Source organism: Variovorax boronicumulans NBRC 103145 (assembly GCF_001591345.1).
GTDB classification, from domain to species: Bacteria; Pseudomonadota; Gammaproteobacteria; order Burkholderiales; family Burkholderiaceae_C; genus Variovorax; species Variovorax boronicumulans.
Genome location: NZ_BCUS01000032.1, coordinates 1 through 56,288, shown reverse-complemented (window position 1 = coordinate 56,288; position 56,288 = coordinate 1). Strand labels below are relative to the sequence as shown.

The following is a 56,288-nucleotide window of genomic DNA, read 5'->3' as shown; positions in this document are numbered from 1 at the left end:
GGCTGCTTCGAACTCGGCGCGGTTGAGCAGGCCGAAATACAGCACGTCGTACCACTGCAGCCCCAGCGGATATTCCGTGGCGCGGCTGCGCGTGCTGTCGCAGTCGTCGTCGAAGCGCAGCCCGAAGAACGCATCGAGCGGGGCCGCCTGCTTTTTCGCACCCGCCTCGCGCAGCAGTTGCGCCGCCGCCGCGATGTCTTGCGGCAGCGCATCGAGCGCGGCGCCGGCCTGCTGGCAGCGCGCGAGCTCCTTCTCGACACAGGCCCGCAGCGGGGCTTCTTCCGATTCGTACATCGTGTCGAGCTCGACCGTCTCCAGCAGCAGGTGCTCGTTGCGGTGGGCTTCGAGAAAAGCCAGGGTCTCGTCCAGCCAGCCCGGCAGCTGCGTCGAGCCCGTCGCGGGTGTGGCCGCTGCGGGCGCGACAGCTGCAGGCGGTGCCTTCGGTGCGGCCGACGGCGAGAACCAGCCCTTGAGCCGGTCGACGAACGACGTGGCCTTCGGCGCGGCCACGACGGGCGGGGCAGCAGGCGCGGGCGCAGGCACCGGCGCCTGCGCCGCCAGGTACCGCATGATGTCGATGAGCCGCTTCACCCGCGCAAAGCCCGGCTCGAAGCGGCCGCTGATCGCGTACAGCCGGACCTTCTCATCCCCCTCGTCGCTGTCGAGGCCGTCGGAGATCAGCGACGCGCACAGCTGCGGATCGCCCGACATCAGCAGCCGGTACATGAACGGAATGTCGTAGTTCCATTCGGAGATGCCCGAGATGGTTTCGGGTCGGTCCGTGTACGCCGTGGGCCGGTTGGTGAGGCTGTAGAGGTAGGAGCGATTGGCCATTGGATTGATGAAGTGTGAACGGCGGCTGCACTCTGAGTGCGCCGCGGTGAACCAACAAAAAATGAAGAAGAGCCACCCCTCGCGAAGCGGCCTTCGGCCTGGTCGACAGATTCTGCCTTCGCCAGATTTACACTCCGCCCATGCAAGGAAAGCAAGGCAACGGCGACGTTCAGAGAGGCCTGCAGCCCGTGGTGGAGCTGCGGTCTGAAGGCGCGTCGTACCTGTATTCCGTGCGCGCGCCGCGCTCCAAGGGCGTGATCCCGCCCAGCTCGTACAGCCACACCGGCTTTGCCAGCGTGGCCGATTGCCTGCGCGACATTGCACGCGCGCTCGGCGGTAACTTCAGCCGCATCTACGTGCGCCTCGAAGGCCACTGCGTCGGCGAGCGCGACATTGCCGAGCTGCGCAAGGCGCCCGACATCGTCGCGGCCGAACTGCAGGCCCTGTGCCGCGCGGTGATCGCCGAGCAGCAGAAGCCGCCACAGCAGCAACAGGAACAGCCCAGCGAAGTCACCGCCACGCCGCGTTGCTAGTGGCGCGAAGCGGGGTGCCGTTCGCTCACTGCGGCACGTTCACGATGGTCGCCTGCATCATCGCCACCACCTTGTAGTCGGTGTCGCCCGCCTTCGCGAAGGCACGCACTTCGCCCGTGCACACCGCGAGCAGCTTGCCCGAACTCTGCACCCGGCCCACCGCCAGGAAGCGCTCGCCCAGCGCGGGCCGCATGAAGTTGATCTTGAACTCCGCCGTCACCACGTCGCAGCCCTGCGGCGCCTTCGTGAGCCCCGCGTAGCCGCAGGCGCTGTCGACGATGCTCGTCACCGCGCCCGCATGCACATAGCCGCGCTGCTGCGACAGCGCTCTTGCAAACGGCATCTCGATGTGCACCTCGCCGTCGCCCACATGCACCAGCCGCGCGCCGAGCGTGGCCATCAGGCCCTGTGCGTTGAAGCTGTCGGAGATGCGGGTGTGGAGGTCGGTCATGGCTGGCAAGCGAAAAGAAGCAGAAGAAAAAGGGCGCCCATGAGGGCGCCCCGAGGGGGGCACTGCATTCTGCCGCGCGGCGCTATGTCCCGCGCCAGCGCCTCAGTCCCACGCCGGCGACAGCCCTTGCGGATCGGTCAGCCGCTCGCCCCGGTCGAGCGTGGCGATCTGCGCCATCTCGGCCTCGGTCAGCGTCAGTTGCTGCGCCTTCAGGTTGCTCTCGAGGTTCGCGCGCTTCGTCGACGACGGGATCACCGCGTAGCCCAGCTGCATCGCCCAGGCCAGCACCACCTGCGCGGGCGTGGCGCCGTGCGCCGCGGCAATGGCGCCGATCACCGGGTCGTTCAGCACCTTGCCGTAGGCCAGCGTCATGTACGAGGTGATGCGGATGCCCTGGCTCTGCGCGAAGGCCGCCACCTTGCGGTTCTGCAGGTAGGGGTGCAGCTCGATCTGGTTCGTGGCGATGGCCGGCGCGCCCACGGCGGCAATGGCCTCCTGCATCAGCGCGATGTTGAAGTTCGACACGCCGATCTGCTTCGTGAGCCCCAGCGCCTTGGCCTCGGCCAGCGCGCCCATGAACTCCGCCACCGGCACCGTGTTGCCGGGCGAGGGCCAGTGGATCAGCGTCAGGTCCACATGGTCTGTGCGCAGCTTGGCGAGGCTGTCTTTCAGGCTGGGCACCAGCTTGCTCTTCGCGTAGTGGTCGGTCCAGATCTTGGTGGTGATGAAAAGCTCGCTGCGGGCCACGCCGCTTTCGGCAATGGCCTGGCCCACCTCGGCTTCGTTGCCGTAGATCTGCGCCGTGTCGATCGTGCGGTAGCCCAGGTCGAGGCCGTTCTTCACCGAGTCGATCACCACCTGGCCCTGCAGGCGGAAGGTGCCGAGGCCGAAGGCGGGAATGGGGGTGTGGTTGTTCGTGGTCATGGCGTGTGTGTTCCTTGTGTTCAAAGAAAGAAAAAGAGGAGAAGAGGAAAGCTCAGTGCCCGACCGGCACCGGCCCCGAGGCGCGCACCGGAATGCCGGCACGGCGGTCGAGCGAGCCGCTCCACTGCGTGAGGGCGAGCGACACCAGCACGACGAGTGCGCCGATCCAGGGCGTGTGCATCAGCCCGAGGTGCGTCACGATCAGGCCGCCGGCCCAGGCCGCGCCGGCAATGCCCAGGTTGAAGGCCGCGATGTTCAGGCCCGAGGCCACGTCCACCGCCTGCGGCGTGAAGCGCTCGGCCTGCTTCACCACGTACACCTGCAGCCCCGGCACGTTGCCGAACGCCACCGCGCCCCACATCAGCACCGCCACCAGCGCCAGCCACTTGTGCGGCGCCGCGAAGTTGAAGACCAGCAGCACGGCCGCCAGCAGCGCAAAGATGATCTTCAGCGCCGGAATCGGGCCCATGCGGTCGGCCAGCTTGCCGCCCCAGATGTTGCCCACCGCCACCGAGATGCCGTACACCAGCATCACCCAGCCCACCGCGCCGGCGCTGAAGCCCGACACGTCGGTGAGGATCGGCGCCAGGAACGTGAACGGAATGAACGAGCCGCCGTAGCCGATGGCCGTCTTGGCGTATACCAGCAGCAGGCGCGGCTCGGCCAGCACCTTGGCTTGTTGCGCCAGCGAGGCCGGCGGCGTGTGGCGGATGTTGCCCGGCACGAAGATCCAGCTGCCCACGAAGGCGATCACGCCCAACGCCGACACCGCCAGGAAAGTCTCGCGCCAGCCGAAGTGCTGCCCGATGAACGTGCCCAGCGGCACGCCCGTGACCAGCGCCACCGTGAGGCCCGTGAACATGATCGCGATGGCGCTCGCCGCCTTTTCCTTCGGCACCAGGCCGGTGGCAATGGTCGAGCCGATCGAGAAGAACACCCCGTGCGCCAGCCCCGTGAGCACGCGGGCGGCAATCAGCGATTCATAGCTGGGCGCCTGCCACGCCAGCAGGTTGCCGACCGTGAACAGCGCCATCAGCCCGAGCAGCAGCGCCTTGCGCGGCAGCTTGCCCGTGAGGGCCGTGAGCACCGGCGCGCCGATGGCAACGCCCAGCGCATAGAGGCTGACCAAAAGGCCCGCCGAGGGAAGGCCGATGCCGAGGTCGGCCGCGACGGTGGGAATGAGGCCAACGATGACGAACTCGGTCGTTCCGATGGCGAAGGCGCTGAGGGTCAGCGCGAGTAAGGCGATTGGCATGAGAGCACTCCTTCTGGGATGGGAGGAGTGTCTTGCGGATACCTTTGCAGAAAAATAGTGATCTAAGAAGAAGATATTTGACTGTCAGTCAAATATAAAAGACTATGAATTAGGAAAAACTTAAAACGTCTTTTTCAAGACTTCGGGTGGCTCTTCGAATTAGTCGATGAAAAACGTAGTCAACTTCTCTGTCTGGAAGTTCATCGATCTTTTGCCCAATCCCCGTTAGAAATTTTTTCTTCTTTTCTATTGAAAGAAAATCGTAGTTGGGGATGTACCAATGACTTTCTTTGTCCGTTCTTTTGGATTCGTAGAAGGCCTTCAGCAATCTCTTGGGGTTCGGCGGCTTGGCTATTTTAAATCGATTGAAGAGTAGCTCAATAGTGTTGTCCACTCTTCTTAAGATGCTCAGATCGTTGATTTGCGAGTAATAAAAGACCCAGCCAAATCTTTGATTTTTATAGATGCATCCAGTTATTTTTAAGTTTAGATTCCATCTAAATCTTACTAGCGCTGCTTCTTGTTCTTTTGCATTTTTTGCATTTCTAAGTCGATGCTTGTACTCTGAAAATGCGTCGACCAAAGATCCTTCGAAGTTTATGACGCTACTTTTTCGCACCGAAACCTTGTGGGGTTTGATCGCGTAACCCAAAAACTCGAGCCCGTCCGAAATTTTCCCTATTTTTGTTTTCGATCCAATGGAGTCGATCGGATGAGGGTTTAATTTACTTGTTCGAAGGATAGAGTTTATTTTTGCAAATATTTCCCGAGGATTGGAGTCTGTCAGTACTATTAGGTCATCGACAAATCGGAAAAAAACCGGAGCAACCTCCTTAATCTTGCTGTCCACATCCATCATAAATATCTCCGCCAAGACATTTGAAATGGATAAGCCCTGGGCAACTCCTTGCTCTACTTTTGATGCGCCCTTTATGTTTGATTCCGAGACGGTTGGACTTTCCAGTGCTGCTATAAAAAGTGTCCGAAATTCCTCAAGTCTTATTCTCTTTCTTATTTTGGAGATCAGTAATTTGTGATTGATGGATGGATAAAAATCCTTGAGATCAATCTTTATGAAGTGAGTATGGTCCCCCCCGTCAACTGCCTTCTTGAGTTTTTCAATTTTGTCTTGTGGGAGGGAGGGTTTTGACTCGGGAAACACCTCAAAAAGATATTCGCATAACAACTTCAGCGTAAGCCGATCGCGAATTGTTGGTATCGAAAGTTGCCTAGGAGATTTGCCTAGGCCCTTTGAAATTAATTTTTCTTTGTATTTTGTAAATCGATACTCTCCCGAAAGAACTTTTCGAGAGATTAATGCAATTTCCCTTGCATTGTTGCCATCAAAATTTTGCGAGTCCACGCGGTCAAGGCCGATCGTTTTCGTGCCAACAATCTTTGTGTCATAGACGGCCTTGATCTTGATTTCGGAAAACGTCTTTCGAAATGCGCGGGCGGCGTTCGGCTTAGACAAGTTTTCTCCAAAATGCTGCAAAAGGAAGCAGATAGAGCAGTAAAAATCCCCCCATTCGAGCTATGCACAAGGAAAAAAACAAAAAATAATCAATCTTTGTTGGTTTGTGAGAGCTGAGAATGGAGGAATTAAAAATTCTAAAATGCCGGTAGTCGTATGGGGTGTGATTTTCGCATTCCAGAAGAAGCTTGGAATAAAGTTCGGGCTTTTTGTCTGCTGGAATTGTTCCAGAATTTAGCTCTTCGTACAGGCGCTTTAGTGAGATGTGATTTGCGCGCATCTGCAATGCTCTGCCTCTGTAGTCTCTACTTGCAACGAGTAATGAAATTCCCAATAGTGCTATTGAAAGGATTGTGGTGTAGATGTCCGTATTTGGTCCTGCAAATTTTTCGTATCTCAAGGCCACAACTGCTGCTGCAGAGGAAACTATTGCGTACCAAACTAATAATATTTGGGAATGAAGGTCGTTGTTCTTGAGGCGAACTTCTGCTGCGATGCGAGATTTGTAAGTAAACCAAATATCGTGATTCATGAGGTGGAGGAGCGAGAGTTTGAAAGTTATGTTAATCGCCCTTTTCAGGACCAGAGGCTTTCGCCTCAACGGGAGGCCCGTTTGTCATCAGATTCGCCGTCTGGGACAGCTTTAGACCCGCCCCTCCGGTTCATATTGTTACATGTCTGCGGTTGGTTTGTCAGTCAGACAGATAGGTGCAATCACTAGGTGGTTGCTGAAGGGACGTGGCGATGAGTGCTTTTGTGATGGGCCGCAGTCACTAGATATACTTTCGCGTCGCACGAGATTGCGATCGGGTTTGGAAGCCCGCTAAAACCCCTGCGACGAAAGCCGCAGGACCCGCACATGGTCTGCGGCTTTTTCGTTCGCGCTGCTTTTTTAGGCGGCTCGGACGGGAGGGCGCGAGTCCTGCCGGTTTCTCTACAAGGGGTTTTCCGGTCTTCCAACCCGTTCGAGCTGCCGCCATCGTTTGGAAGCGGGGGCGTCGGTTGTAGCAAACCAAAATCCCTCCGGAGGCCGCACATGGCTGAATCTGCACCCGTCCCCGCGCAACCGAGCGCTCGCCCCACTTTCTCGTCATCAGACCTCGACGACCTTGCGGTCCAAGCCTGCGACGACGCCGACAACCTCAACGCCGTAATGCGCGCCTACACCGCCCTAGAAAAGCTCGTAGACACCAGCGCCCTGAACGACAGCGAAGAGCTCGCCCCCACCCGCACTGAACTGAGCGCCTTGTTGCGCCTGCTCAACGAGGCATTGATGACACGCATCGCCACCGTCAACGCAACAGCAGGCGCCGTACGCGATGCGCTGCAAGCACAACCCTCGCTCAAGCCGGCGTAGCCCACAGCGGCCAGCGTGAAGCCTCTGCATCACGCCCGGCCCGCAACCCTCAAGCCGCCTTCGTCTCCGGCAACACCGCCGTCAACGCAAAGTCCACCAGCATCAGCCAGGTCTCTTCGAGCCCGGTGATGTTGTGGTGGTCCGAGTTCGACACGGTCTGCACGCTCACGGGCGTGGGCCAGGCGGCGATGAGTTTTTCGGAGCGTTCGTGGGGCACCACGTCGTCCTTCGCGGCGAGCAGCACCTGGGTCTTGGCGGCGACTTCCTTGCTGTGCTCGATGGAGTTGAAGCGGTGCCGCAGCAACAGCGACAGCGGCACGAGCGGAAAGCGCTTCTTGGCGACTTCGAGCAGCGAGTCGTAGGGGGTGATGAGCTGCAGGCTCGCAAACTCCTGCCGCGCCACGAGCTGGATGGCCACGCCGGTGCCCAGGCTGCGGCCCACCACGTGCAGGCGCGCCTGCGGAAAGGCGCGGCGCAGGTGGCTGGCGAACTGGGCGGCGTCGGCCACGGAGGCAATTTCCGAAGGCGCGCCCTGCGAGTCGGCCACGCCCCGGTAGTTGAGTGCCGCAAAGCCGAAGCCCTCGGGCAGCCAGTGCAGCATCTGCGCGGTGGCGCGCACGTCTTCGCCGCGACCGGCGAAGTAGATGAACAGGTCCTGCAGCGCGTCTTCGCCCTGCGGGTGGTACACGTAGCCGCGCACCATGCCGCCGGGCACGGGGTGCGAGTAGGTCGAAAAATCGTCCGACAGATGCACCACGGGCAGCTTGCGGGCGTTGAAAAGAATGTGGCCCTGTCGCGTGGCGAGCAGGGTCCAGTAGGCGGCCAGGCTGCCAATGGCGGCGGCCGAGGCCGACAGGGCAATGCGGGCAATCTTGGCTTGGGTGTTCTTCTGCAAATCAGGGCTCCCGGGAAAGTGGCGGCGGTGCATTGCAAGGGCAGGGCCCGGCCGATGCACAACGCGCAAGGGGCGTAGTTTCACCGCGTTCGCGAGGCGGTGCGTTGCGAGGTGTATGGCCGTGGCGCGCGGCGCGTCGGCCGGGGGCTGAAGATAATCCCCGCATGATCGCCATCGACTGCTACTACAGCCTTTCCTCGCCCTGGGCCTACCTCGGCGGCCCGCAACTGCAAGACATCGTGCGCCGCCACCATGTGCAGCTCACGCTCAAGCCCTACGACTTCCAGGCGGTGGTGCCGCAGACCGGCGGCATTCCGCTGAAGACGCGCCCCGAGCCACGCCGCACGTACCACGCGCTGGAACTGTCGCGCTGGCGCGATTACCTCGGCATGCCGATGAACCTGGAGCCCGCGCACTACCCGAAGGGCGCGCCGACCGACCCGAACTGGAACAAGTACCCCGGCTGGATGGTGATCGCCGCCCAGCTGCAGGGCCTCGACGCGCAGCCGCTGTCGCACGCGCTGCTGCGCGCGCTGTGGGCCGAGGAGCGCGACACGGCGCAGGCCGCGGTGCGCATCGCCGTCGCCGATGAAAACGGCTACGACGGCGCGGCGCTGCAGGCGCTGGAGCAGTCGGCCGAGGTGCTGGCGGTGTACCGCGCCAACAGCGCCGACGCGGTGGAAGCGGGGGTGTTCGGCGCGCCCACGTTCATCCTGAACGGCGAGCGCTTCTGGGGACAAGACCGGCTGGCGTTTCTCGACCGGGCGCTCGACAAGCTGCGCGCCGGCGATTGAGCGACAACCTCTCTTTTTTCTTCTCTCAGAGGAACGAGCGCGGCAGCAGCGCGGGCACGAGCGTGCGGTGCAGCCGCTCGCGCCACCAGCGCAGCGCCTGGCCCTGCGCGCCGGTCTTCCATGCGAGCCAGAAGGCTTCGGGTGCACGCGGTTCCTCGGTCGGCAGTTCGACCAGCGTGCCGCGCGCCAGCTCGTCGGTGATGCAGGCGCGCGGCAAGAAGCCGTGGCCCAGCCCGGCGACCTGGCAGGCGACCTTGGCGGCCATCGACGGCACGGTGATGCGCGGCTGGCCGGCCATGAGGCCCACGGTGCGGTCCGACAGGGTGCGCGCGGTGTCGCCGACCACGATGGCGTTGCAGTCGATGAGGTCGCCGCGCTGCACGGGGCGCTTCAGCCGCGTGAGCGGGTGGGTGGGCGCGACGCAGAAGGCGAACTCGAGGCTGCCCACGGCCACGGCCTGGTGGCCGCCGCCGGCCGGGCCTTCGCCCGCGGCCACGACGATGTCGGCGCGGCCCTCGCGCAGCGCTTCCCAGCTGCCGGTGAGCGCCTCGCAGCCGATGCGCAGCCGCGTGCCGCAGCGCAGGTCTTCGAAGGCGCGGATGTCGTCCATGAAGGCCTGCGTGGGAATGAGCGAGTCGTGCACCAGCCGCAGCTCTGATTCATAGCCGGTGGCAATCTGCCGCATGCGCGATTCGAGGTCGCTCGCGGCGCCGAGCAGCCAGCGGCCTTCCTTGAGCATTTCTTCGCCGGCGGCGGTGAGGGTCACGCGCGGGCCGTTGCGCTCGAACAGCAGCATGCCCAGCTGCTCTTCGAGCTTGCCCACGGCGTAGGAGATGGTGGAGGGCACCTTGTTCAGCCGCGCGGCGGCGGCGGCAAAGGAGCCGTGGCGCGCAATGGCGTCGACGACCTCGATGGCTTCCAGGGTGAGCTTGAGCACGGGGCGTTCCTCGCAGCAAAAAGGAATGATCGAAAACTTCGATCATTGATGGTGAAAAGTTTCGTCGATAGAGGCCTGCGTGCACCGGATGATTCAGCCCACGCCAAGGAGATTCCCTCCGAAAGCGATTGTGAACCGAATCGAATATCCACGCACCCAACTTTGCCGAAGGAGCCTTTCATGACCGTCCAAGCCACCCCCACCGCCGGCGCCAAGCTGCTCACCCCCACCGACCACACGCTGGTGATGATCGACTTCCAGTCGCAGATGGCCTTTGCCACGCATTCGATCGACGCCGTGAACCTGCGCAACAACGCCGCGCTGGTGGCGCAGGCGGCGGCTGGCTTCAAGGTGTCGACCATCCTCACGACGGTGGCCGAGAAGAGCTTTTCGGGCCCGATGTTCAGCGAGATCACCGACGCCTTCCCCGGCCAGAAGATGCTGGACCGCACCTCGATGAACACCTGGGAAGACGCCGCCGTGATCGAGCGCGTGAACGCCATCGGCAAGCCGCGCATCGTGCTGGCCGGCCTGTGGACCAGCGTGTGCATCGTGGGCCCGGCGCTGTCGGCGCTGGACCAGGGCTTCGAGGTGTACGTGATTGCCGACGCCTGCGGCGACGTGTCCACCGAGGCGCACAACCGCGCCATGGAGCGCATGGTGCAGGCCGGCGCGCAGCCGATGACCTCGCTGCAGTACCTGCTCGAGCTGCAGCGCGACTGGGCGCGTGGCGACACCTACGAGTTGACGACCGGTATTGCGAAGAAGGTGGGCGGCGCCTACGGTCTGGGCGTGACGTACGCCAAGACGATGTTCGGCGCCCACGAGGGTTGAGCGCAGAGCACCCGCAAGGCCGACCGACCATGAAGACCTATGTCGTTTCCCTCGCGCTCGGCCTGCTGGTCGGCGTGATCTACGCGCTCTTCCAGGTGCGCTCGCCGGCGCCGCCGGTGATCGCCCTGGTGGGCCTCTTGGGCATCCTGCTCGGCGAGCAGATCCCGCCGCTGGTGCGGCAGGTGTTCGACCGGCCGGCCGCCACCTCGTGGCTGCATGACCAGGTCAAGCCGCACGTGTTCGGCGAGCTGCCGACCTGCGCGCAGCCCGGGGCGGTGAAGTCTGCCGCCACCGGCAGCCGCCCGTCCGAGCGGAGCGACGCATGAACGCCCCCGACCCGCAACGCCGCCACTTCCTGGGCGCCCTCGGCGCCTTTGCAGCCACCTCCCTCGCACCCGCATCCACCATGGCCACCACCCAGACCCCCGACCTCATCCTGCGCAACGGCCGCTTCACCACGCTGGACCGTGCCAACCCCACGGCCGACGCGGTGGCCATCAAGGACGGCCGCTTCACCCGCGTGGGCCGCGCCGAAGACGTGCTGCCGCTGGCCGGCAGCCAGACCCGCGTGATCGACCTGCAAGGCCAGCGCGTGCTGCCGGGCCTCATCGACAACCACCTGCACATCATTCGCGGCGGGCTGAACTACAACATGGAGCTGCGCTGGGACGGCGTGAAGAGCCTGGCCGATGCCATGGGCATGCTCAAGCGCCAGGTGGCGATCACGCCCGCGCCGCAGTGGGTGCGCGTGGTGGGCGGCTTCACCGAGCACCAGTTCGTCGAGAAGCGCCTGCCGACCCTGGCCGAGCTGAACGCGGTGGCGCCCGACACGCCGGTGTTCATCCTGCATCTGTACGACCGCGCGCTGCTCAACGGCGCCGCGCTGCGCGCCGTGGGCTACACCAAGGACACGCCCGCGCCGCCCGGCGGCGAGATCGTGCGCGACAGCGCCGGCAACCCCACGGGCCTGCTGCTGGCCAAGCCGAACGCGGCCATCCTCTACGCCACGCTGGCCAAGGGGCCGAAGCTGCCCTTCGACTACCAGCTCAATTCCACGCGCCACTTCATGCGCGAGCTCAACCGCCTGGGCGTGACCGGCGCCATCGACGCGGGCGGCGGCAACCAGAACTACCCCGACGACTACGAAGTGATCCAGAAGCTGCACGACGACGGGCAGCTCACGATCCGCCTGGCCTACAACCTCTTCACGCAGAAGCCCAAGGCCGAGAAGGACGACTTCCTGAACTGGACCGCGAACTCCAGGTACAAGCAGGGCGACGATTACTTCCGCCACAACGGCGCGGGCGAGATGCTGGTGTTCTCGGCGGCCGACTTCGAAGACTTCCGCCAGCCGCGCCCCGACATGGCGCCCGAGATGGAAGGCGACCTCGAAGGCGTGGTGCGCATCCTGGCGCAGAACCGCTGGCCCTGGCGCATGCACGCGACCTACGACGAAACCATCAGCCGTTCGCTCGACGTGTTCGAGAAGGTCAACAAGGACACGCCGCTGGCCGGCCTGAACTGGTTTTTCGACCATGCCGAGACGATTTCCGAGAAGTCGATGGACCGCATTGCCGCGCTCGGCGGCGGCGTGGCGGTGCAGCACCGCATGGCCTACCAGGGCGAGTATTTCGTGGAGCGCTACGGCCCCGGCGCGGCCGAGGCCACGCCGCCGGTCAAGAAGATGCTGGAGCGCGGCCTGAAGGTGTCGGCCGGCACCGACGCGACGCGCGTGGCCTCGTACAACCCGTGGGTGTCGCTGTCGTGGCTGGTCACGGGCAAGACGGTGGGCGGCATGCAGCTGTACCCGCAGCGCAACTGCCTGGACCGCGAGGCCGCGCTGCGCATGTGGACCGAGAACGTCACCTGGTTCTCGAACGAAGAGGGCAAGAAGGGCCGCATCCAGGAAGGCCAGCTGGCCGACCTGGTGGTGCCCGACCGCGACTTCTTCGCCTGCGCCGAATCGGAGATTGCCGACACCACGGCGCTGCTCACGATGGTGGGCGGCAAGGTGGTCTACGGCGCCGGCCCGTTCGCCGCGCACGACGAAGGCGGCCTGCCGCCCGCCATGCCCGACTGGTCGCCCGCGCGTACCTTCGGCGGCTATGCCGGCTGGGCCGACACGGCAGAGGGCGCGCCGCTGCAGAAGGTGATGCGCAACGCCGCGATGTCGTGCGCCTGCGCCAACGACTGCAACGTGCACGGCCACAGCCACGCGACGGCCTGGAGCAGCAAGCTGCCCATTGCCGACCTGAAGAGCTTCTGGGGCGCGCTGGGTTGCGCCTGCTGGGCGGTGTGATGAAGGCCATGCACTGGACCCTTTCGCCCGCCGTGCGCTGGATCGCCTTGCTGCTGCTGTGCGCGGCCTACCTGCAGGGCGGCCTGAACAAGGTGCTGGACTTCAACGCCGCCATCGCCGAGATGAACCACTTCGGCCTGGCGCCGGCCGGCCCGCTGGCCGTGGCGGTGATCGTGCTGGAGCTGGGCGCGGCGGCGCTCATCCTCACCGGCTTCTGGCGCTGGCTCGGCGCGCTCGCGCTGGGCGGCTTCACGCTCATGGCGACCTTCGTCGCGCTGCGTTTCTGGGAGATGCCGCTGGGGCAGGAGCGCTTCATGGCGGCCAACGCCTTCTTCGAACACCTGGGCCTGGTCGGCGGCTTCCTGCTCGTCGCCTGGCTCGACCTCAAGGAGCGCCACGATGACTGAGCCCCAAGCCAAAGCCGCCGGCGCCTTCGCGCCGCTGCGCCAGCCGGTCTTCGCCGTGCTGTGGGCCGCCACGGTGCTGGGCAACATCGGCAGCTTCATGCGCGACGTGGCCAGTTCGTGGCTGGTGACCGACCTGTCCGCCAGCCCGACGGCCGTGGCGCTGATCCAGACGGCGGCGACGCTGCCGATCTTTTTGCTGGCGATTCCGGCGGGGGTGCTGTCGGACATCCTCGACCGCCGTCGCTTCCTGATCTTTGTGCAGGTGCTGCTGGCCGCGGTGAGCGGCACGCTGCTGGTGCTGTCGCACGCGGGCACGCTCACGGTCGAGTACCTGATTGCGCTGACCTTCGTGGGCGGCATCGGCGCGGCGCTCATGGGGCCGACCTGGCAGTCGATCGTGCCGGAGCTGGTGCCGCGCAGCGAGCTCAAGGGCGCGGTGGCGCTGAACTCGCTGGGCATCAACATCGCGCGCTCCATCGGGCCGGCGGCGGGCGGGCTGATCCTGGCGAGCTTCGGCGCGGCCGCCACCTACGGGCTGGACGTGCTGAGCTACGTGTTCGTGATCGCGGCGCTGTTGTGGTGGAAGCGCCCGGCGGCGGTGGACAGCGGGCTGTCCGAGAACTTCTTCGGCGCCTTCCGCGCGGGCCTGCGCTATACGCGGGCCAGCAAGGAGCTGCACGTGGTGCTGCTGCGCGCGGCGGTGTTCTTTTTGTTCGCCAGCTCGGTGTGGGCGCTGCTGCCGCTGGTGGCGCGCCAGATGCTCGGCGGCACGGCGAGCTTCTACGGCATCCTGCTCGGCGCGGTGGGCGCGGGCGCCATCGGCGGCGCGCTGGTGATGCCGCGGCTGCGTGCCCGGCTCGATGCCGACGGCATGCTGCTGCTGGCCTCGCTGCTCACGGCCGCGGTGATGGGCGCCCTGGTGTTCGCGCCGCCGCAATGGCTGGCGGTGCCGATGCTGGGCGTGCTCGGCTTGGGCTGGATCATTGCGCTGACCACGCTCAACGGCGTGGCGCAGTCGATCCTGCCGAACTGGGTGCGCGGGCGCGGGCTGGCCGTGTACCTCACGGTGTTCAACGGCGCCATGGCCGCGGGCAGCCTGGGCTGGGGCCTGGTCGCGCAGCAGATCGGCGTGCCGGCCACGCTGGTGGCGGGCGCCGTGGGGCTGGTGGTGATGGGGCTGGTGTTCCACCGCGTGCGGCTGCCCGCCGGCGAGGCCGACCTGCAGGCCTCGAACCACTGGCCCGAGCCGCTGCTGGCCGAGCCGGTGGCGCACGACCGCGGGCCCGTGATGATCCAGGTCGAGTACCGCATCCGCAAGGAAGACCGGCCGGCGTTCCTCGATGCGATGAAGCGCCTGTCGCTCGAGCGCCGCCGCGACGGCGCCTACGCCTGGGGCGTGCACGAGCACACGGCCGACGCCGAGCGCGTGATGGAGTGGTTCCTCGTGGAATCGTGGGCCGAGCACCTGCGCCAGCACCACCGCGTGTCGCACGCCGATGCCGACCTGCAGGCCGAGGCGCTGCGCTTTCACATCGGCCCGGGTAAGCCCGAGGTGCATCACTTCCTGGCGCTCTGAGCGGCGCGGATTCTTCTTTCCCTTTCCCTTTCACCCTTTCGTCCATCTCAAGGAAAAACCATGACCACACTGACCCTTCGCGACGGCACCGAGCTCTATTACAAGGACTGGGGCAGCGGCCAGCCCATCGTCTTCAGCCACGGTTGGCCGCTGAGCGCCGACATGTGGGACGCCCAGATGCTGTTCTTCGCCGAGCGCGGCTACCGCGTCATCGCGTTCGACCGCCGCGGCTTCGGCCGCTCCAGCCAGCCCTGGACCGGCTACGACTACGACACCTTCGCCGACGACATCGCCGAGCTGATCGAAACGCTCGACCTGAAAAACGTGATCCTGGCGGGCTTCTCGATGGGCGGCGGCGACGTCACGCGCTACATCGCCCGCAAGGGCAGCGCGCGCGTGGCCAAGCTGGCGCTCATCAGCGCGGTGACGCCGCTCTTCATGAAGACGCCCGACCATCCCGTGGGCCCCGAGGCGTCGCTGTTCGCGGGCATCCGCGCCGGGCTGGCCGCCGACCGGGCGCAGTTCATCGACGACTTCAGCACGCTGTTCTACGGCACCAACCGCCCGGGCGCGAAGGTGTCGCAGGGCGTGTTCAAGCAGACGCTGCAGATCGCGCTGCAGGCCTCGATCAAGGCCACCATCGACTGCGTGACGGCGTTCTCCGAGACCGACTTCCGCCCCGACATGGCGAAGATCGACGTGCCCACGCTCGTGATCCACGGCGACGACGACCAGGTCGTGCCCTTCGAGGCCACCGGCAAGCTGGCGGCCGAAATGATCAAGGGCAGCCAGCTCAAGCTGTACGCCGGCGCGCCGCACGCCACCTGCACCACGCACGCGGCGCAGGTCAACGCCGACCTGCTGGCGTTCATCCAGGGCTGAGGCCGGGTGTGTCGAAAGGGCCGAGCCCTGCGGCCCTTTCGGCGCGAAGGGCGGCGCCGGTGGCGATAATCCGGCGATGCGAATCCGCTTTACCAAGATGCAGGGAGCCGGCAACGATTTCGTCGTGCTCGACGAAACGCGCGGCACGCTGGGCCTCACGGCCGCGCAGTACCGCTTCCTGGCCGACCGCCATTTCGGCGTCGGCGCCGACCAGATCCTCACGGTGCGCCCGTCGCCCGCTGCAGGCATCGACTTCCAGTACGTGATCCACAACGCCGACGGCGGCGAGGTGGAGCAGTGCGGCAACGGGGCGCGCTGCTTCATGCGCTTCGTGAGCGAGCACGGCCTGACCGAGAAGAAAGACGTGCGCGTGCAGACGCTGGCCGGCGTGATCGAACCCCGCATGGGCGACGACGGCCGCGTGACGGTCGACATGGGCGCCCCGGTCTTCGAGCCGGCGCGCGTGCCCTTCGATACGGCCGGGCTCGATCCGCAGCACGAAGGCGCGTGGCAGACCTGGCACCTGGCGCTGGGCACCCGGGCCGGCAGCGCTATCGTTTCGGTAGCGGTGCTGTCCATGGGCAACCCGCACGCGGTGCAGGTGGTCGACAACGTCGACACCGCGCCCGTGGCCGAGCAGGGCCCGCAGATCGAGCACCACCCGCGTTTTCCGCAGCGCGTGAACGCCGGCTTCATGCAGGTGGTCGACCGCACGAACATCAAGCTGCGGGTGTTCGAGCGCGGCGCCGGCGAAACGCTGGCCTGCGGCACGGGCGCCTGCGCGGCGGTGGTGGCGGGCATCCGCCTGGGGCTGCTGGATTCCCGTGTCGACGTGCAGACGCACGGCGGCATTCTCACGATCGAGTGGCAGGGCGACGGCCGGCCGGTGCTCATGACAGGACCGGCCACGACGGTGTTCGAGGGCGAGATCGACGTGCCCGACATTTCGGAACAGCCATGACCCAATTCACCCACGACAACAACGCCATGAACCCGATCACCGAAGACGACATCGCGAACTACCTGTCGAACACCCCCGACTTCTTCGAGCGCCACGCCCAGCTGCTGGCGCAGGTGCAGCTCACCAGCCCGCACGGCAACCGCGCCGTGAGCCTGCAGGAGCGCCAGGCCGAGATGCTGCGCGAGAAGATCAAGGCGCTGGAGCACCGCCTGATGGACATGGTGCGCCACGGCACCGAAAACGTCGTCATCGCCGACCGCCTGCAGCGCTGGACCAAGGGCCTCCTGACCACGCGCGACCCGCGCAGCCTGCCGTACCGCATCGCGGTCGACCTGCAGTCGCTGTTCCTGGTGCCGCAAACGGCCATCAAGGTGTGGGACTGCGGCACCGAGTACCTCAACGAAGCCTATGCCCAGTGGGTGAGCGACGACGTGAAGGCGCTGGCCACCTCGCTCACCTCGCCTTATTGCGGGCTCAACGCGGGCTTCGAGGCGGCCAACTGGCTGCCCGAGCCGCAGGGTGCCGCGTCGATCGCGCTGATTCCGCTGCGCCCCGACGCCGAGTCGCCGGCCTTCGGCCTGCTGGTGCTGGCCTCGCCGGACGCGCAGCGCTTCAACGCCGAAATGGGCACGGACTTTCTCGAGCGCATCGCCGAGCTGTCGTCGGGCGCGCTGTCGCGGCTGCGCCCTTGAGCCGTTCCGCGCGAAGCGGGTGGCGCCGCCGGCCTTGGCTGACCGGCCTGTGCGTGGTCCTGCTGGCCGGCGTGCTGACGTATGCCGCCATCGCGGGCGTGATCTGGCAGCGTGCCGAGGCCGCACTGGCCGGCCCGATGCCGCGCGCGGCCGACGTGGCGCTGGTGTTGGGCAACCGCGCCTACCTCGACGGCAAGCCGAACCCCTGCCTCACGGGCCGGGTCGACCAGGGCATCGTGCTGGCGCGCGCCGGTCGGGTGCAGACGCTGGTGTTCTCGGGCGGCGTCGACGTGGAAGACGGCCGCATCGAAGCCGAGGTGATGCGCGACCACGCCACGGCCGAGGGCTACACGGGGCCGATGGTGCTGGAGTCGGTGTCGTCGTCCACGCGCGCCAACCTGTCGCTGTCGCGCACGCTGCTGGAAGCCAACGGCGTGCGCAGCGTGATCATCGTGTCGGAGCCCTACCACCTGTGGCGCATCGAGCGCCTGGTGCGTGCCAGCGGCTTCGACCAGGCCTTCGACGTGCAGTACGCCGCCGCGCCCACCTCGTGCTGGCGCCGCTGGGGCATGCTGTTCAAGGGCGCATTGCGTGAGCCGGCCGCCATCGTGAACAATGCGTCGCTCGGTTATCTGTTCTAGCTAGCGCGGCCCCGCGCGGCGCACGGAGCACGACGACACCATGGAATGGATCGACAAATACCTCGAACACGTGCGCGTGGAGCGTCGGCTCGCGCCGCGCACGGTCGAGCTGTATGCCTTCCACCTGCGCGCGCTGACCGACCACGCCGCCGAGGCCAACCTGCCGCTGGACCGCGTGCAGACGGCCCACATCCGCCGCTGGATGGCGCAGCTGCACAGCGCCGGGCGCGAGCCGCGCGGCATTGCGCTGGTGCTGTCGTGCTGGCGCAGTTTTTACCGCTGGCTCGGCCATGAAGGGCTGATCGGCTTCAACCCGGTGCAGGACGTGCATGCGCCCAAGGCGGGCCGGCCGCTGCCGAAGGCGCTGGGCGTGGACGACGCGGTGCGCCTGGCCGAGCTGTACGACCCCGAGGCCGACCCCCGGACCGAAGCGCGCGACGGCGCCATCGTTGAAATGCTCTACGGCTGCGGCCTGCGCGTGAGCGAGCTCACCGGGCTCGACGCCCAGGCCAGCGCCACGGCGCTCGGCTGGGTCGATCTCGATGCCATGGAAGCCCACGTGCTCGGCAAGGGCAGCAAGCGGCGCAGCGTGCCCGTGGGCAGCAAGGCGGCCGAGGCGCTGCGCGACTGGCTCGCGGTGCGCGGCGAGCGCCAGGAGTCGGCGCTGTTCGTCAGTGCGCGCGGTGCGCGCATGTCGTCGCAGGCGGTGTGGAAGCTGCTGCGCGAGCGCAGCCTGAAGGCGGGCCTGGCCGCGCCGGTGCATCCGCACATGCTGCGCCACTCGTTCGCGAGCCACGTGCTGCAGTCGAGCAGCGACCTGCGTGCGGTGCAGGAGCTGCTGGGCCATGCCAACATCGCGACCACGCAGGTCTACACGCGGCTGGATTTCCAGCACCTGGCCAAGGTCTACGACGCGGCGCATCCGCGCGCCAAGGCCCGGCCGGACAAGGACGGCAAGTAGCCACCACACCCGTCGCCTGCATCGTTTTCTTTCGTCTTTCATTTCTTCTTTCATTCATCTCCCATGAAAACCCTCCGCCTCAAGCCGGGCAAGGAGCGCTCGCTCCAACGCCGCCATCCCTGGGTCTTCGAATCCGCCATTGCGCGCGGCGGCGCGGACTCGGGGGAAACAGTGCGCGTGGAGTCGCACGACGGCCACTTTCTCGCGTGGGCGGCCTTCGGCCCCACCTCCAAGATCCGGGCGCGGGCCTGGAGCTTTGACGAGAAGCAGCGCATCGACGCTGCTTTTTTTTCCACGGTCTGCGCGCGCGCGGTGCATGCGCGCAGCCTTTTCGACCTGCAGAGCGACGGCGTGCGGCTGGTGCACGGCGAGGCCGACGGCCTGCCGGGGCTGATCGTCGACCGCTACGGCGACACGCTGGTGGCGCAGTTCCTGTCGGCCGGCGTGGAGCGCTGGAAAGACGTGCTGGCCGATGCGCTGCTCAAGGCCACGGGGCTCACCAAACTGTATGAGCGCTCCGACGCCAGCGGCCGCGAGCGCGAGGGCCTGAAGCCGGTCACGGGCTGGCTGCGCGGCGAGGGCCCCACCCAGATCACCATCCGCGAGCACGGCTGGCAGCTGTCGCTGGACATCGCCACCGGCCACAAGACCGGCTTCTATCTTGACCAGCGCGACAGCCGCCAGCGCTTTGCCGAGCTGGCGCAGCACCGGCGCTTTCGGCGCGTGCTCAACTGCTTCTGCTACACGGGCGGCTTCACCGTGGCCGCGCTCGCGGGCCTGAAGGCGGCCGGGGCGCTCGAGGGCGCCTCGCTGGTGTCGGTCGATTCGTCGCAGCCCGCGCTCGAGCGGGCGCGCGCGCACCTGGCGCTCAACGGCTTCGAAGGGCAGGGCATCGCCACGGAGTTTCTCGACGCCAACGTGAACACGGTGCTGCGCGAGTTCATCGACCAGGGCCGTACCTTCGACGCCATCGTGCTCGACCCGCCGAAGTTCGCGCCCACGGTGGCGCACGCCGAGCGCGCGGCGCGTGCCTATAAAGACATCAACCGCCTGGCGCTCAAGCTGTTGGAGCCGGGCGGCGTGCTGCTCACCTTTTCCTGCTCGGGCGGCATCAGCGCCGACCTGTTCCACAAGATCGTGGCCTCGGCGGGGCTGGACGCCGGCGTGGACGGTTACATCGCCGAGCGCCTGGGCGCCGCGCCCGACCACCCGATGACCATCGAGTTCCCGGAAGGGGAGTACCTGAAGGGGCTGGTGGTGGTGAGAAAGCCCCTGTGAACGAGGGCTTGACCCCGTCGGCAACGCAACTCAGTGGCATTGGCTAAACTGCCCGCCAATCCCCCGCCTTTTTCTGTTTTCCGTTTCCGGAGCACTTTTCCATGGCCCTCATTCCCGCGACCATCCTGACCGGCTTTCTCGGCTCGGGCAAAACCACGCTGCTCAAGCGCATCCTGACCGAGGCCCATGGCCAGAAGATCGCGGTCATCGAGAACGAGTTCGGCGAGGAGAACATCGACAGCGACATCCTCGTGACCGAGTCGAAGGAGCAGATCGTGCAGATGAGCAACGGCTGCGTCTGCTGCACCATCCGCGAAGACCTGCGCGAAGCGCTGCAGCTGCTGGCCGCCAAGAAGCGCCAGGGCCTGCTCGACTTCGACCGCGTGGTGATCGAGACCACCGGCCTGGCCGATCCCGGCCCGGTGGCGCAGACCTTCTTCATGGACGACGAGATCGCCGAGAGCTACCTGCTCGACTCGATCCTCACGCTGGTCGACGCCAAGCACGCGCCGCAGCAGCTCAACGACCGCCAGGAAGCGCGCCGCCAGGTGGGCTTTGCCGACCAGATCTTCATCAGCAAGAGCGAGCTGGTGTCGGCCGAAGAGACCGATGCGCTCATTCACCGCCTGAAGCACATGAACCCGCGCGCGCCGCAGCAGAAGGCGCACTTCGGCGACGTGCCGCTGAAGGACATCTTCGACCTGCGCGGCTTCAACCTGAACGCCAAGCTGGACATCGACCCCGACTTCCTGAAGGAAGACGACCACGACCATCACGACCATGACCACGCGCATGGCGAGGCGTGCGACCACCCCTCGCACAAGCACGAGGGCCACGGCCACCATCACCACACGGACGACGACGTGAAGAGCTTCGTCTACAAGGCCGACCGCGCCTTCGACCCGGCCAAGCTCGAAGACTTCCTGGGCGCCATCGTGAACATCTACGGCCCGCGCATGCTGCGCTACAAGGGCGTGCTGAACATGAAGGGCACCGAGCGCAAGGTGATCTTCCAGGGCGTGCACCAGCTCATGGGCAGCGACCTGGGCCCGGAGTGGGGCAAGGACGAGGCGCGCCAGAGCCGCATGGTGTTCATCGGCATCGAGCTGCCGCGCGAGATCCTGGAGCAGGGGCTGGAGCAGTGCCTGGTCTGAGCACGCCCGCCTGAGGCGAACAAACAAATAAAAACGGCGCTGGCCTTGCGGTCAGCGCCGTTTTTCATGGGGCGGGCCGTGCCTACTTGCCGAAGTTCCCCATCGGCTTGCCCAGGAGCTTGAGCTGGCCTTCGCTGAACTCGACCTGGCTGACCAGGTCGTCGCCGGTGCGCTTCACGTAGCCGTTGGCTTCGCCCTGTTCGATCAGGCCCGCGAGCATCTCAGGCGGCGGCGTGCGGCCGCTCTCGGCGCCGGTTTCGGCCAGCTTCTCGATCCACTTCACGGGCACGCGCGCGTTGGCCTTGAGCACGCCGCGCTTGAGCACCAGCGCGTTGCCGGGCAGTTGCAGGTCTTCGTCGGTCACGCCGGCGAGGGCCACTGAGTAGCTGAGCTCGGCGCTGTGGCCGCCGATTTCGACCAGCATGCGGTCCAGGCCGGCTTCGGGGCTGTGCTTGGCCATGGCCTTGAGGTCGGGCGCGAGCTGCTCGATGAGCGCCTGCATCGCGTCCTTCTGGGCCTTGCTGCGCTGGCCGCAGCCGGCACCGGCGGTCGACTGCAGCCAGGCGTCGGCCAGCTTCTTGTAGCCGGCCGCCTGGATGCGGCGCGCGCTGCTGGCGATCTCGAACTTGTCGATGGCGGTCTCGTTGACCTTGCCCTTGCCCTTGAAGGCGCCTTCGGAGGCGTACAGGCCGTCCTTGATGGTGGCTTCGCCGGTCAGGTCGATGCTTTGCAGCAGCACCTTGATCGCCTTGGCGGGGGCGGCCTCGGTGCCTGCGCCCAGGCCCAGGCCCTTGGGCGCGTTCAGCTCGAAGCTGTCGAGGCGGCCTTCGGACTTGCCGGTGGCGAGCATCCAGCCGGCGCTGCCGTCCATGTCGGCCTTGGCGGTGAACTTGCCCATCTTCAGCTGCACGCCCTTGGAGGCGGTGCTGACGTCCAGGCCGGGCATCGTCATGTCATAGCGCACGTGGGTGCGGGCCGCGTTCATGTCCAGGCGGGCTTGTGCACCTTGCCAGGCGAAATCGCCCTTGCCTTCTTCGGCCAGCTTGGCGGGCGCGACAGTGAAGTCGCTGGTGAAGCCGCCGCCGAAGCCGACCTTGGTGCGCGCGGTCAGCGGCTTGGCCTTGCCGAACAGCTTCTCGGCCTCGGCCTGCGCCTTGGCGTCGAGCACCAGTTCGCTGTCGATGACGGCCGCGGCCAGCGCGGCGCCGGCGATCGGGCCGTGGCGGATGGTGTCGCGGATGGTGATGCGCACGGGCTTGGGCGGGGTGGCCGCGGCGTCGCTGTCGTCTTCAGCGGGTTCTTCTTCATCGCCTTCGGTCGCGGCTTCGGCGACGTCGGTCGTGGCGGCGGCAGGGGCGGTGGCGGCTTCGGCTTCGGCCGGGCAACCCAGTTCGAGCGTCACGGTGCTCACGGCGCCGAGGAAGTTGCGTTCGTAGCTGCGCTCGATCACGCGCACCAGCGCGGTCTGCTTGGGCAGTTCGCCCAGGGCGACGTCGTAGCTCGATTTGATTTGCGTGCCGGCCCACCAGGTGCTGCCGCCGTAGGCGACGGCGATGGCCGCGGCCAGGACTCCCAATACTGCTTTTTTGCTCAAGATTATTTTCCGATCGGTTGTTTGAAGGGCCGCCGCGGTGTCTCCCCGACCCGCGGCGTGCCTGCGCCACCCCCTGCGGTGGCGCCGGGCGATGCTAACGGAGCAGGGCAGTGCGTCACCCGATGGCCTTGCGTTTCGAGTTCTCTATACAATCGCGCGCCTGTTCCGGGAGCCATGCTTCGTCCACAGGGGCGAGATATGACTTACGGCACGGGGCGCCAAGGGTTTTTGGCGGGCTTTCGGGGGTATAACCCCGGGGTTCACCACTTGAGGACGCCCCCGACAACGTGAGCCGACGCGGCCTGACACCCGCAACGGTTCCCTTGGGAGGAGACACCCAGTGAAAGCGCGTTCCAGTTCGTACAAGGAGCCAGTCACCGTGAAGAAACCCGCCGCCAAGGCCACGCCAGCCACCAAGCCCGCCGCAAAGAAGGCGACGGCTGTGAAGGCTGTACCCGCGACGAAGAAGGTTTCTGCCACCGCTGCTGCTGCCTCTGCCGCGAAAGAGAAAAGCGCTGCCAAGAAGCCTGCGGCAACCCCGGCCAAGACCGGGACCGCGGCTGCCAAGAAGTCCGCCAAGCCCGTAACCAAGTCCGCGGGCGCGGCGCCTACGTCATCCCAACCGGTCGGCCGTCCTGCGGCCGCCCTTTCTGCTCCCCCGACCCCCATGAAAAAAACGGCTGCCGCCTCTTCTTCCGCCCCGGCGACACCCTCGATCCCCGCTACGCCCGCTCCCGCTGCGCGTGGTGGCCGCGTGTCCCGGCTGTCGCAACTGACCGTGCCCTCGATGCCGCAATCCGTGGCCTCGACCGCCGCCAAATCCAGCTTCTCGCAGGCGCCTTCCACCGCGCTGGTGCCGCCGCCGCCCCTGGCCGTCAAGAAAGACCCGAAGCTGGCCAACAACTGGAAGACCAAGACGCCCGCCGAGCTGAGCGACGCCGAGGTCATCGCGATGCCCGACGACGAGTACATGAACGACAAGCAGATGGCGTTCTTCCGCCTGAAGCTCGAAGAACTCAAGCGCGGCATCCTCGAGAACGCCGGTGAGACCACCGAGCACCTGCGCGAAGACACCGTGGTCGTGCCCGACCCGGCCGACCGCGCCACCATCGAGGAAGAGCACGCGCTCGAACTGCGCACGCGCGACCGCGAACGCAAGCTGCTCAAGAAGATCGAGCAGTCGATCCAGCGCATCGACGCCGGCGACTACGGCTACTGCGACGAGACCGGCGAGCCCATCGGCGTCGGCCGCCTGCTGGCCCGCCCGACCGCCACGCTCTCGCTCGAAGCGCAGCAGCGCCGCGAGCTGAAGCAGAAAATGTTCGGGGATTGAACGGCTGCACGGTAGAACGGAACCCGCGCTTTCGATAACCTTCTCTGAATGCCAAAGGAAGAGTCAGGCCGCCTTTTCTCGAAGGTGGCCAAGTTCGTTCGAAATCCCCTGAAAGACTGGTCGGAGCTGGACACGCCGTCCTCCGACTCGTCGCTGCCCGAGCAGACCTACAGCCGCGAGATGCTGAAGGAAATGATCGAGCGGCGCCAGCGCAACGACTTCGTGCGCCGCCGCGAGTTCGACATGCTGCGCAAGTTGCGCCAGCGCGAGGCGGCGGCCCATGCCTTCGAGGCGACGGTCACGCCGTCGTCGTTCAATCTCAACAGCACTTCCGAAAAATCCGAAGGCCGCGCACTCACGCTCAAGAAGATCGACGAGATCGAAGAGCAGATGTCGCAGCAGTGGTGGAAGGGCCGCGGGCCGAACGGCGAGACGCTGGTCAATCCGCCGCCCGACGCGGGCGCTGAAACGCTGCCGCCGGTTGACAGCGGCGGCGACCAATTGCCGGCCGAGCCAGGCACCCCGGCCGCTTCCGCGCCCGTGGCCGCTGCGCCCGAGGTCGCCGCAGCCGCCGTCCCCGCGCCCCAGCCGTCCCGGCTCGCGCATGACGGCGCGCTAGAAGAAGCGGTGATCCGCTTCGCGCACGGCGACGACACCGGCGCCGAAGCCATCCTGCTGCAGGCACTGGCCGCCGAAAGTGCGTTCTCTGCCGACGACGCGACCGCAGCCGTCACGCTGGAGCGCGACGACGCTCGCTGGCGCGCGCTGTTCGACCTGTACCGCGCCACCGGCGACGCCGCCAAGTTCGCGGCCGCCCGCATGCGCTACGCGCAGCGCATGAAGCGCATGGGGCCCGACTGGGTTTCGCTCGACGAACTCGCGCGCAGCGTGAAGGCCGTCACCGCCAGCGAAGACGCCGAGGCGGCCTCCGACACCACCGGCGCCGCCGACTGGGCCAGTCCCGCGCACCTGACGCGCGAGGGGCTCATGGAGCTCACGCGCGCTCTCTCGCAGGCCGGCATGGTCTGGACGCTCGACTGGCGCGCGCTCACCGAGATCGATCCGCCGGCCGCCGCGCCGCTGCGCATCCTGTTTGCGCACTGGTCCGATTCGCCGGTGCAGCTGCGCTTCTTCGGCGCCTCGCAGCTCATGGCCGTGCTGGCCGCGGCCACGCCCAACAACGAGCGCCATCCCGACGACGCCTGGTGGCAGCTGCGCCTGGCGGCGCTGCGCATGATGCATCTGCCCGACGACTTCGAGCTGGTGGCGCTCAACTACTGCATCACCTACGAGGTGTCGCCGCCGTCCTGGCAGGACCCGAAGGGCGAGTGCACCTCGCTGGCCGCGCCGCCAGCGAGCCGGCCGAGCTCGGTGTGGTCGCTGTTGTCGGTCGGGGGAGATTCCGAGAGCTTCCCGTCCACCGACAGCGGCTTTGCCGCGCTGGCGGGCGACCTGCGCGGCGATTCGCTGTCGTGCTGGCAGCGCCTGGACCACGACCTGCGCCATACGACGGCGCCGGTGATCTCGTGCGCGGCCCTGCTGCGCATGGACCTGACGGCGGCCGGCACGCTGCTGAGCTGGGTCCGCGAGCGCGATGCGAACGGCGAGCGGGTGCAGTTCGTCGACGCCCACCGGCTGATTGCCGCGCTGTTCGGGCTGATCGGCATCACCGACCACGCCACGGTCGCGGTCCGCAAGAACTGACCCCGTAACAGGGGTTCCACGGCCCCTGCGGGGCCGTGTTTTCCGCCAGCAGTTTGTCCGACCGCAAGGGTTGCATTGGCGGGGCCCATCCCCAGATGGCTGCGATGGAACAGTTTCACGGCACCACCATCGTGAGCGTGCGCCGCAAGACCCCCCAAGGCGATCAGGTCGCCATCGGCGGGGACGGGCAGGTCACTCTCGGCAACATCGTCATCAAGGGCACGGCGCGCAAGGTGCGGCGGCTCTATCACGGCAAGGTCCTGGCGGGTTTCGCCGGTGCCACGGCCGATGCCTTCACGCTCTTCGAGCGCTTCGAGGCCAAGCTCGAGAAGCACCAGGGCCACCTGACCCGCGCGGCGGTCGAGCTCACCAAGGACTGGCGCACCGACCGCGTGCTGCGCAAGCTCGAAGCCATGCTGGCCGTGGCCGACGCCACGACTTCGCTCATCATCACCGGCAATGGCGACGTGTTGGAGCCTGAAGACGGCGTGATCGCCATCGGTTCGGGCGGCGCCTACGCCCAGTCGGCGGCCAAGGCGCTGATCGACAACACCGAGCTCTCGGCCGAGCAGATCGTGCGCAAATCGCTGGCGATCGCCGGAGAAATCTGCATTTACACGAACATGAACCACACGGTGGAAGCGCTCTGACCATGTCCATGACCCCCCAGGAAATCGTCTCCGAGCTGGACAACCACATCGTCGGCCAGCCCGCCGCCAAGCGCGCCGTGGCCATCGCGCTGCGCAACCGCTGGCGCCGCCAGAAGGTCGACGAAAAGCTGCGCCACGAGATCACGCCCAAGAACATCCTCATGATCGGCCCGACGGGTGTCGGCAAGACCGAGATCGCCCGCCGCCTGGCCCGCCTGGCCGACGCGCCGTTCATCAAGGTCGAGGCCACCAAGTTCACCGAGGTGGGCTACGTGGGCAAGGACGTCGACTCGATCATTCGCGACCTGGCCGAGATCGCCGTCAAGCAGACGCGCGAATCCGAAAGCGTGAAGGTGCGCGCCCGCGCCGAAGACGCGGCCGAGGAGCGCATCCTCGATGCGCTGCTGCCTCCGGCGCGTGGTGTCGACGGCGCGGCGCCCGCACTCGACAGCCCCAACCCGACGCGCCAGGCCTTCCGCAAGAAGCTGCGCGAGCACCAGCTCGACGACAAGGAAATCGAGCTCGACCTCGCCGAAACGCGCGCGCCGCTGGAGATCATGGGCCCCGCCGGCATGGAGGAAATGACCGAGCAACTGCGCGGCATGTTCGGCCAGCTCGGTGGCGGCAAGCGCAAGACGCGCAAGCTCAAGATCGCCGAGGCGATGCGCCTCTTGATCGACGAAGAGGCCGCCAAGCTGGTCAACGAGGACGAGATCCGCGCGCAGGCCATCGCCAACGCCGAGCAGAACGGCATCGTGTTCATCGACGAGATCGACAAGGTCGCCACGCGCAGCGAAGCGCAGGGCTCCGACGTCTCGCGCCAGGGCGTGCAGCGCGACCTGCTGCCACTCGTGGAGGGCACGGCCGTGTCGACCAAGTACGGCGTGGTGCGCACGGACCACATGCTGTTCATCGCGAGCGGCGCGTTCCACCTGAGCAAGCCGAGCGACCTCATTCCCGAGCTGCAGGGGCGCTTTCCGATCCGCGTCGAGCTGCAGTCGCTCTCGGTGTCGGACTTCGAGAGCATCCTCACGCAGACGCGCGCGTCGCTCGTGAAGCAGTACCAGGCGCTGCTGGCCACCGAAGGCGTGACGCTCGACTTCGCGCCCGACGGCATCACGCGGCTGGCGGCCATCGCCTTCGAGGTGAACGAGCGCACCGAGAATATCGGCGCGCGCCGTTTGTCGACCGTGATGGAGCGCCTGCTCGATGAGGTAAGCTTCGATGCCACCCGCATCGAGGGCCAGACGGTCTGCATCGATGCCGCTTATGTCGACGAGCGCCTCGCGGCACTAAGTCACGACGAAGACCTTTCGCGCTTCATCCTCTGAAGCCGCCTCCCTCGGCCCCTGTAACGGGGTCGTCCTTCACGCATCACTTTCACTGCGTGAGCTAAGTACTTCATTTTCAACACAATTCGCCGATTTCCAGGTTTGGAAATCGGCGCTAAGTCGTTGATTCCATTACAAAAAATACCCCCGGGCCCCAGTTGCGTCGCAAGTGTTTCCTGCTACAGTGGAAAAAAGTGCAGTTAAGTGGGAAAAAGTGCGGGCAACGCCCCTTCCGGGTGTCGCGGCACCTCCCACCACAGGGGTTTCGTGGTCGTGTTTCAAGGCGCTTCATCGCTCAGTCTGGATGCCAAGGGGCGGCTCTCCGTGCCGACCCGGCATCGCGACGTCCTGAGCGCCACGGCAGGCGGCCAGCTCACGATCACCAAGCATCCGCACGGATGCCTGATGGTGTTCCCCCGTCCCGAATGGGAAAAATTCCGCGAACGCATTGCTGCGCTGCCGATGTCGGCGCAGTGGTGGAAGCGCGTCTTCCTCGGTAACGCGATGGACGTCGAGATGGACGGCACCGGCCGCGTGCTGGTGTCGCCCGAGCTGCGCGCCGCCACCGGCATCAACCGCGAGACGCTGTTGCTGGGCATGGGCAACCACTTCGAACTCTGGGACAAGGCGACCTACGAGGCCAAGGAGGCCGAGGCCACCCAGGGCGAGATGCCGGATGTGTTTCAGGACTTCGCGTTCTGAGGAGCCCCGTGAACACCCCCCTGACCCACACGACCGTCTTGTTGAACGAGGCGGTGGAAGCCCTTCTTTCCGGCAGCGCGGCAGCCACGGGCACGTACGTGGACGCCACCTTCGGCCGCGGAGGACATGCGCGCGCCATCCTCGCGCGGCTGGCGCCGGAAGGCAGGCTCATCGCATTCGACAAGGATGCAGAAGCGGTGGCCGAAGCAGCGCGCATCTCGGATGCGCGTTTTTCTATCCGCCACCAGGGATTCCGCTCACTGGGCGAATTGCCCGACGCCAGCGTCAACGGCTTGCTGATGGACCTGGGCGTGAGTTCGCCGCAGATCGACAACCCGGTGCGCGGCTTCAGTTTCCGTTTCGACGGTCCGCTCGACATGCGCATGGACACCACGCGCGGCGAGAGCGTGGCCGAATGGCTGGCAACGGCCGAACTTCAACAAATTGCAGAGGTGATCCGTGACTATGGCGAAGAACGGTTTGCTGTTCAGATTGCAAAGGCGATTGTTGCTCGCAGACAAGAACGGGGCGCAATTTCAACCACCACCGAACTGGCCGAGCTCGTGGCTGGCACGGTCAAAACCCGCGAGCAGGGCCAGAACCCTGCAACGCGCACATTTCAGGCTTTTCGGATTTTCATCAACGCCGAGCTTGAGGAGCTGCAACAAGCGCTAGAAGCCAGCCTGTCGGTGCTCGCGCCCGGCGGCCGGCTCGCGGTGATCAGCTTCCATTCGCTCGAAGACCGCATCGTCAAGCAGTTCATCGCCAAGCACTCGAAGGAGGTCTACGACCGCCGCGCGCCCTTCGCTGCGCCCAAGGTGATGAAGCTGCACGCGCTCGAGCGCATCAAGCCGTCCGAAGAAGAAGTGCGCGGCAACCCGCGCTCGCGCAGCGCCATCCTCCGGGTGGCCGAACGCACGGAGGCCGGGTAGCCATGGCGCGCATCAACCTGCTTCTTTTGCTGGCCGTCATTGCGACGGCTTTGTACCTTGTGCACACCCAGTACCAGTCGCGCCAGCTCTACACGGAGTTCGACCGCGCGCTGCAGGAGACGCGCAAGCTCGAAACCGAGCATGACCGCCTGCAGGTCGAGAAGCGCGCCCAGGCCACGCCGCTGCGCGTGGAGAAGCTGGCCAAGGAACAGCTGCAGATGCGCACGGCCTCGCCGGCCATCACGCAGTACGTGCGCCCCGACGGCTCGGTGATCCCGGCCGTGGCGCCGCTGCCGCCCACCACGCCGCCCAAGCCCGGCACCACCGCGAGGCCCGCCCGATGAGCCGCGGCAACCGCAGCGTGCGCTACACCACCAGCCCCTTGCTCGCGAGCAAGACGCCGGTGTGGCGCAGCAAGTTCATCGTCGCCGGCATCGCCTTCGGCTTCGTCATGCTGGCGGGACGGGCCGCGTACGTGCAGGTCTTCAACAACAGCTTCTTCCAGCGCCAGGGCGAAGTGCGCTTCGCCCGCACGCTGGAGCTGCCGGCCAACCGCGGGCGCATCCTCGACCGCAACGGGCTCATCCTGGCCTCCAGCGTGGTGGCGCCCAGCATCTGGGCCATTCCCGAAGACGTGGAGCGCGACGACCCCGAGGTGCGCGCCAAGCTCAAGCAGGTGGCCAAGCTGCTCGGCATGCCGCAGAAGGACTTCGACAAGAAGCTCGAAGACGAAGACAAGACCTTCGTCTGGATCAAGCGCCAGGTCGACGAGCCCATCGCCAAGCAGATCGCCGCGCTCAACCTCAAGGGCATCTACCAGCGCAAGGAATACAAGCGCCAGTACCCCGAGGGCGAGGCCGCGGCGCACGTGGTGGGTTTCACCAACGTGGAAGACAACGGCCAGGAAGGCATCGAGCTGGCGTTCAACAAGGAACTGGCCGGCAAGGCCGGTTCGCGCCGCGTCATCAAGGACCGGCTGGGCCGCGTGGTCGAGGGCGTGGGCGAGCAGGTGCCGCCGGTCGAGGGCCGCGACATCCAGCTCAGCGTCGACAGCAAGGTGCAGTTCTTCGCCTACCAGAAGCTGCGCGACGCCGTCACCGCGCGCCGCGCCAAGGCCGGCAGCGTGGTGGTGCTCGACAGCACCACCGGCGAGGTGCTGGCGCTGGCCAACTACCCGAGCTACGTGCCCGACAAGCGCCAGAACCTCACCGGCGAGCAGCTGCGCAACCGCGCGCTCACCGACACCTTCGAGCCCGGCTCGACCATGAAGCCCATCACCGTGGCGATGGCGCTGGAGGCCGGCCGCGTCAAGCCCTCGACCATCATCGACACCGCGCCCGGGCGTTACCAGCTGGGCGGCTTCACCATCAGCGACACCCACAACTACGGGGCGCTGACGGTGGAGGGCGTGATCCAGAAGTCGAGCAACGTGGGCGCGCTCAAGATCGCCCAGAAGATGACGCCCCACGAAATGTGGGACACCTACACCGCGCTGGGCTACGGCCAGAAGCCGCAGATCCAGTTCCCCGGCGCCGTGACGGGCCGGCTGCGTCCGTGGAAGACCTGGAAGCCGGTCGAGCAGGCCACCATGGCCTACGGCTACGGCCTGTCGGCGTCGCTGTTCCAGATGGCGCATTCGTACACCTCGTTCGCGCACGACGGCTCCATCATCCCGGTCACCATCCTGAAGAACACCGAGCCGCCGGTCGGCGTGCGGGTGTTCTCGCCGTCCAACGCGCTCGCGGTGCGCAAGATGCTGCAGATGGCCGCCGGCCCGGGCGGCACCGGCACGCGCGCGCAAACGGTGGGCTACTCGGTCGGCGGCAAGTCGGGCACGGCCCACAAGCAGGTCGGCAAGGGCTACGCCAGCAACAAGTACCGCGCCTGGTTCACCGGCATGGCGCCCATCGAGAAGCCGCGCATCATCGTCGCGGTGATGATCGACGAGCCGACCGACGGCCAGTATTTCGGCGGCCTCGCCGCGGCGCCGGTGTTCAGCGAAGTCGTGCAGCAGACCCTGCGCATGATGAACGTCCCGCCCGATCTGGCGGTCAAACCCCTCGTGCAGACGCAAGACGTCCCCGAGAGCTTCTGACATGCTGACACTCACTTCCCCCACCACCGCCGCGTTCTGGCTCAAGGAGCGCGTGCAGGGCGCACTGCAGGCCGACAGCCGCGCGGTCGTCCCGGGCGATGCCTTCATTGCCTGGCCCGGCGCCGCCACCGACGGCCGCCAGCACGTGGCGGCCGCACTGGCGCAGGGCGCCGTGGCCTGCCTGGTCGAGCACGAGGGCGTGGACGCCTTCGGTTTCGACGGCGACGAGCGCATCGTGAGCTACCCCGGCCTGAAGGCCGCCACCGGCCCGATCGCCGCCGCCTTCTACGACAACCCCTCGGCCCAGCTCGACCTGCTGGCCGTGACCGGCACCAACGGCAAGACCTCCACCGCGTGGTGGCTGGCCGAATCGCTGTCCACGCTGCGCGCGGCCGGCGGCGTGCGCGCCATGCGCCCCGACGGCACCACCGAGCGCGGCGCCCCGTCGCCCTGCGCCGTGGTGGGGACGCTGGGCATCGGCGTGCCGCCCGAACTCACCTACACCGGTCTGACCACGCCCGACCCGGTGATGCTGCAGCGCGCGCTGCGCGGCTTCGTCACCGAGGGCTTCGGCGCCTGCGCCATCGAGGCCTCGTCGATCGGCATTGCCGAGCGCCGGCTCGATGGCTGCCGCATCGCGGTCGCCGTGTTCACCAATTTCACGCAGGACCACCTCGACTACCACGGCAGCATGGACGCCTACTGGCAGGCCAAGGCCGAGCTGTTCCGCTGGCCCGGCCTGCGCGCCGCGGTGATCAACATCGACGACATGCACGGCGCCAGCCTGTGCGCCAACCTGCTGGACGCCGGCATCGGCGCGCTCGACGTCTGGACCGTCTCGGCCGGCGGCAAGCCCGCGCGGCTGGTGGCGCGCGACATCGGCTACGACGCCCAGGGCCTGCAGTTCACCGTGGCCGAGCACGGCAGCACGGCGCCGGCCGAGCGGCTCGCGACCGGGCTCATCGGCCAGTACAACGTGGCCAACCTGCTCGGCGTGCTCGGCACCCTGCGCGCGCTGGGCCTCACGCTCGCCCAGGCCGTGGCCGCCTGCGCCCACCTCAGCAGCGTGCCGGGCCGCATGGACCGCGTGCAGCCGACCGAGGGTGCGCCGCTGGCCGTGGTCGACTACGCCCACACGCCCGACGCGCTCGACAAGGCCCTCGCGGGCCTGCGCCCGCTGGCCAAGCAACGCGGCGGCGCGCTCTGGTGCGTGTTCGGCTGCGGCGGCAACCGCGACCCGATCAAGCGCCCGCTGATGGCGGCCGTCGCCGAGCGGCAGGCCGACCATGTGGTGCTCACCAGCGACAACCCGCGCAACGAGAACCCCGACGCGATCATCAGCCAGGCGCTGCGCGGCTTCACGCGCGTCGAGGCGGCCCGCGTGCAGGTCGACCGTGCGCGCGCCATCGCCGAAACCATCGCCCAGGCCGCGCCGCAAGACGTGGTGCTGATCGCCGGCAAGGGCCACGAGGAGTGGCAGGAGATCGCCGGCCAGCGCCTGCCGTTCTCCGACAAGACCCACGCGCTCGACGCGCTCGCAAAGCGGGGTGCCGCATGACCGCCATGGCCACGCCTATCTCTACACCGCTCAACCTCACGCTGGCGCAGGCGCAGCAATGGGTGCCGGGGTCGCGCCTCGTGGGCGACCCGGCCACCGTGATCGCCCGCGTCCACACCGACACCCGCACCCTGGCCGCTGGCGACCTGTTCGTTGCGCTCAAGGGTGAGCGCTTCGACGCCAACGACTTCCTGGCCGATGCGAAGAAGCAGGGCGCCGTCGCCGCCATTGCGCACGGCGGCCTTGAAGCCGCAGGCCTCGCAGGCCTCGAGGTGCCCGATTCGCTCATCGCGCTCGGTGCGCTGGGCGCCGGCTGGCGCGCGCAGTTCAACCTGCCGCTGATCGCCGTCACCGGCAGCAACGGCAAGACCACGGTCACGCAGATGATCGCGGCCGTGCTCGCCGCCTTCCGCGCCGACCGCGCGCTGGCCACGGCCGGCAACTTCAACAACGAGATCGGCGTGCCGCTCACGCTGATGCGCCTGCGCGCGCAGCACCAGCTGGCGGTGCTCGAGCTGGGCATGAACCATCCGGGCGAGATCGCGCGGCTGGCCGCCATGTCGCGCCCGACCATCGCGCTGGTCAACAACGCGCAGCGCGAGCACCAGGAGTTCATGGCCAGCGTCGAGGCGGTCGCCATCGAGAACGCCGCCGTGTTCGCCGAACTGCCCGACGACGGCACGGCCGTGTTCCCGTACGGCGACACCTTCACCTCGCTGTGGACCGACCTGGCGCGCCAGAGCGGTTCGCGCCGCTGCCTGACTTTCGGCGAGCACGCCGACGCCGACATCTCGCTCGACAGCGCCGAATGGCAGCAGGGCGCCTGGAGCGTTCGCGTGCGCACGCCGCTGGGCGCCTTCGAGGCGCGCCTGCACATCGCGGGCCGTCACAACGTGGGCAACGCGCTCGCCGCCACCGCCTGCGCGCTGGCGGCCGGCGTGTCGCTCGACACCATCGCCGCGGGCCTGTCGGCCTTCGAGCCGGTCAAGGGCCGTTCGCGCGCCAGCGAGGTCGTGCTGCCCGGCGGGCACGCGCTCACGCTGGTCGACGACAGCTACAACGCCAACCCCGATTCCGTGATTGCCGCCATCGACGTGCTCACCGGCCTGCCCGCGCCGCGTCTGCTGGTGCTCGGCGAGATGGGCGAGGTCGGCGACCGCTCGCCGGAGTTCCACGCCGAGGTCGGCGCCTGGGCGCGCCAGCGCGGGCTCGACGCCGTCTACACGCTGGGCGGCGAGACCGTGCATGCGGCGACGGCTTTCAACAACAACGATGGTGTCGATGGACGCCATTTCGACGATTTCGACACGCTCCGCGCGGCGGTGCTCGCCCGCCTGCCGCAGCTGGGCAGCGTGCTGGTCAAGGGGTCGCGCTTCATGAAGATGGAGCGCGTGGTGCAGGCGATCGAAGCACAACAACAAAAGGAGGCCGGTCATGACGCATGAGCCGCGCAACACACCATGCTGATGTCCCTGGCCCAATGGCTGCAGACGCTGTCGCCCGAGTTCGGGTTCTTGCGCGTTTTCAACTACCTCACGTTCCGCGCGCTCATGGCCGCGCTGACCGCGCTCGTGGTCGGCCTCGTGGCCGGCCCGTACGTCATTCGTCGCCTCGCCGCGCTCAAGATCGGCCAGCCGATCCGCGGCTACGGCATGGAAACGCACCTGACCAAGAGCGGCACGCCCACCATGGGCGGCGTGCTGGTGCTGTTCGCCATCGCCTTCGCCACCTTGCTGTGGTTCGACCTCTCGAACCGCTTCGTGTGGATCGTGCTGTGGGTCACGATGGGCTTCGGCGCCATCGGTTGGGTGGACGACTGGCGCAAGGTGGTGCGCAAGGACCCCGAAGGCATGCGCTCGCGCGAGAAGTATTTCTGGCAATCGCTGGTCGGCCTGCTCGCGGGCTTCTACCTGCTGTTCAGCATTTCCGAGAGCTCCAACTGGCGCGTGCTCGAGCTGTTCTACGCCTGGGTGCGCTCGGGCTTCGACCTCGACTTTCCGCCCAAGATCAACCTGTTGGTGCCGTTCTTCAAGGAAGTCAGCTACCCGCTGGGCGGCATCGGCTTCGTGATCCTCACGTACCTCGTGATCGTGGGCGCGAGCAACGCAGTGAACCTCACCGACGGCCTGGACGGCCTGGCGATCATGCCGGTGGTGATGGTGGGCTCGGCGCTGGGCGTGTTCGCCTACGTCACCGGCAGCGCGGTGTACTCCAAGTACCTGCTGTTCCCCAACATCCCGGGCTCGGGCGAGCTGCTGGTGTTCTGCTCGGCCATGGCCGGCGCGGGGCTCGCGTTCCTCTGGTTCAACACCCATCCGGCGCAGGTCTTCATGGGCGACGTGGGCGCGCTGGCACTGGGCGGCGCGCTGGGCACCATCGCGGTCATCGTGCGCCAGGAGATCGTGTTCTTCATCATGGGTGGCATCTTCGTGGTCGAGGCGATCTCGGTGATGGCCCAGGTCACGTACTTCAAGTACACGAAGAAGCGCTTCGGCGAAGGCCGGCGCGTGCTCAAGATGGCGCCGCTGCACCACCACTTCGAGAAGAGCGGCTGGCGCGAGACGCAGGTCGTGGTGCGCTTCTGGATCATCACGATGCTGCTGTGCCTCATCGGCCTGTCGACGCTGAAGCTGCGGTAACAACACAACCATGCGGCACCTGAAAGACCTCCCCGTTCTCATCCTCGGCCTCGGCGCGTCCGGGCTGGCGATGGCGCGCTGGTGCGCGCGCCACGGCGCGGTCGTGACCGTGGCCGACACGCGCGAGGCGCCCGCCTCGCTCGCGACACTGCAGGCCGAGCTGCCTGACGCCACCTTCATCGGCGGGCCGTTCACGGCCGCGTTGGTCGAAGGCACGCCGATCCGCGCCGTGTACCGCTCGCCGGGCCTGTCGCCCGCGACGCTGGCGCCGGTCGTCGATGCCGCCAAGGCCGTGGGCCTCGTGGTCGGCGGCGAGCTGGACCTGTTCGCGCGCGCGCTGCTCGACCTGCAGACGGTCGAGGTGCCGGTGGTGGAAGCCGAGGCGGAAGTGCCGGTTGAAACCGCCGTGGTCGAGCCTGTCGTTGAAACGCCGGCCCAGGCCGAACTGGCCTTGAGCGAAGAAGCCCCTGTGGCGGACGCTGCGGTGGTCGAGACGCCGGAAGTGCCTGCGCCGGAGGCTGCTGCGGTTGTCGAAGGCGAGCCCGAAGCGGCCGCGCCCGTCGAAGCTGTTGAGGCGACCGAGGCGGTTGCACCCACGGAGGCCGTGGCCGCTGAGTCGACCGAAGCCGCACTGCCAGTCGATGCGCCTGCCGCAGAAGCCGAGCCTGTTCCCGTCGAACCGACCGAAGCCGCTGAAGCCACCCCGCCCGCCATGGCCGAAGCCATGCCGCGCGATGCATCGCTGAGCGTGCCGGTGACGCCGCCCACCGAAGACGTCGTCGCCGAAGGCGCCACGACGGAAGACGCCACCACGGAAGACGGCGCAGTACCAGCCGCCACCGACACGCCTGCCGTGTCGCCCGCACCCGCCGCCACCGGCTCCCGGCTCCCGACCCCCGGCAAGCCCTACGTGCCCACCGCGGCGCGCGAGGCCGCCGAGTTCGTCGCCAAGATCGCCGAGCTGTCCGCCACCAACCCGGCGTCGGCCGCGGTCGAGGAAGAGGCCACGCCGCAACTCGAACTCGTGCCCGAACCCGAGCCCGAAGCGCCCAAGGGCTACACGCCCGCCGTGCTCGCCATCACCGGCACCAACGGCAAGACCACCGTCACCTCGCTCACCGGCCAGCTGGTCGAGCGCGCGGGCAAGACCGTGGCCGTGGCCGGCAACATCGGCCCCACGCTGCTCGACACGCTGGCCGGGCACCTCGACGCCGGCACGCTGCCCGACGTGTGGGTGCTCGAACTCTCGAGCTTCCAGCTCGACGGCGTGCAGGGCTTCGAGCCCACGGCCGCGACCGTGCTCAACCTCACGCAGGACCACCTCGACTGGCATGGCGACATGCCGGCGTATGCGGCTGCCAAGGCGCGCATCTTCGGCGCCAAGGGTCTGTTGATCCTGAACCGCGACGACGCCGGCGTGATGGCCATGCTGCCGCCGCCGGTCAAGGTGCGGCTGCAGCGTCCGCAGATCCGCACCCACGTCACCTTCGGCGGCGCGATGCCGCTGCGCCCGGGCGACTACGGCATCGAGCGCATCAACGGCGTGGCCTGGCTGGTGCGCGCGCTGGAAGCCGACGAAACGCAAAAGCGCAAGCGCGGCGCGGTGGTGGAAGAAGAGCTCTTCTTCCAGCGCCTGATGCCCGCCGACGCGCTGCGCATCCGCGGCCGCCACAACGCCATGAACGCGCTGGCCGCACTCGCGCTCGCCAGCGCCGCCGACTGCCCGCTGGGCCCGATGCTGTACGGCCTGCGCGAGTACCGCGGCGAGCCGCACCGCGTCGAGCCGATCGCCATCGTGGACGAGGTCGAGTTCTTCGACGACAGCAAGGGCACCAACGTCGGCGCCACCGTGGCCGCACTGAGCGGCCTCGGCGAGGAGCGCCGCGTGGTCGTGATCCTCGGCGGCGAAGGCAAGGGCCAGGACTTCGAGCCGCTGGCCGACCCCGTGCGCCAGTACGCGCGCGCCGTCGTGCTGATCGGCCGCGACGCCCCGCTGATCGAGGCCGCGCTGGCCTCCACGGGCGTCTCGCTGAAGCACGCGGGCTCGATGGAAGAGGCGGTGAAGCTCGCTGCCGCGCGCGCCCATCCCGGCGATGCCGTGCTGCTGTCACCGGCCTGTGCGAGCTTCGACATGTTCAAGGACTACGCGCACCGCGCCGAGGTGTTCTGCGAGGCCGTCGAGGCTTACGCCGACAGCCCGCGCGAGGCCGTGGGTGGCGACGACGCGGTGGTGTCGTACGTGCCCGGCGCGTCGCTGTCCACCGCCGGATCGATGGAGGACCCGATTTGAACTCCGCAGCCGCAGGCCAGGAAACCAGCACCGGCAGCCGTTTCGGCGGCTGGTTCCGGCGCGCCCGCAGCGGCATGGATTCGCTGCCCGTGCACCTGCCCGTGCGGCTGGGCGGTGCCGGTGTCGCGCAGACCAAGGCCACGCCGATGCGCGTGCTGGGCTTCGACCAGGCGCTGGTCTGGGTCACGGTCGCGCTGATGACCTGGGGCCTGATCATGGTGTATTCGGCCTCGATCGCGCTGCCCGACAACCCGCGCTTCGCGCGCGCCGGCTACAGCGCCTCGTACTTCCTCACGCGGCACGCGGCTTCGCTGGTCATCGCCTTCATCGCCGCGCTGCTGACCTTCCAGGTCCCGATGAAGACCTGGGAGCGCGCCGCGCCCTGGCTCTTCGTGGCTTCGCTGCTGCTGCTGGTGGCGGTGCTCATTCCGCACATCGGCATCAACGTGAACGGCGCGCGCCGCTGGCTGCCGATGGGCTTCATGCGCTTCCAGCCATCGGAGCTGGCCAAGTTCGCGATGGTGCTCTATGCCGCCAGCTACATGGTGCGCAAGATGGAGATCAAGGAACGGTTCTTCCGCGCCGTGCTGCCGATGGGCATCGCGGTGGTGGTGGTCGGCATGCTGGTGATGGCCGAGCCCGACATGGGCGCCTTCATGGTGATCGCCGTGATCGCCATGGGCATCCTGTTCCTGGGCGGCGTGAACGCGCGCATGTTCTTCGTGATCGCGACGCTGGTGGTGGTGGCCTTCGGCTCCATCGTGGCGAGCAGCCCGTGGCGCCGCGAGCGCATCTTTGCGTACCTCGATCCGTGGAGCGAAGAGCACGCGCTGGGCAAGGGCTACCAGCTGTCGCACTCGCTGATCGCCATCGGGCGCGGCGAGGTCTTCGGCGTGGGCCTGGGCGGCAGCGTCGAGAAGCTGCACTGGCTGCCCGAGGCGCACACCGACTTCCTGCTGGCCGTGATCGGTGAAGAGTTCGGCCTCATCGGCGTGCTGCTGATCATCGGCCTGTTCCTGTGGCTCACGCGCCGCATCATGCACATCGGCCGCCAGGCGATCGCGCTGGACCGCGTGTTCTCGGGCCTCGTGGCCCAGGGCGTGGGCGTGTGGATCGGCTTCCAGGCCTTCATCAACATGGGCGTGAACCTGGGCGCACTGCCGACCAAGGGCCTGACCTTGCCGCTGATGAGCTTCGGCGGCTCGGCGATCCTGATGAACCTCGTGGCGCTCGCCGTCGTGCTGCGCATCGATTACGAGAACCGCGTGCTCATGCGGGGAGGTCGCGTATGACCGGCCGTACGGCACTCGTCATGGCGGGCGGCACGGGCGGCCACATCTTCCCGGGTCTCGCAGTGGCCGAGGCCCTGCGCGAGCGCGGCTGGCGCGTGCACTGGCTGGGCGCGCCCGGCAGCATGGAAGAAAAGCTCGTGCCCCCGCGCGGCTTCGCCTTCGAGCCGGTGCAGTTCGGCGGGGTGCGCGGCAAGGGTCCGCTCACGCTGTTCCTGTTGCCGCTGAAGCTGCTGCGCGCCTTCTGGCAGAGCCTGGCCGTGGTGCGCCGCGTGAAGCCCGACGTACTGGTGGGCCTGGGCGGCTACATCACCTTCCCGGGCGGGATGATGGGCGTGCTGATGGGCAAGCCGCTGGTGCTGCACGAACAGAACTCGGTCGCCGGCCTCGCCAACAAGGTGCTGGCGGGCGTGGCCGACCGCGTGTTCACGGCCTTCCCGAACGTGCTGAAGAAGGCGCAGTGGGTGGGCAATCCGCTGCGCGCGGCGTTCACGTCGCAGCCCGATCCGGCCACGCGCTTCGCGGGCCGCACGGGGCCGCTCAAATTGCTGGTGGTCGGCGGCAGCCTGGGCGCGCGTGCGCTCAACGCCGTCGTGCCGCAGGCGCTGGCGCGCATCGCGCCCGCCGAACGCCCGCAGGTGCTGCACCAGAGCGGCGCCAAGCAGATCGACGAACTGCGCGCCAACTATGCGGCGGCCGGCGTCGAGGGCGAACTCACGCCCTTCATCGACGACACCGCGCAGGCGTACGCCGAGGCCGACCTCATCGTCGCGCGCGCGGGCGCCAGCACCGTCACCGAAATCGCGGCCGTCGGCGCAGCAGCGCTGTTCGTGCCTTTCCCCTCGGCGGTCGACGACCACCAGACCACCAACGCGCGCTTCCTCGTGGACGCGGGCGGCGGCTGGCTGGTGCAACAGACCGACCTCACCCCTGAATTGCTGGCTGATTTGCTACAGAAAACCGAACGCGCGACCTTGATCGACCGGGCCACCAAGGCCAAGACCCTGCAGAAGACCGAAGCAGTGGACGCGGTTGTCCGCGCCTGCGAGGAGCTTGCGAAATGAAGCACGCGATCCGTCACATCCACTTCGTCGGCGTCGGGGGCTCCGGCATGAGCGGCATCGCCGAGGTGCTGCTGAACCTGGGCTACAGGATCACCGGCTCCGACCTGTCCGACAGCGCCACGCTGCGCCGCCTTGCGGGCCTGGGCATCGGCACCTTCGTGGGCCATGCCGCCGCGCACATCGACGGCGCCGACGCGGTCGTCACCTCCACCGCCGTGCAGTCGGACAACCCCGAGGTGCTGGCCGCGCGCGAAAAGCGCATTCCGGTCGTGCCGCGCGCGCTCATGCTCGCGGAGCTGATGCGCCTGAAGCAGGGCATCGCCATCGCCGGCACGCACGGCAAGACCACCACCACCAGCCTGGCTGCCAGCGTGCTCGAGGCCGCCGGGCTCGACCCGACCTTCGTGATCGGCGGGCGCCTGAACAGCGCCGGCGCCAACGCGCAGCTGGGCAGCGGCGACTACATCGTGGTCGAGGCCGACGAGTCGGACGCCTCGTTCCTGAACCTGCTGCCCGTGATGGCGGTGGTCACGAACATCGACGCCGACCACATGGAGACCTACGGGCACGACTTTGCGAAGCTGAAGAAGGCCTTCGTCGATTTCCTGCACCGCATGCCGTTCTACGGCGTGGCCATCCTGTGCACCGACGATCCGGCGGTGCGCGAGATCGTGGCCGACGTGACCTGCCCGGTCACCAGCTACGGCTTCGGCGAGGACGCCCAGGTGCGCGCCATCGACGTGCGCGCCGTCGGCGGCCAGATGCATTTCACCGCGCAGCGCCGCAACGGCGTGACGCTGCCCGACCTGCCCATCGTGCTGAACCTGCCGGGCGAGCACAACGTGCGCAACGCGCTGTCGGTGATCGCCATGGCGGTCGAGCTCGGCATTGCCGACGAAGCGGTGCAGCGCGGCCTCGCCGGCTTCAAGGGCGTGGGCCGCCGCTTCCAGAGCTACGGCGACGTGGCCGTGCCGAACGACACGGCAGGCGGCACCTTCACCGTCATCGACGACTACGGGCATCACCCGGTCGAGATGGCGGCCACCATCGCGGCCGCGCGCGGCGCCTTTCCGGGGCGCCGGCTGGTGCTGGCCTTCCAGCCGCACCGCTACACCCGCACGCGCGACTGCTTCGAGGACTTCGTGAAGGTCATCGGCACGGCCGACTCGGTCTTGCTGGGCGAGGTCTATGCCGCGGGCGAGGCGCCCATCGTGGCCGCCGACGGCCGCACGCTGGCGCGCGCGCTGCGCGTGGCCGGCAAGGTCGAGCCGGTGTTCGTGGACGACATCGTCGCCATGCCGCAGGCCATCCTGGACAACGCCCGCGCGGGCGATGTGGTGCTGTGCATGGGCGCGGGCTCCATCGGCGCGGTGCCGGGCAAGGTGGTCGAACTCGGCACGCCGCCCGCACCCTCATCAACAACTTCAGAGCGCACTGTGCGCAAGGGGAGGGCCGCGTGAGCCTTCAGGATCCACAACTTTTCGGCAAGGTGGCCGTGCTGTTCGGCGGCAGTTCCGCCGAACGCGAGGTGTCGTTGATGTCCGGCGCCGGCGTGCTGCAGGCCCTGCGTTCGCGCGGCGTCGACGCGCACGCCTTCGACCCGTCGGAGCGCGAGCTGACCGACCTGAAGCGCGAAGGCTTCGCGCGCTGCTTCGTCGCGCTGCATGGTCGCCACGGCGAAGACGGCACGGTGCAGGGCGCGCTCGAGCTGCTCGGCATTCCCTACACCGGCTCGGGCGTGATGGCCTCGAGCGTGGCCATGGACAAGGTCATGACCAAGCGCATCTGGCAGGCCGACGGTCTGCCCACGCCCAAGTACGTGCGCCTGGCCTTCGACCAGCAAAGCCGCGAGCAGATCATGGTCGTGCCCGACGTGCTCGGCCTGCCGCTGATCGTGAAGCCGCCGCGCGAGGGCTCGTCCATCGGCGTGACCAAGGTCGAGGGCTACTCGCAGATGCAGGACGCCGTGGCGCTGTCGGCGAAGTTCGATGCCGACGTGCTGTGCGAGGAGTTCATCGACGGCGAGGAAGTCACCTGCGCCGTGCTCGGCCAGGGGCTCGATGCACGCGCGCTGCCGGTGGTGCGCATCGCCGCGCCCGAGGGCGCCTACGACTACCAGAACAAGTACTTCACCGACGACGTGAAGTACCAGTGCCCGAGCGGCCTGCCCGAGGCCGAGGAACGCGAGATCCAGCGCATCACGCTGGCCGCGTACCACACGCTCGGCTGCCGCGGCTGGGGCCGCGCCGACGTGATGATCCGCGCCAGCGACCGCAAGCCCTTCCTGCTCGAGATGAACACCTCGCCCGGCATGACCAGCCATTCGCTGGTGCCGATGTCGGCGCGCGCGGCGGGCATTCCCTACGAAGAGCTGTGCGTGCGCGTGCTCGCGTCCGCATCGCTGGATGCCAAGGGAGGCGCGAACTAAGCCATGGCCGACAGCATCCCCGCTCCCTTCGACGTCAAGCTGATGAACATCGTCGCGAACGTTGCGTTCGTGCTGGTGGCGCTCATGCTGCTGGCGGCGAGCGCGTGGTGGGTGCTGCGCCAGCCTTTCTTCCCGATCTCGGGCATCAAGGTGGACGGCGAGGTCACGCACAACAACGCGGTCACGCTGCGCGCCAACGTGGCGCCGCAGCTCAAGGGCAACTTCTTCACCATCGACCTGGCGCGTGCGCGCACCGCCTTCGAGACGGTGCCGTGGGTGCGCAGCGCGGTGGTGCGGCGCGAGTTCCCGAACAAGCTGCGCGTGACGCTGACCGAGCAGGTGCCGGTGGCGGTGTGGGGCGACGAGGCCGGCTCCAAGCTGATCAACGGCTTCGGCGACGTGTTCGAGGCCAACGTGGCCGAAGTCGACGCCGACCTGCCGCGCCTGGACGGACCGATCGAGCAGGCCGGGCAGGTGCTGGGCATGTACCGCGTGCTCGCGCCGATGTTCGAGCCCTACGACTTCGACATCGCCGAGCTGCGGCTGTCCAGCCGCGGCAGCTGGAAGGTGCTGCTGGACAGCGGGGCCGAGATCGAGCTCGGCCGAGGCCAGAGCGACGAGGTGTCGGCGCGCCTGCAGCGGTTCCTGAAGACCGTGACGCAGGTCGCGGGCCAGTACCGCCGCACGGTGGCCGACGTCGAACGCGCCGATCTGCGCCACAACGACGCGTATGCCCTGCGGCTGCGCGGCGTCACCACGGTCTCGCCCGAGGCCCCAAGAAAAATCAAGTAGCGAATACCGAGGACATCTACATGCCCAAAGAATACAAAGACCTGGTCGTAGGCCTGGACATCGGAACCGCCAAGGTGATGGTGGTCGTGGCCGAGGTGCTGCAAGGCGGCGAGCTCAAGCTGGCCGGCCTGGGCATCGCGCCCAGCAACGGCCTCAAGCGCGGCGTCGTGGTGAACATCGACGCCACCGTGCAGAGCATCCAGCAGGCGCTGAAAGAAGCCGAGCTGATGGCCGACTGCAAGATCAGCCGCGTCTACACCGGCATCACCGGCAGCCACATCCGCGGCATCAATTCGAGCGGCATGGTGGCGGTGAAGGACAAGGAAGTCACGCCCGCCGACGTGGCCCGCGTGGTCGAGACGGCGCGCGCCATCAACATCTCGAGCGACCAGCGCCTGTTGCTGGTGGAGCCGCAGGAGTTCGTGATCGACGGCCAGGACGTGAAGGAGCCGATCGGCATGAGCGGCATGCGCCTGGAGGCCAAGGTGCACATCGTGACCGGCGCGCAGAGCGCGGCCGAGAACATCATCAAGTGCGTGCGCCGCTGCGGCCTGGAGGTCGACCAGCTGATGCTGAACCCGCTGGCCTCCAGCCAGGCGGTGCTCACCGAAGACGAGCGCGAACTGGGCGTGGTGCTGGTCGACATCGGCGCTGGCACCACCGACGTGGCGATCTTCACCAACGGCGCGATCCGCCACACGGCCGTGATCCCGATCGCGGGCGACCTCATCACGAGCGACATCGCGATGGCCCTGCGCACGCCCACCAAGGACGCGGAGGACATCAAGGTCGAGCACGGCTATGCCAAGCAGCTGCTGGCCGACCCTGAATCGCAGGTCGAAGTCCCCGGCCTTGGCGATCGCGGCCCGCGCATGTTGAGCAAGCAGGCGCTTGCCGGCGTGATCGAGCCGCGCATCGAAGAAATCTTCTCGCTGGTGCAGCAGGTGGTGCGCGAGTCGGGCTACGAGGAAGTGCTGTCGTCGGGCGTGGTGCTCACGGGCGGCAGCGCCGTCATGCCCGGCATGGTCGAGCTCGGTGAAGACATCTTCCTGAAGCCCGTGCGTCGCGGCATTCCGAAGTACTCGAGCGCGCTCTCGGACATGGTGGCGCAGCCGCGCGCGGCCACCGTGATGGGCCTGCTCGAGGAGGCACGTTTTGCACGCATGCGTGGTTTCAAGGTCGCACAGAAGAACGGGTCCGTAAAGACTGCGTTCGGACGTTTCAAGGACTTCATCGTGGGGAACTTCTGACCATGAACCACTCCCCACTCTGGCTCGCACGCGCGGGCCCTCCGCTGCATTTCAATGAGCGATGGCGACGCACCGGTCCACCATCGCGACGGCGATCCCGTTGATCACGTCACGGCAAAAGAAATATTCATAGACACATAACGGCAACTGCAATATTCAAGGAGTTAGAAATGACCATCGAAATGATCGAAGTCGAAGAATTCAACCAGGGCACGCAGATCAAGGTGATCGGTGTCGGCGGCGGCGGTGGCAATGCGGTCGCCCACATGATGGAGCGTGGTGTGCAAGGCGTGCAGTTCGTTTGCGCCAACACCGACGCGCAAGCCCTGCAACGCAGCAACGCGCACAAGAACATCCAGCTGGGCATCAGCGGCCTGGGCGCCGGCAGCAAGCCCGAGAAGGGCCGTGACGCGGCCGAAGCCGCGGTGGACGACATCCGCGCCGCCATCGACGGCGCGCACATGCTGTTCATCACGGCCGGCATGGGCGGCGGCACCGGCACCGGCGCGGCACCCGTGATCGCGCGCGTGGCCAAGGAAATGGGCATCCTGACGGTGGGCGTGGTGACCAAGCCCTTCGACTGGGAAGGCGGCCGCCGCATGACCAACGCCGACGCCGGCCTGGCCGAACTCGAAGCCAACGTCGACTCGCTGATCGTGGTGCTCAACGAGAAGCTGCTGGACGTGCTCGGTGAAGACATCACCCAGGACGAAGCCTTCGCGCACGCCAACGATGTGCTGAAGAACGCCGTGGGCGGCATCTCGGAAATCATCAACGAGTACGGCGGCGTGAACGTCGACTTCGAAGACGTGCGCACCGTGATGGGCGAACCCGGCAAGGCCATGATGGGCACCGCTGCCGCAGCAGGCCCCGACCGCGCGCGCATCGCCGCCGAACAGGCCGTGGCCTGCCCGCTGCTCGAAGGCATCGACCTCTCGGGCGCCAAGGGCGTGCTGGTGCTGGTGACGGCGTCGAAGGGTTCGCTGAAGCTGAACGAGTCGAAGCTCGCGATGAACACCATCCGCGCCTACGCCTCGCCGGACGCGCACGTGATCTACGGCGCCGCCTACGACGAAAGCCTGGGCGACCAGATGCGCGTCACGGTGGTGGCCACGGGCCTGTCGCGCGCCGACGCACGCCGCCAGGCCCCGACGCTCGAAGTGATCCGCACCGGCACCGACAACATCCCGTTCACCGTGCCGACGCTCGGCGGCGTGGGCCACGCGGGTGGCGGTTCGGGCAGCCAGCCCAACTACGACGGCATGGCCGTGCCCAGCGTGTGGCGCACCAACCGCACGATGGCCGCCGCCAAGGTCGACGCACTGTCGTCGGGTGGCATGGACGACTTCGAAATCCCCGCATTCCTGCGCCGTCAAGCAGACTAAATAGGCTCGCCCCCAGGCTACGCGCACTTCGTGTCGCTTCTCCAACCCCCTACCGGGGGCAACACCTGCGGCCCGGCAAAGCCGGTTCCGCGGTGTTTCGCGAAGTGACACGCCACCGAACGCAGAGGGCACGAGGGTTCGCAAGGGGACGGGGAAGACCTGAAAGGGACTGACCCCCGGCTCTAGGCGCTGCGTCCACCTCGTGCCCCTTGCGTCCACCGCCGGGGGCTCCCCGGCTTTTTTGTTCTTTCTTATCTGACCGGTCCATGTCTATCGCGGCCATAGCGAAGGGAATAGGGCGTCACGGTCGCCGCCCGCCTAAAATCTCGGGCGTGCTGCAACAACGAACCCTCAAGTCGATCAGCCGCGCCGTGGGCGTGGGGCTTCACAGCGGCCAACGCGTGGAGCTGACCCTGCGACCGGCCCCCGCCGACACGGGCATCGTGTTCCGTCGCGTCGACCTGCCCGAGCCGGTCGAGATCCGCATGACCGCCGAAGCGGTCACCGACACGCGCCTGGCGTCCACCGTCTCCACGGGCGGCGCCAAGGTGCAGACCGTCGAACACATCATGTCCGCCTGCGCGGGCCTGGGCATCGACAACCTCTACATCGACATCACGGCCGACGAAGTGCCGATCCTCGACGGGTCGGCTTCGTCCTTCGTGTTCCTGCTGCAAAGCGCGGGCATCGAGCTGCAGAAGGCGCCGCGCCGCTTCATCCGCGTGCTGCGCAAGGTCGAGGTGCGCGAAGGCGAGGGCGCCAACGAGAAGTGGGCGAGCCTGGAGCCGTACCACGGCTTCAAGCTGAGCTTCGAGATCGACTTCGACCACCGCGTCGTCAACTCCACCGGCCAGCGCGTGGATTTCGATTTGGGCGCCGACTCGTACAGCCGCGACATCGCGCGGGCGCGTACCTTCGGTTTCACCAAGGAACTCGAGTACATGCTCAGCAAGGGCCTGGCACGCGGAGGCGGCCTGGACAACGCCATCGTCATGGACGACACCAAGGTGCTCAATGCCGGCGGGCTGCGCTACGACGACGAGTTCGTGAAGCACAAGATCCTCGACGCCATGGGCGACCTGTACATCATCGGCAAGCCGCTGCTGGCCGCGTACACCGCGTTCCGCTCGGGCCATGCGCTCAACAACAAGCTGCTGCGCGAGCTGCTCTCGCACAGCGACGCCTACGAGGTCGTGACCTTCGAGGACGAGAAGCGCGCACCGCGCGGCTTCGGCGAAGTGGCGCGGGCCTGGTAAGCCCGGCGCACGCCTTTTCTTTCCGATGCTTCTCTTTCGCTGGGCCATCCTGCTGCTTCTGCTGGTGGCGGGCGTGTCCTTCGCGTTCTATGCGGGGACGGGGCAGGTCAAGTACCGCCGCTTCGGGTGGATCGTGTTCAAGTGGACGGTGCTGGCGGCGCTCGGCTTCTTCGCCGTGCTGATCGCCGAGCGAGTCGCGTAGAGCCAGCCGTTCAGTCGACGAGGGCCTGCAAGGCCTGCACCTGCTGCGCAAGCAGCGGCCCCTTGCGGTGCGCGGGCACCAGCAGCATCAGCGTGTCCCCCAGCGCCTTCGGCCGTCCCCAGGGCGCGTGCAGCCGGCCTTTCTCCAGCAGCGGCGCCACCAGCCGCTCGCGCCCCATCAGCACCCCTTCACCGTCGAGCGCGGCCTGCAGCGCGAGGCTGTAGAGCGAGAAATCCGGGCCGGCGGCCAGCGCATCGGCCTCGGCTGCCGTGGTGCCGGGGCGCACGGCCTGCAGCCAGCGCGGCCAGTCGTCGCGCCACACCGTGTCGTGCAGGCCGCCGCAGCGCGCGAGCACGTCGAGGAGGTCGTCGAGCGGGCGCGGGCGTGCGCTCTCCAGCGAGGCGCGCACGCGCGGGCTGCACACGGGCACAAGGCGGTCGCGCGCGAGCGCGATGCCCGTCGCGCCGACGGCGGCTTCGGCGCCGCGTGCGTAGAACAGCCCGAGGTCGAAGGGCTCGCGCCGGAAGTTCGGTGGCTGCTCCAGCGCCGTCACCGACACCTGCACGCCGGGCAGCGCGGCCCTCAGCCGCGAGAGCCGCGGCGACAGCCACAGCTGCGCCATCGCCGGCAGGGCCGCCACCTGCAGCGTGCTGCGGCGCGCGGCGGTCTGCGTTTCCTGGCGCAGCGCCTGCACCGCGAGGCCGAGCTGGTCGACCGCCGCACTGAGCGCCGGTAACGCGCGCCGGCCATGCGCGCTGAGCCGGATGCCCTGGCTGTGCCGCTCGAACAGCGCACCGCCGGCCCAGGTCTCGAGCGCCTTGATCTGCTGCGCGACGGCGGCGGGCGTCACGAACAGCTCCTCGGCCGCACGCGCGAAGCTGCCGTGGCGCGCCGCAGCCTCGAAGGCGCGCACGGCCGTGTGCGGCGGCAGGCGAGGGCGGGGTGGGGCGAGAGACACGGTGGGGAGGCCAAGTTTTTCTAGGGCTCGGGCCCAGTTTATCCGTGTTGCCCGTTGGGGCACGGGGCGCGACCATGCGGTCATTCCCTTCCACCACTCCCAGCGAGACACCGCATGCCCGCAGCCCTTCACCGCCGTTCCTGGGTTCCCGCCGCCAGCGAGGACCACGTGCTCGCCATTGCCGCCGACGCCGCTGCGCGCGATGCGGCGGGCGTGGCCGCCGAGATCGAACGCCTCGTGGCCGACAGCCACCGCATCCATGACGTCGACGGGCTGAACCTCAACCCCGCCACCAACGTGATGAACCCCGCCGCCGAGGCGCTGCTGTCGCGCGGGCTGGGCTCGCGCCCATCGCTGGGCTACCCGGGCGACAAGTACGAGATGGGGCTGGAAGCCATCGAACGCATCGAGGTGGTCGCCGCCGAGCTGGCGGCCGAGGTGTTCGGCGCGCGCTTCGCCGAGGTGCGCGTGAGCTCGGGCGCGCTGTCGAACCTCTACGTGTTCATGGCGACCTGCCAGCCCGGCGACACGATCATCGCGCCGCCGCCCGCCATCGGCGGCCATGTGACGCACCACGCGGCGGGCGCGGCCGGGCTCTACGGCCTGAAGACCGTGCCGGCGCCGGTCGATGCCGACGGCTACTCGGTCGACGTCGTGGCGCTGGCCAAGCTCGCGCGCGAGGTGAAGCCCAAGCTCATCACCATCGGCGGCAGCCTGAACCTGTTCCCGCACCCGGTGCCTGCGATCCGCGAGGTGGCCGACAGCGTGGGCGCCAAGGTGCTCTTCGATGCCGCGCACCTGTCGGGCATGGTGGCCGGCAAGGCCTGGCCGCAGCCGCTCGAAGAGGGCGCGCACGCGATCACCATGAGCACCTACAAGAGCCTGGGCGGCCCGGCCGGCGGGCTGATCGTGTCGAACGATGCGGCGCTGATGGAGCGCATCGACGCCATCGCCTACCCGGGTCTCACGGCCAACTCGGACGCGGGCCGCACCGCGGCGCTGGCGCGCGGCCTGCTCGACTGGAAGGTGCACGGCGCGGCCTATGCGGCGGCGATGCGCGACACCGCGCAGGCGCTCGCACGCGCGCTCGATGCGCAGGGCCTGCCGGTGTTCGCCAAGGCACGCGGCTTCACGCAGTCGCACCAGTTCGCGCTCGAGGCTGCGCGCTGGGGCGGCGGGCAGCGTGCGGCGAAGCAGCTGGCCCAGGGCGGGCTGCTGGCCTGCGGCATCGGCCTGCCGATCGCGCCGGTCGACGGCGACATCAACGGCCTGCGCCTGGGCGTGCCCGAGATCGTGCGGCTGGGCTTCACGCCCGAGGACATGCCGCAGCTGGCCGACTGGATCGCGCGGGCATTGGCTGGCGATGCGATGTCGGTGGCCGTCGAGGTGCGCGAACGCCGCCGGCGCCTGGGCGACCTGCGCTACATCGTGCGCTGAAGCCTCAGCGCGAACGCCCTTGCCGGTAGGTGCCGGCGTGGGTCTTCGACAGCTCGGCCGCCTCCGCGAGCCGCGCCATCGAACGGCCGACCTGTGCGTGCGTGATCGCAATGCCCAGCGCGTCCGCCGCGTCGGCGCCCGGCAGGCCGGGCAGGTCGAGCAGGCGCTTCACCATTTCCTGCACCTGCGCCTTCGCGGCCTGCCCGTGGCCGGCCACGGCCTTCTTCATCTGCAGCGCCGTGTACTCCGCCACCGACAGGTTGTGGCTCACCAGCGCCGTCACGCAGGCGCCGCGCGCCTGGCCCAGCAGCAGCGTCGACTGCGGGTTGACGTTGACGAAGATGATTTCGACCGCCGACGCCTCGGGCTGGTAGCGCGCCGTGATCTCGCCGATGCCGTCGAACAGCACCTTCAGGCGCGCCGGCAGGTTGCCGCTGCCCAGGTGCCGGGTGCTGATGGTGCCGCTGGCCACGTAGCGCAGCGCATGGCCGTCCGCATCGACCACGCCGAAGCCGGTGGTCTGCAAACCGGGGTCGATGCCGAGGATCCGCATGAAAAGGAAGCGTAAAGGCCTAAGCCTGGGTGAGGAAGGTTGAAGAAGGTGCGAATTCGCGCGCGATGCGTGGGGGATCGCGGGCAGAATCCGCCGTTCTTGCATTCCGCCCCGCTCCGCGCGGGGCGCGCCACACAAGGAAGCGAAGGTGAATGTAGTCGAGTCCTCCGCGCAGCAGCAACCGAAGCCATCGAACGACGCCCCGGCCTTGCCCGCGCACCTGCAGCAATCTCCTGCCGAACGTGCCGCTGCGAGCTTCCGCCAGGCGGAGCTGTTGAGCGACCTCGGCCGCCGTCGCGAGGCGATCGCCGCCTGCAGCCGGCTGATCGCCGAGTTCGGCGCGCTGCCCGATGCCGCCGTGGTCGTGCCCTGCTGCCAGGCACTGCGGCTGCTCGCGCACGTGCTGCGCCAGCTGCACCGCCCGGCCGACGCGCTGGCCACGCTCGACCGCCTGGTGGCCGCGCACGGCGGGCGCGGCGAGCCCGAGATTCGCGCGCACATCGCCCACGCGCTCTACCAGCGCACCTGGCTCATCGACGACGCCGCGGCGCGTTGCGAGGCCTGCGACTTCATGAGCGAGCAGCTCGATGCGCAGGCCGATGCTGCGCTCGATGCATGGCGGCTCGACGCGCGCCTGCTGAAGGCCGAGATCGAACACCACCGCGGCCTGCCGCAGGACGCATTGGCCACGCTCGAAGCGGCCATCGAACGCTTCGAGGGCAGCGCCGACGCCGGCGTGGTCCTGCGCGTGGCGCGGGCCCGGCTGGCCGCGGTGCTCAACCTGCGCGAACTGGCGCAGCACACGCAGGCGCAGGTGCTGTGCCTGCAGGTGGCCGACCAGATCGAGACCGGGCTGGCCGATGCCGCGCCCGAACTGCGGCTGGAGGGCGTGCGTGCGCTGGCCCTGTTCTTCGACGGCCTCGGGCTCGACGAGGTCGCGCGCCGCGCCGAGCTGGTCGGCTGGCTGCTCGACCGCTACGGCCACGACGCCTCCGCGCAGGTGCGCCGCCTCGCGGCCGTGCGCGCCCACGAGTGGGCCGTGGGGCTGCGCGACCAGGGCGACGGCGAGGCCGCGCTGGCTGCCTGCGAGCGCCTGCTCGGCACCTTCGCGCGTGACAGTGACGCCGTGGTGCAGCGCACCGTGGCCACCACCTTGCTGCACAAGGGCTTCGTGCTGCTCGACCTGCTGGGCCGGCCCGAGGCGGCGCTTGCGGTGTACGAGCCGCTCGTCGCGGCCTCGCGCGACGGCGCCACGCCGGAGATGCGCGAGCTGCGCGCGAAGGCGACGGCCGGGCGCGAGGCCTGCCTGAAGCGCCTGCGCAAGACCGGTGGCCTTGACGTCGGCGAGCTGCCGGCCGAGCTCTTCGATGCGGCGTGCGACACCGTCCGCGAAGGCCGCAAGCTCGGCGACGCGGGCGCATCGCGCGAGGCCATTGCGCTGTTCGACGAGGTGCTCACGGCGCATGCCGCCTCGCCGCACCCGCTCATGCGCCGCCAGTGCGCCCGCGCCCTGTCGCACAAGACCTTCTGCCTGCTGGCGCTCGAGCACTTCGCCGAGGTCGTCGAGGCGGCCGACGCGATGGACGCGCGCTACGGCGCCGATGCCTCCACCGAAATGCAGTCGCAGGTGGCGCTGTGCCTGCAGTACAAGAGCACCGCGCTCGACCGCCTCGCGCGGCCCGCGGACGAAATGCGCGTGCACGACGAGATCGTTGCGCGCTGGGGAAATTCCGAGCTGCCCGACCTGCGCGCGCGCGTGGCCGGCGCGCTGTTCCGCAAGGGCGCGGTGCTGCGCCGCGCGGGCCGCTTCGCCGAGGCCGTGGCCAGCTACGACGAGGTGATCGCGCGCACGGCGATGGCGCGGGACAGCGCCCTGCAGCTGTGGGCCGCCAAGTCGCTGATCAACAAGGCCAAGGCCTTCGACAAGATGGACGACCTGCCGGGCCAGGCCAAGGCCTACCGCGTGCTCATCGCGCGCTTCGGCGAGTCGGGCGACGCGGCCTTGCGCGAGCGTGTGGCCAATGCCTGCGAATGGCTGGCCGAGGCCGAAGGGCGGCAGGGGCGGGTGGCGGCGCAGCGCGAGGCGCTGGAGTTGGCACTCGGGCGTTTCGGCACGGCGCTGTCGGCTGAGCAGCGCACGCGGCTCAAGCGCGAGCTTCAGACGCTCAAGACGAAGGCCCTGGGACGGCGCGCGAAGCAGGCCTTCGACCGGGTGGTGCGGCGCAAGGTCTGATCGCCCACCGCCCGCCCGGTGCTTCAGACGTTGAAGTACCAGCGGATCGAATGGAAGAAGATCGGCGCCGCGAAGCACAGCGCATCGACGCGGTCGAGCAGGCCGTTGGCGCCGGTCACGCCCACGCCCTTCTGGCCCCAGTTCGGAATGCCGCGGTCGCGCTTGAGTGCCTTCATCACGAGGTGGCCCATCGAGCCCGCGACGCAGGCAATGATCGACACCGCGAGCGCCTGCCCGAACTTGAACGGCGTGATGAACGAGAACAGCGCGCCCACCAGGCTGGCCACGACGATGCCGACGCCCCAGCTGGTCCAGTTGAAGCTGCGGCTCACGTTCGGCGCGAACGGCGTGCGCTGCATGCGCCGCGAGATCAGGTGCTGCACCAGCACCGAGGTCTGCACCACGAAAACCAGGAAGAACACGAGGAACGCGCTCTTGCCTTCGTAGCCCGGGAAGGTCAGCAGCAGCAGCGCGGGCACGTGGCTCATGCCGTAGACGCAGACCATGATGCCCCACTGCAGCTTGGCGTTGCGCTCGAGAAAGTGGCTCGGGTCGTTCGCCAGCGCACTCGCCACCGGAATGGCGAGGAACACGTAGACCGGAATGAACACCGTGAACAGGTCGAAGCGCGCGGTGGCCACCAGCCAGAACTGGATCGGCAGCACCACGAAGAACGCGAGGATCAGGCTGCGGTGGTCGCCGCGCCGCGTCGGCGAGAGCGTGATGAACTCGCGCAGCGCAAAGAACGCGATCAGCGCGAACAGCACGGTGGCCACCGTTTCGCCCAGCGCCCAGCCGATCCAGAACACGATCACCATGAACCAGGTGGTGCCCAGCAGCGCGCGGAAATGCGCCAGCTCGGCCTGCCACGATTCGTCGTGCACCGGGTTGCGCCGTTCCTTGAAGCTCAGGAAGAAGACGGCGGTGCTCACGATGACGAGCAGGCCGAAGACGATCAGGAAAAGGGCCGCGACCTGCTGGGTCGGGCTGAGGCTGCGCAGGAACTGGTTCATACCTTCAGACGTCGCGCAAGGCGATCACCGCGGCGCGGGCACGGTCGAGGAAAGGGCGGCGCTCCTCGCCGTCCTCGACGCGGATCGGCGCGCCGAAGGTGACGGAGCACAGGATGGGCACGGGCACGATCTCGCCCTTGGGCATGACGCGCTGCACGTTGTCGATCCAGGCCGGCACGAGGACCACGTCGGGGAACATGGTGGCCAGTGCGTACAGGCCCGACTTGAATTTCTGCGGCTCGCCGGTGTGGCCGCGCGTGCCTTCGGGAAAGATGATGATCGAGTCGCCGCTGCGCAGCGCGTCGATGAGCGGGGCGAGTGGGTCGGCGGCGGGCGGTTCGGGCGCTGCGGCTGGCGCTTCGGGTTCGATGACCGGGGGCGGTGCGACCGGTGGTGGGGGCGGCGGGGGCGCGGGAAGATCGAGCTGTCCCTGAATCTCCTGCGGGCCTTCGGCGGCGGGCGCGTGAGCCATAGTTTCGATCGGCAGCAGCGGCTCCATCGAAGGCTCGATGCGCTCGTCCGGGGCGATGGGCGCGGCGGGTGGCGGTGCTACCGGCGGCGGTGGCGCAACCGGTGCAGCCCCCGTGGCCGCCCGCTCCACATACACCGCGTTGAACACCTCCGTCGTGATCCAGCGCTTGACCGGCGTGTTGGCCCAGTAGTCGCGCGCCGCGATGGGCCGCGTGATGCTGCGCAGCTCCTCGGGCAGCGCGGCCCAGATCATCACGAGGTCCGCGTGGCTCTGGTGATTCGCGAAGTAGATGCGCTGCTCGGCCTTCGGTGGACAGCCGTACCAGCGCGCCTGCGCGCCGGTGAGCAATCGGACGATTCCCAGCAGCAACCAACCTGTGAGCTTTGCCAGCATATGGAGGCGATGATACGGGCCATGCGATGGCGATTCGATCTTCTTTCCCTGGCGTGGGCGGTGGCCCTCTTTGTGTTGCTCGTGCTGCTGGCCACCGTCGGCGCGCGCTGGGGCTGGGTGCGAAGCTTCTTCGGCGACGTGCTGGCCGTGGCGTGGGTGTACGTGGTGTTCAAGACCTTCGTCGCCGCGCGCGTGCTGCCGCTCGCGCTGGCCGCCTTCGGCGTGGGGCTGCTGGTCGAACTGGGGCAGTTCCTTGCGTCGACGTGGCACCTGCACATTCCGAACCGCGCGCTGCGCATCGTGCTCGGCGCCACCGCCGACTGGTGGGACGTGCTGGCCTACGCGATCGGCTTCGTCGCCGTGCTGGCGGTGGAAGGCGCGGTGCGCAAGTTCAGGGCAGGTCGACCGCCGGCATCCGCGCCACGATCGTCGATGCCCGTCCGTTGATGTACGAGGAGTTGGGCCGCCGCTCGAAGAACTTCGGGCTCGGCAGCATCACGGCCAGGCGCGCGGCTTCGTAGGAGCTGAGGCGCGCGGCCGGCTTCCTGAAGTAGTACTGCGCCGCGGCCTCGGCGCCGAACACGCCTTCGCCCCATTCGACGTTGTTCAGGTAGATCTCGAGGATGCGCCGCTTGTCGAGCAGCACCTCGAGCAGCGTGGCGAGCACCAGCTCCTGCCCCTTGCGCAGCATCGTGCGTTCGCCCGACAGCAGCAGGTTCTTCGCGAGCTGCTGCGTGATGGTGGAGCCGCCGCGCAGCGGGGCCGGCTGCACCGGCTTGCCGCGCGCCGCCGCGCGCGCCATGCGCTTGGCGGCCAGCTGTTCGGCGCGGGCGTTGCGCTGGCGCGCACGCTCGATGGCTTCCCACTCGACGCCGTTGTGGTCGACGAAGCCGGCGTCTTCACTCGCGATCACGGCGCGCTTGAGGGTGTCGTTGATCTGCGTGTAGGGCACCCAGTCCTGGCGCCATCCGCCGTCGCGGCCCTGCGAGAGGGCGACGCGCCAGGCCTCGGAGCGCTGGAAGGCCGTGCTCTGCGGATCGATCACAGCCATGGCCGCGATGCGCACCACGAAGAACAGTTCGAGCGCCAGGCCCGCCACCACGAGGCAGGCGATCAGGCGCAGCAGGCCCTTCATGCGCCGGCGGCGAGCGAGGCGCGCAGCTCGGCCAGCACCTGCGCCGACGGCGGGCGCACGCCGCGCCAGAATTCGAAGGCTTCGGCGGCCTGTTCCACCAGCATGCCGAGGCCGTCGCGCGCGACGGCGCCGTGCGCCTCGGCCCAGGCCATGAAGCCTGCGGCGGCAGGGCCGTACATCATGTCGACGGCCAGCGCGCCGGGGCGCAGCACCTGCGCGCGCACGGGCACGGCGTCGCCCGCGAGGCTGGAGGCGGTGGCGTTGACCACCACGTCGAAGTCGCCCGGCACGTCGTCGAGCGCCCAGGCCTCGAGCGTGGCACCGTGGCGCAGCGCGAGCGCGGCATGGCGCTGCACCAGCGCGATGGCCTTGTCGAGCGTGCGGTTGGCCACCACGACGTGCGCGGCGCCCGCGTCGAGCAGCGGCCCGAGCACGCCCGCCGCCGCACCGCCGGCGCCGAT

At 67.9% G+C, this 56,288-nt stretch carries 53 protein-coding genes and 1 pseudogene (1 of these 54 running past the window's edge); 39 read left to right on the top strand and 15 right to left on the bottom strand.

Going from position 1 to position 56,288, the window contains the following annotated elements; genetic code table 11:
• Positions 1-834 carry the 5' portion of a DUF7822 domain-containing protein gene (locus VBO01S_RS11990; protein ID WP_062474281.1) on the bottom strand. 27 nt of this gene lie to the left of the window's left edge, so only the first 834 of its 861 coding nucleotides appear in the window; the start codon lies at positions 832-834; its stop codon lies beyond the left edge, outside the window.
• Positions 835-974: 140 nt separating this feature from the next.
• Between VBO01S_RS11990 and VBO01S_RS11985 the strand changes: the two genes are divergently transcribed.
• The gene (locus tag VBO01S_RS11985; protein ID WP_062474279.1) at positions 975-1,367 is read left to right on the top strand and encodes a hypothetical protein; all 393 of its coding nucleotides are present in this window, start codon (positions 975-977) and stop codon (positions 1,365-1,367) included.
• A 25-nt stretch (positions 1,368-1,392) separates the two neighbouring features.
• Here VBO01S_RS11985 and VBO01S_RS11980 read toward each other — a convergent pair whose 3' ends face one another.
• From VBO01S_RS11980 to VBO01S_RS31755, 5 genes are all read right to left on the bottom strand, one after another.
• Entirely contained in the window at positions 1,393-1,818 is a 426-nt protein-coding gene (locus VBO01S_RS11980) for a PaaI family thioesterase (RefSeq protein WP_062474277.1), read from the bottom strand.
• Positions 1,819-1,920: 102 nt separating this feature from the next.
• Positions 1,921-2,742, bottom strand: coding sequence for a 2,5-didehydrogluconate reductase DkgB (dkgB, locus tag VBO01S_RS11975; RefSeq protein ID WP_062474275.1), 822 nt, complete (start codon positions 2,740-2,742; stop codon positions 1,921-1,923).
• Positions 2,743-2,794: 52 nt separating this feature from the next.
• Positions 2,795-3,997, bottom strand: a complete 1,203-nt coding sequence (locus VBO01S_RS11970) for an MFS transporter (protein ID WP_062474273.1) — start codon at positions 3,995-3,997, stop codon at positions 2,795-2,797.
• Between the two features lie 109 nt (positions 3,998-4,106).
• A complete protein-coding gene (locus VBO01S_RS31760) occupies positions 4,107-5,471 on the bottom strand; it encodes a reverse transcriptase domain-containing protein (protein ID WP_169805049.1) in 1,365 nt (454 codons plus the stop codon).
• Positions 5,464-6,003, bottom strand: a complete 540-nt coding sequence (locus VBO01S_RS31755; protein WP_082818108.1) for an SLATT domain-containing protein — start codon at positions 6,001-6,003, stop codon at positions 5,464-5,466. The genes VBO01S_RS31760 and VBO01S_RS31755 overlap by 8 nt, the downstream gene beginning before the upstream one ends.
• A 504-nt stretch (positions 6,004-6,507) precedes the next feature.
• On the opposite strand from VBO01S_RS31755, the gene VBO01S_RS11965 reads away from it, so the two are divergent.
• Positions 6,508-6,828: a hypothetical protein gene (locus VBO01S_RS11965; RefSeq protein ID WP_062474271.1), complete on the top strand. Its 321-nt coding sequence runs from the start codon at positions 6,508-6,510 to the stop codon at positions 6,826-6,828.
• A 49-nt stretch (positions 6,829-6,877) separates the two neighbouring features.
• Here VBO01S_RS11965 and VBO01S_RS11960 read toward each other — a convergent pair whose 3' ends face one another.
• Positions 6,878-7,723 carry an alpha/beta hydrolase gene (locus tag VBO01S_RS11960; RefSeq protein ID WP_235944225.1) on the bottom strand — a complete coding sequence of 282 codons (846 nt, stop codon included), beginning with the start codon at positions 7,721-7,723 and terminating at the stop codon, positions 6,878-6,880.
• Between the two features lie 164 nt (positions 7,724-7,887).
• Here VBO01S_RS11960 and VBO01S_RS11955 point away from each other — a divergent pair, with 164 nt between their 5' ends.
• Positions 7,888-8,517, top strand: coding sequence for a 2-hydroxychromene-2-carboxylate isomerase (locus VBO01S_RS11955; protein ID WP_062474267.1), 630 nt, complete (start codon positions 7,888-7,890; stop codon positions 8,515-8,517).
• Positions 8,518-8,542: 25 nt separating this feature from the next.
• Here VBO01S_RS11955 and VBO01S_RS11950 read toward each other — a convergent pair whose 3' ends face one another.
• Entirely contained in the window at positions 8,543-9,454 is a 912-nt protein-coding gene (locus VBO01S_RS11950) for a LysR family transcriptional regulator (protein ID WP_062474265.1), read from the bottom strand.
• A 180-nt stretch (positions 9,455-9,634) separates the two neighbouring features.
• Here VBO01S_RS11950 and VBO01S_RS11945 point away from each other — a divergent pair, with 180 nt between their 5' ends.
• The 12 genes from VBO01S_RS11945 to VBO01S_RS11890 all read left to right on the top strand — a co-directional run bounded on the left by VBO01S_RS11945 (position 9,635) and on the right by VBO01S_RS11890 (position 21,139).
• Positions 9,635-10,288, top strand: coding sequence for a hydrolase (locus tag VBO01S_RS11945; protein WP_062474264.1), 654 nt, complete (start codon positions 9,635-9,637; stop codon positions 10,286-10,288).
• 29 nt (positions 10,289-10,317) lie between these two features.
• Positions 10,318-10,614: a DUF1427 family protein gene (locus VBO01S_RS11940; protein WP_062474262.1), complete on the top strand. Its 297-nt coding sequence runs from the start codon at positions 10,318-10,320 to the stop codon at positions 10,612-10,614.
• 80 nt (positions 10,615-10,694) lie between these two features.
• Positions 10,695-12,587 (top strand): amidohydrolase, encoded by a 1,893-nt coding sequence (locus tag VBO01S_RS11935; protein WP_062474293.1) that lies wholly within the window; start codon positions 10,695-10,697, stop codon positions 12,585-12,587.
• Positions 12,588-12,595: 8 nt separating this feature from the next.
• Entirely contained in the window at positions 12,596-12,994 is a 399-nt protein-coding gene (locus VBO01S_RS11930; RefSeq protein WP_062474291.1) for a DoxX family protein, read from the top strand.
• Positions 12,987-14,570: an MFS transporter gene (locus VBO01S_RS11925; RefSeq protein ID WP_062474260.1), complete on the top strand. Its 1,584-nt coding sequence runs from the start codon at positions 12,987-12,989 to the stop codon at positions 14,568-14,570. The genes VBO01S_RS11930 and VBO01S_RS11925 overlap by 8 nt, the downstream gene beginning before the upstream one ends.
• Before the next feature lie 60 nt (positions 14,571-14,630).
• Entirely contained in the window at positions 14,631-15,452 is an 822-nt protein-coding gene (locus VBO01S_RS11920; protein WP_062474258.1) for an alpha/beta fold hydrolase, read from the top strand.
• Between the two features lie 76 nt (positions 15,453-15,528).
• Positions 15,529-16,413 (top strand): diaminopimelate epimerase, encoded by an 885-nt coding sequence (dapF, locus tag VBO01S_RS11915; protein WP_062474255.1) that lies wholly within the window; start codon positions 15,529-15,531, stop codon positions 16,411-16,413.
• Positions 16,410-17,105 (top strand): DUF484 family protein, encoded by a 696-nt coding sequence (locus tag VBO01S_RS11910; protein ID WP_062474254.1) that lies wholly within the window; start codon positions 16,410-16,412, stop codon positions 17,103-17,105. The genes dapF and VBO01S_RS11910 overlap by 4 nt, the downstream gene beginning before the upstream one ends.
• On the top strand, positions 17,102-17,746 hold the full coding sequence (locus VBO01S_RS11905) for a YdcF family protein (protein WP_255221107.1): 645 nt from the start codon (positions 17,102-17,104) through the stop codon (positions 17,744-17,746). The genes VBO01S_RS11910 and VBO01S_RS11905 overlap by 4 nt, the downstream gene beginning before the upstream one ends.
• A 40-nt stretch (positions 17,747-17,786) precedes the next feature.
• Positions 17,787-18,707, top strand: coding sequence for a tyrosine recombinase XerC (locus VBO01S_RS11900; protein WP_062474251.1), 921 nt, complete (start codon positions 17,787-17,789; stop codon positions 18,705-18,707).
• A gap of 63 nt (positions 18,708-18,770) precedes the next feature.
• Positions 18,771-19,985 (top strand): class I SAM-dependent rRNA methyltransferase, encoded by a 1,215-nt coding sequence (locus VBO01S_RS11895; protein ID WP_062474249.1) that lies wholly within the window; start codon positions 18,771-18,773, stop codon positions 19,983-19,985.
• A gap of 101 nt (positions 19,986-20,086) precedes the next feature.
• The gene (locus VBO01S_RS11890) at positions 20,087-21,139 is read left to right on the top strand and encodes a CobW family GTP-binding protein (RefSeq protein ID WP_062474247.1); all 1,053 of its coding nucleotides are present in this window, start codon (positions 20,087-20,089) and stop codon (positions 21,137-21,139) included.
• 82 nt (positions 21,140-21,221) lie between these two features.
• Here VBO01S_RS11890 and VBO01S_RS11885 read toward each other — a convergent pair whose 3' ends face one another.
• Positions 21,222-22,733: a YdgA family protein gene (locus tag VBO01S_RS11885; RefSeq protein ID WP_255221106.1), complete on the bottom strand. Its 1,512-nt coding sequence runs from the start codon at positions 22,731-22,733 to the stop codon at positions 21,222-21,224.
• 379 nt (positions 22,734-23,112) lie between these two features.
• On the opposite strand from VBO01S_RS11885, the gene dksA reads away from it, so the two are divergent.
• From dksA to VBO01S_RS32660, 21 genes are all read left to right on the top strand, one after another.
• Entirely contained in the window at positions 23,113-24,066 is a 954-nt protein-coding gene (gene dksA, locus VBO01S_RS11880; protein WP_255221108.1) for an RNA polymerase-binding protein DksA, read from the top strand.
• A 48-nt stretch (positions 24,067-24,114) separates the two neighbouring features.
• Positions 24,115-25,770, top strand: coding sequence for an STAS domain-containing protein (locus VBO01S_RS11875; RefSeq protein ID WP_062474241.1), 1,656 nt, complete (start codon positions 24,115-24,117; stop codon positions 25,768-25,770).
• 104 nt (positions 25,771-25,874) lie between these two features.
• The gene (gene hslV / locus VBO01S_RS11870) at positions 25,875-26,420 is read left to right on the top strand and encodes an ATP-dependent protease subunit HslV (RefSeq protein ID WP_056508874.1); all 546 of its coding nucleotides are present in this window, start codon (positions 25,875-25,877) and stop codon (positions 26,418-26,420) included.
• Between the two features lie 2 nt (positions 26,421-26,422).
• Positions 26,423-27,751, top strand: a complete 1,329-nt coding sequence (hslU, locus tag VBO01S_RS11865; protein ID WP_062474239.1) for an ATP-dependent protease ATPase subunit HslU — start codon at positions 26,423-26,425, stop codon at positions 27,749-27,751.
• Positions 27,752-28,024: 273 nt separating this feature from the next.
• Positions 28,025-28,453 (top strand): division/cell wall cluster transcriptional repressor MraZ, encoded by a 429-nt coding sequence (gene mraZ, locus VBO01S_RS11860; RefSeq protein WP_056576192.1) that lies wholly within the window; start codon positions 28,025-28,027, stop codon positions 28,451-28,453.
• A gap of 8 nt (positions 28,454-28,461) precedes the next feature.
• Positions 28,462-29,385, top strand: a complete 924-nt coding sequence (gene rsmH, locus VBO01S_RS11855; protein ID WP_062474238.1) for a 16S rRNA (cytosine(1402)-N(4))-methyltransferase RsmH — start codon at positions 28,462-28,464, stop codon at positions 29,383-29,385.
• A gap of 2 nt (positions 29,386-29,387) precedes the next feature.
• A complete protein-coding gene (gene ftsL / locus VBO01S_RS11850; protein WP_062474236.1) occupies positions 29,388-29,729 on the top strand; it encodes a cell division protein FtsL in 342 nt (113 codons plus the stop codon).
• On the top strand, positions 29,726-31,480 hold the full coding sequence (locus VBO01S_RS11845) for a peptidoglycan D,D-transpeptidase FtsI family protein (protein ID WP_062474234.1): 1,755 nt from the start codon (positions 29,726-29,728) through the stop codon (positions 31,478-31,480). The genes ftsL and VBO01S_RS11845 overlap by 4 nt, the downstream gene beginning before the upstream one ends.
• A 1-nt stretch (position 31,481) precedes the next feature.
• Positions 31,482-33,038: a UDP-N-acetylmuramoyl-L-alanyl-D-glutamate--2,6-diaminopimelate ligase gene (locus tag VBO01S_RS11840; RefSeq protein ID WP_062474232.1), complete on the top strand. Its 1,557-nt coding sequence runs from the start codon at positions 31,482-31,484 to the stop codon at positions 33,036-33,038.
• A gap of 5 nt (positions 33,039-33,043) precedes the next feature.
• A complete protein-coding gene (locus VBO01S_RS11835) occupies positions 33,044-34,483 on the top strand; it encodes a UDP-N-acetylmuramoyl-tripeptide--D-alanyl-D-alanine ligase (RefSeq protein WP_062474286.1) in 1,440 nt (479 codons plus the stop codon).
• A gap of 15 nt (positions 34,484-34,498) precedes the next feature.
• The gene (gene mraY, locus VBO01S_RS11830; RefSeq protein WP_062474230.1) at positions 34,499-35,677 is read left to right on the top strand and encodes a phospho-N-acetylmuramoyl-pentapeptide-transferase; all 1,179 of its coding nucleotides are present in this window, start codon (positions 34,499-34,501) and stop codon (positions 35,675-35,677) included.
• A gap of 10 nt (positions 35,678-35,687) precedes the next feature.
• The gene (murD, locus tag VBO01S_RS11825) at positions 35,688-37,967 is read left to right on the top strand and encodes a UDP-N-acetylmuramoyl-L-alanine--D-glutamate ligase (protein ID WP_082818103.1); all 2,280 of its coding nucleotides are present in this window, start codon (positions 35,688-35,690) and stop codon (positions 37,965-37,967) included.
• The gene (gene ftsW, locus VBO01S_RS11820) at positions 37,964-39,259 is read left to right on the top strand and encodes a putative lipid II flippase FtsW (RefSeq protein ID WP_062474228.1); all 1,296 of its coding nucleotides are present in this window, start codon (positions 37,964-37,966) and stop codon (positions 39,257-39,259) included. Before murD ends, ftsW begins: the two co-directional genes overlap by 4 nt.
• Positions 39,256-40,320 (top strand): undecaprenyldiphospho-muramoylpentapeptide beta-N-acetylglucosaminyltransferase, encoded by a 1,065-nt coding sequence (gene murG, locus VBO01S_RS11815; RefSeq protein ID WP_062474226.1) that lies wholly within the window; start codon positions 39,256-39,258, stop codon positions 40,318-40,320. The genes ftsW and murG overlap by 4 nt, the downstream gene beginning before the upstream one ends.
• Entirely contained in the window at positions 40,317-41,780 is a 1,464-nt protein-coding gene (gene murC / locus VBO01S_RS11810; protein ID WP_062474224.1) for a UDP-N-acetylmuramate--L-alanine ligase, read from the top strand. Before murG ends, murC begins: the two co-directional genes overlap by 4 nt.
• Positions 41,777-42,748 carry a D-alanine--D-alanine ligase gene (locus VBO01S_RS11805; RefSeq protein ID WP_062474222.1) on the top strand — a complete coding sequence of 324 codons (972 nt, stop codon included), beginning with the start codon at positions 41,777-41,779 and terminating at the stop codon, positions 42,746-42,748. The genes murC and VBO01S_RS11805 overlap by 4 nt, the downstream gene beginning before the upstream one ends.
• A gap of 3 nt (positions 42,749-42,751) precedes the next feature.
• Positions 42,752-43,540: a cell division protein FtsQ/DivIB gene (locus tag VBO01S_RS11800; RefSeq protein WP_062474220.1), complete on the top strand. Its 789-nt coding sequence runs from the start codon at positions 42,752-42,754 to the stop codon at positions 43,538-43,540.
• Positions 43,541-43,560: 20 nt separating this feature from the next.
• The gene (ftsA, locus tag VBO01S_RS11795) at positions 43,561-44,790 is read left to right on the top strand and encodes a cell division protein FtsA (protein WP_056575685.1); all 1,230 of its coding nucleotides are present in this window, start codon (positions 43,561-43,563) and stop codon (positions 44,788-44,790) included.
• Positions 44,791-44,960: 170 nt separating this feature from the next.
• Positions 44,961-46,175: a cell division protein FtsZ gene (gene ftsZ, locus VBO01S_RS11790; protein WP_062474218.1), complete on the top strand. Its 1,215-nt coding sequence runs from the start codon at positions 44,961-44,963 to the stop codon at positions 46,173-46,175.
• 332 nt (positions 46,176-46,507) lie between these two features.
• Positions 46,508-47,431, top strand: coding sequence for a UDP-3-O-acyl-N-acetylglucosamine deacetylase (gene lpxC, locus VBO01S_RS11785; protein WP_062474216.1), 924 nt, complete (start codon positions 46,508-46,510; stop codon positions 47,429-47,431).
• Positions 47,432-47,456: 25 nt separating this feature from the next.
• Positions 47,457-47,633 (top strand): hypothetical protein, encoded by a 177-nt coding sequence (locus VBO01S_RS32660; protein ID WP_167394968.1) that lies wholly within the window; start codon positions 47,457-47,459, stop codon positions 47,631-47,633.
• Positions 47,634-47,643: 10 nt separating this feature from the next.
• Here the strand turns inward: VBO01S_RS32660 and VBO01S_RS11780 are convergent, their stop codons facing one another.
• On the bottom strand, positions 47,644-48,591 hold the full coding sequence (locus VBO01S_RS11780; protein WP_062474214.1) for a LysR family transcriptional regulator: 948 nt from the start codon (positions 48,589-48,591) through the stop codon (positions 47,644-47,646).
• 114 nt (positions 48,592-48,705) lie between these two features.
• Here VBO01S_RS11780 and VBO01S_RS11775 point away from each other — a divergent pair, with 114 nt between their 5' ends.
• Positions 48,706-50,028, top strand: a complete 1,323-nt coding sequence (locus tag VBO01S_RS11775) for an alpha-methylserine aldolase (RefSeq protein WP_062474212.1) — start codon at positions 48,706-48,708, stop codon at positions 50,026-50,028.
• A gap of 4 nt (positions 50,029-50,032) precedes the next feature.
• Here the strand turns inward: VBO01S_RS11775 and ruvC are convergent, their stop codons facing one another.
• Positions 50,033-50,581, bottom strand: coding sequence for a crossover junction endodeoxyribonuclease RuvC (ruvC, locus tag VBO01S_RS11770; protein WP_062474210.1), 549 nt, complete (start codon positions 50,579-50,581; stop codon positions 50,033-50,035).
• A gap of 148 nt (positions 50,582-50,729) precedes the next feature.
• On the opposite strand from ruvC, the gene VBO01S_RS11765 reads away from it, so the two are divergent.
• Complete coding sequence (locus VBO01S_RS11765) at positions 50,730-52,814, top strand: tetratricopeptide repeat protein (protein WP_062474208.1); 2,085 nt, start codon at positions 50,730-50,732, stop codon at positions 52,812-52,814.
• A 23-nt stretch (positions 52,815-52,837) separates the two neighbouring features.
• Here VBO01S_RS11765 and VBO01S_RS11760 read toward each other — a convergent pair whose 3' ends face one another.
• Both VBO01S_RS11760 and VBO01S_RS11755 read right to left on the bottom strand, forming a co-directional pair.
• Positions 52,838-53,827: a phosphatidate cytidylyltransferase gene (locus tag VBO01S_RS11760; protein ID WP_062474206.1), complete on the bottom strand. Its 990-nt coding sequence runs from the start codon at positions 53,825-53,827 to the stop codon at positions 52,838-52,840.
• A gap of 4 nt (positions 53,828-53,831) precedes the next feature.
• Positions 53,832-54,692, bottom strand: coding sequence for a lysophospholipid acyltransferase family protein (locus VBO01S_RS11755; protein ID WP_062474204.1), 861 nt, complete (start codon positions 54,690-54,692; stop codon positions 53,832-53,834).
• Positions 54,693-54,701: 9 nt separating this feature from the next.
• On the opposite strand from VBO01S_RS11755, the gene VBO01S_RS11750 reads away from it, so the two are divergent.
• Positions 54,702-55,139, top strand: a complete 438-nt coding sequence (locus VBO01S_RS11750) for a ribosomal maturation YjgA family protein (RefSeq protein ID WP_062474284.1) — start codon at positions 54,702-54,704, stop codon at positions 55,137-55,139.
• On the opposite strand, the gene mtgA is transcribed toward VBO01S_RS11750, so the two are convergent.
• Together mtgA and aroE are read right to left on the bottom strand one after the other, a co-directional pair.
• A complete protein-coding gene (gene mtgA / locus VBO01S_RS11745) occupies positions 55,084-55,827 on the bottom strand; it encodes a monofunctional biosynthetic peptidoglycan transglycosylase (protein WP_062474202.1) in 744 nt (247 codons plus the stop codon). The genes VBO01S_RS11750 and mtgA overlap by 56 nt on opposite strands.
• Positions 55,824-56,288, bottom strand: a pseudogene (aroE, locus tag VBO01S_RS11740) (shikimate dehydrogenase); the annotation flags it as partial. The gene mtgA and the pseudogene aroE, both read right to left, overlap by 4 nt.

Bases quoted from the DNA above. Each gene is read 5' to 3' on its own strand.
- VBO01S_RS11965 (WP_062474271.1), top strand. From the start codon at position 6,508: ATGGCTGAATCTGCACCCGTCCCCGCGCAACCGAGCGCTCGCCCCACT.
- ftsL (WP_062474236.1), top strand. From the start codon at position 29,388: ATGGCGCGCATCAACCTGCTTCTTTTGCTGGCCGTCATTGCGACGGCT.
- murG (WP_062474226.1), top strand. From the start codon at position 39,256: ATGACCGGCCGTACGGCACTCGTCATGGCGGGCGGCACGGGCGGCCAC.
- VBO01S_RS11890 (WP_062474247.1), top strand. From the start codon at position 20,087: ATGGCCCTCATTCCCGCGACCATCCTGACCGGCTTTCTCGGCTCGGGC.
- mraY (WP_062474230.1), top strand. From the start codon at position 34,499: ATGCTGATGTCCCTGGCCCAATGGCTGCAGACGCTGTCGCCCGAGTTC.
- VBO01S_RS11955 (WP_062474267.1), top strand. From the start codon at position 7,888: ATGATCGCCATCGACTGCTACTACAGCCTTTCCTCGCCCTGGGCCTAC.
- murC (WP_062474224.1), top strand. From the start codon at position 40,317: ATGAAGCACGCGATCCGTCACATCCACTTCGTCGGCGTCGGGGGCTCC.
- dkgB (WP_062474275.1), bottom strand. From the start codon at position 2,742: ATGACCACGAACAACCACACCCCCATTCCCGCCTTCGGCCTCGGCACC.
- ruvC (WP_062474210.1), bottom strand. From the start codon at position 50,581: ATGCGGATCCTCGGCATCGACCCCGGTTTGCAGACCACCGGCTTCGGC.
- dapF (WP_062474255.1), top strand. From the start codon at position 15,529: ATGCGAATCCGCTTTACCAAGATGCAGGGAGCCGGCAACGATTTCGTC.
- VBO01S_RS11840 (WP_062474232.1), top strand. From the start codon at position 31,482: ATGCTGACACTCACTTCCCCCACCACCGCCGCGTTCTGGCTCAAGGAG.
- VBO01S_RS11985 (WP_062474279.1), top strand. From the start codon at position 975: ATGCAAGGAAAGCAAGGCAACGGCGACGTTCAGAGAGGCCTGCAGCCC.
- VBO01S_RS11910 (WP_062474254.1), top strand. From the start codon at position 16,410: ATGACCCAATTCACCCACGACAACAACGCCATGAACCCGATCACCGAA.
- VBO01S_RS11935 (WP_062474293.1), top strand. From the start codon at position 10,695: ATGGCCACCACCCAGACCCCCGACCTCATCCTGCGCAACGGCCGCTTC.
- hslV (WP_056508874.1), top strand. From the start codon at position 25,875: ATGGAACAGTTTCACGGCACCACCATCGTGAGCGTGCGCCGCAAGACC.
- VBO01S_RS11925 (WP_062474260.1), top strand. From the start codon at position 12,987: ATGACTGAGCCCCAAGCCAAAGCCGCCGGCGCCTTCGCGCCGCTGCGC.
- VBO01S_RS11835 (WP_062474286.1), top strand. From the start codon at position 33,044: ATGGCCACGCCTATCTCTACACCGCTCAACCTCACGCTGGCGCAGGCG.
- VBO01S_RS11760 (WP_062474206.1), bottom strand. From the start codon at position 53,827: ATGAACCAGTTCCTGCGCAGCCTCAGCCCGACCCAGCAGGTCGCGGCC.
- ftsA (WP_056575685.1), top strand. From the start codon at position 43,561: ATGCCCAAAGAATACAAAGACCTGGTCGTAGGCCTGGACATCGGAACC.
- hslU (WP_062474239.1), top strand. From the start codon at position 26,423: ATGTCCATGACCCCCCAGGAAATCGTCTCCGAGCTGGACAACCACATC.
- VBO01S_RS11900 (WP_062474251.1), top strand. From the start codon at position 17,787: ATGGAATGGATCGACAAATACCTCGAACACGTGCGCGTGGAGCGTCGG.
- VBO01S_RS11800 (WP_062474220.1), top strand. From the start codon at position 42,752: ATGGCCGACAGCATCCCCGCTCCCTTCGACGTCAAGCTGATGAACATC.
- VBO01S_RS11750 (WP_062474284.1), top strand. From the start codon at position 54,702: ATGATACGGGCCATGCGATGGCGATTCGATCTTCTTTCCCTGGCGTGG.
- VBO01S_RS32660 (WP_167394968.1), top strand. From the start codon at position 47,457: ATGCTTCTCTTTCGCTGGGCCATCCTGCTGCTTCTGCTGGTGGCGGGC.
- VBO01S_RS11845 (WP_062474234.1), top strand. From the start codon at position 29,726: ATGAGCCGCGGCAACCGCAGCGTGCGCTACACCACCAGCCCCTTGCTC.
- VBO01S_RS11940 (WP_062474262.1), top strand. From the start codon at position 10,318: ATGAAGACCTATGTCGTTTCCCTCGCGCTCGGCCTGCTGGTCGGCGTG.
- VBO01S_RS11775 (WP_062474212.1), top strand. From the start codon at position 48,706: ATGCCCGCAGCCCTTCACCGCCGTTCCTGGGTTCCCGCCGCCAGCGAG.
- VBO01S_RS31755 (WP_082818108.1), bottom strand. From the start codon at position 6,003: ATGAATCACGATATTTGGTTTACTTACAAATCTCGCATCGCAGCAGAA.
- murD (WP_082818103.1), top strand. From the start codon at position 35,688: ATGCGGCACCTGAAAGACCTCCCCGTTCTCATCCTCGGCCTCGGCGCG.
- VBO01S_RS11980 (WP_062474277.1), bottom strand. From the start codon at position 1,818: ATGACCGACCTCCACACCCGCATCTCCGACAGCTTCAACGCACAGGGC.
- mtgA (WP_062474202.1), bottom strand. From the start codon at position 55,827: ATGAAGGGCCTGCTGCGCCTGATCGCCTGCCTCGTGGTGGCGGGCCTG.
- ftsZ (WP_062474218.1), top strand. From the start codon at position 44,961: ATGACCATCGAAATGATCGAAGTCGAAGAATTCAACCAGGGCACGCAG.
- VBO01S_RS11895 (WP_062474249.1), top strand. From the start codon at position 18,771: ATGAAAACCCTCCGCCTCAAGCCGGGCAAGGAGCGCTCGCTCCAACGC.
- VBO01S_RS11875 (WP_062474241.1), top strand. From the start codon at position 24,115: ATGCCAAAGGAAGAGTCAGGCCGCCTTTTCTCGAAGGTGGCCAAGTTC.
- VBO01S_RS11755 (WP_062474204.1), bottom strand. From the start codon at position 54,692: ATGCTGGCAAAGCTCACAGGTTGGTTGCTGCTGGGAATCGTCCGATTG.
- VBO01S_RS11945 (WP_062474264.1), top strand. From the start codon at position 9,635: ATGACCGTCCAAGCCACCCCCACCGCCGGCGCCAAGCTGCTCACCCCC.
- VBO01S_RS11970 (WP_062474273.1), bottom strand. From the start codon at position 3,997: ATGCCAATCGCCTTACTCGCGCTGACCCTCAGCGCCTTCGCCATCGGA.
- VBO01S_RS11930 (WP_062474291.1), top strand. From the start codon at position 12,596: ATGCACTGGACCCTTTCGCCCGCCGTGCGCTGGATCGCCTTGCTGCTG.
- VBO01S_RS11920 (WP_062474258.1), top strand. From the start codon at position 14,631: ATGACCACACTGACCCTTCGCGACGGCACCGAGCTCTATTACAAGGAC.